Here is a 56540-nt window from a genome sequence, read left to right as displayed (position 1 = left end):
TGCGGTGCATGAGCAGATCATGCACGACATCGTCGAACCGACCCTGGTCGGACTGAAGTCCGATGGCTGTCCCTTCACCGGCTTTCTCTACGCCGGCGTGATGCTGACGGCCGACGGCCCCAGGGTGCTGGAATTCAACGTGCGCTTTGGCGACCCGGAAGCCCAGCCGGTGCTGATGCGACTGAAATCCGACCTGATCGAAGTCATCAATCGCACCCTGGCGGGCGAACTCGACCAGATCGAGCTGGAGTGGGACAAACGCTACGCCCTGGGCGTGGTCATGGCCGCAGGCGGCTATCCGGGAAGCTACGAAAAAGGGCGTCCGATTCACGGGCTGGATGCCGAACTGCCCGAAGACGTCAAGGTCTTTCATGCCGGCACGCGCCTGGCCGACGATGGCCAGGTGGCGACCAGCGGCGGCCGCGTGCTTTGCCTGGTGGCACTGGGCGAAAGCGTGGCCAAGGCCCAGGCCCGCGCCTACCAGTGGCTGGCTCAGGTTGGCTTCGAAGACGCGTTTTATCGGACGGATATTGGGTACCGTGCCGTGGATCGAGACTCGGAGGGCGGCTAAGTGGTGCGGCTTCGATCAGCTAATGGGGTGTCGGGACTCGGGACTCGGGACTCGGGACTCGGAAAAACCCCGGCCGTTCAAGCGAGGGAGAAATCTAACGCTAGTCGGAGCCCCCACCCTCGAAAATGCCACGTAGCCAACAGTAGCGAGTCCCGAGTCCCGGGTCCCGAGTCCCGACCAATCCTTCCAGTCCCGAGTCCCGAGTCCCGATAGAACCCCATGGACGTCAGTCACCTTCTCGACGAACTCAACGACGCTCAGCGCGAGGCGGTCACGGCCGATGAGGGTCATTTGCTGGTGCTGGCCGGGGCCGGTTCGGGCAAGACGCGGGTACTGGTCCATCGCATTGCCTGGCTGATCCAGGTCCATCATGTCAGCCCGATGGGGCTTTTGGCCGTCACCTTTACCAACAAGGCTGCCGGCGAGATGCGCGCCCGGGTGGGGGAGTTGCTGGGTATTCGGCCTGAGGGGTTGTGGATCGGCACGTTTCACGGCATCTGTCATCGCATGCTGCGCATGCATGCCGATGAAGTCGGCCTGCCCGACACCTTCCAGATCCTCGATTCCGACGACCAGTACCGGCTGGTCCGGCGTGTGATCCGCGATATGGAACACGATGAGGGGCAGTTTCCGCCGCGTGCCATGCAGGGGCTGATCAATCATCACAAGGATGAGGGCCGTCGACCACAAGACATCGATCATTTCGACAACCCGCATTCAGTCAGCCAGGTCGCCATCTATCGGCATTACCAGGACTATTGTGAGCGGTCGGGACTGGTCGACTTTGCCGAGCTGTTGCTCCGGACCGTGGAGCTGCTGCGCGACAACCCGAACCGCCGGGCGCAATACCAGGGCCGCTTCGGCCACACCCTGATCGATGAGTTCCAGGACACCAACCGGCTGCAATACGCGTTGGTTCGACTGCTCTCGGGCGAGCAGGGCCGCATGTTCGTGGTCGGCGACGACGACCAGTCGATTTATGGCTGGCGCGGTGCGCGGGTCGAAAACGTGTCCGACTTCGTGCGTGATTTCGAACCCACGGTGGTGCGCCTGGAGCAGAACTACCGCTCGACGCAGACCATCCTGGAGGCGGCCAACCGCGTCATCGATCACAACGACGATCGCATGGGCAAGAACCTCTGGACCGAAGGCGAAACAGGGGACCCGATCCGGCTTTTTTCTGCCTGGAACGCAGAGGAAGAAGCCGATTTCGTCATTGCCCGCATCCAGGACTGGATCGAGGCGGGCGGCAACCCGTCGGAAACCGCGATCCTGTATCGCTCCAACGCTCAGTCGCGGCTGTTCGAACAGGCCCTGTTGCGTGAAGGTATTGACTATCGCGTCTACGGCGGACAGCGCTTCTTCGAGCGCGCCGAGATCAAGGATGCCATGGCCTACCTCCGGCTTCTGCACAATCGCAACGATGACCCGGCATTCGAACGCGTCATCAATGTACCGGCCCGCGGCATTGGCGAGCGCAGCGTGGAGAGGATTCGCGAGCATGCGCGCTCGAATCAGTGCTCGCTGTTTACCTCGGCCCGGGCGCTGGTATCCGGGCAGGGCCTGCCGGCGCGCGCGGCGCGGTCGGTATCGGCGTTCATCGACAAGATCGAGCAGCTCGATGAACAGACGGCGAGCGCATCGCTGGGCGATACCATGGCCGCCGTGGTCGGCAGCGCACAACTGGGCGAATGGTACCGGGGGCGGGAAGCGCCCGACCGCGCCGAAACCCGGGAGGAAAACCTGCAGGAGCTGGTGCGTGCGGCTGAAAGCTTTCAGCAACCCGAAGAAGACAGTCAGGCCGGCCTGTCGCCGCTGGCGTCCTTTCTCGCCCAGGCCGCACTGGAAGCCGGCGAACACCAGGGAGAACGCTGGCAGGACTGTGTGCAACTGATGACCCTGCACTCGGCCAAGGGGCTGGAGTTTCCTCTGGTCTTCATGGCCGGGGTGGAAGAAGGGCTGTTTCCACATCAGAAATCAGTCGAGGAGCCCGGCCGGCTGTCGGAGGAACGGCGGCTGTGCTATGTCGGCATGACCCGGGCAATGAAGCAGCTCTACATCAGCTATGCCGAATCGCGGCACCTGCATGGACAGCGGGTAATGTCGAGGCCCTCGCGTTTTGTCGATGAGTTGCCCACGCACCTGGTCGAGTCCGTACGACCGCGCTCCTCCGCAGGCGAAGCCGGAGCGGGCATGGGCCGAATGAGCGCTGCGCCGGACACGGCGCCTGATCATGGCCTCAGGCTGGGAGGCACGGTGGAGCATGGACGTTTCGGGATCGGCACCGTGGTCAGCCTGGAAGGCCAGGGCGACAATGCACGCGTGCAGGTCAATTTCGAAACGGCCGGCAGCAAGTGGCTGGTGCTGGCCTACGCATCGCTGGAGCGGCTGGATTGAGTGCCGAATCAGTGCAGGTAGGCGATCTGGCCGGCCTGCGCTGGCGGCGGGGGCCACATCGCGTCCTGGCGCTGCATGGGTGGCTCGACAACGCGCATTCGTTTCTGCCACTGGCCGACGAGCTGGACGGTATCGATCTGATCGCGCTGGATTTTGCCGGCCATGGCGAGTCGGCCCGACGGCCGGATCAGGCGCGCTATCATTTCGACGATTATGTCTTCGATGTGCTCGGCGCGATGGATCATCTGGGCTGGGACAAGGCCGGAATCATCGGTCACTCCCTGGGCGGCGCGGTGGCTGCCATCACTGCCGCAGCCGCACCAGAGCGGATCAGCTCACTGGTGCTCATCGAAGGAACGGGCCCCTTGAGCGCGCCGGCCACTGACACGGTAGCCGGCTGGCGCCGAGCAGTGGAGCGCTCCAGGCCCCACACGCCCCGGCGACATGCCGATCTCGATGCTGCGGCGCAAGCCAGGGCAAAGAATGGCGACCTGGGGTTCGAGGCGAGCCGGATGCTTGCCGAGCGGGGTACCCGAACCAGCCAGGAGGGTGTTTACTGGCATCACGATCCCCGTTTGCGCTGGCCCTCGTCGCATCGCTACTCCGAGCCACAGGTGCTTGAACTGCTCGGAGCGATAGAATGCCCGGTACTCACGATCCAGTCTGACCCGCCCGGCAGTAAATTGCCGCGAGAAATGGCCCGACGACGCCGGGCGGCGCTGCGGCAGGCAACCAGTCTGGATTGCCCCGGAGGCCATCATCTTCACATGCATCACCCGGCCCGGATCGGGCCGGCCATCAAGGAGCACTTTGAGAATCATGAACCAGCGCACCCCGATTCCGACTGATCAGCGCCTGATCTTTGCCCTCGACGTCCCGGATATCGACCAGGCACGCGGCCTGATCCGCACCCTGGGCGAGCACGTACAGTTCTACAAGCTGGGTCTGGAGTTCTTTCTCAGCGGACATTACTTCGCGCTGGCCGACGAACTGAAGGCCGCCGGCAAGCGGGTGTTCGCCGACCTGAAGCTGTTCGATATCCCGCCCACCGTGGGTCGTGCCACCGCGCAGCTGGCGCGGCGCGAAGTGGACTTTCTGACCGTGCACGGCAACGACGCCATGCTCGAAGCGGCCGTGGCCCATCGCGGTGACATGGGCATTCTGGCAGTGACCGCCCTGACCAGCCTGGATCAAGGCGACCTGAACGACCTGGGTTTTCAGTGCGACATCGAACAACTGGTGCGGTCGCGGGCCCGACGCGCCTTCGAGCTTGGGTGCACGGGCGTCATTTCCTCCGGTCTTGAGGTTCCGGCACTGCGCCGCGACGTGGATCATCGGCTGGTGGTGGTCTGCCCCGGTATCCGCCCGGTCGCCAACATCGACGAGCAAAAACGCACCCTGTCGGTGCCCGAGGCCTTCGAGGCCGGCGCCGATCACATCGTCGTTGGCCGCCCCATCCGCGATGCCAGCGACCCGGCCGCGGCCGCGGCTGAGATCCAGCAACAGATCGCGGCGCACTTCGACACCTGAGAGAATCGCCGATCAAGAGCCCGTCGGCGGCCTGACGCAAATCAGGGTAACCCGCGAAATCAACATAATTTCAATGGTTTGTGTAGATTTTCTCAGGCTCTTGATAAAGTTCTGTTAATTGCGTAACATGCGCTGCACGGTACGGGTCTCGACCCGTCGCCAGAACGATCAACAACGGCGTCCGTGACGCCACCGGGACAGTCCTCTCCGGACCGTGCCATTGCCGGGCAAGCCTCTGCGCAAGCCCGGTTTTTTTTGCTCCAAGGGGCAAGCGCATCGTCAATGGTAGAATGTTTCGCCCTCTTTCCGGCTTCCAAGCACGCCTCTCTGCATGGCTGATCCGCATCCATTCAAACGATTCCTGACCACGCTCTACGGGGCCTGGCTGGCGCTGCTGCGGCGCATTCTTCACTGGTGGGTCCGTTCCACCGTGCTGCCGGAGGACTTCGACGACCTGGCACTGGACCGGGACCGGCCGGTGTTCTACATGATCGACACCTATGCGCTGAGCTCGGTGCTGATCCTGGAACAGGTCTGCATGCGTCTTCGCCTGCCACGCCCGCTGGTGCCATTCCAGCACGGCAAGGCCTCGTTTTCGCGCAGCTTCGGGGCCAGCCGGCGCTACGGCGGCTTCATTCTCAGGCGCCCGAAAAAGCGTCGGCACTCCTGGATCCTGGGTGAGCTGATTGAAGCTGCGGCCGATAATGGCCTGGCCCAGGTGCAAATCGTTCCAGTCACCGTGCTGGTCGGGCGCGCACCCGATAAGGAAGTGAGTTTCTTCAAGATCCTGTTTTCCGAAAACTGGAGCGTGGGGGGCCGTCTTCGCCGTTTGTTCAGCACCCTTATCAACGGCCGGGCCACCATGGTGCAGTTCGGCAAACCGGTTACCCTTGAGCGCGTCTTTGAGGAAACCGAAGACCGCGAGCAGGCGCTCAGACGGGTCAGCCGGGTGTTGCGGGTTCACTTCAAGCGCGTGCGAACCGCGGCCATCGGCCCCGATCGATCACACCGGCGCACCCTGGTCGAACGCGTGGTGCGCAGCCCCGCGGTGCAGGAGGCGATTGCGGCCAAGATGCGGCGTGACGACATGAGCCGTGAACGGGCCGAGGCCGAGGCGCGCAAGTACGCCCACGAAATCGCCGCCGACTATTCCTACACCTTCGTGCGCATTGCCGACCTGCTGTTGAGCTGGTTCTGGAGCCGGATTTACCGCGGGGTCACGGTGCACCATTTCAGCGAGTTCCGCGAGCAGGCACCCGGTCACGAAATCGTCTACGTGCCCTGTCATCGCAGTCACATGGACTACATGCTGTTGTCCTGGCTGCTCTACCATCGGGGCTTCGTGCCACCGCACATCGCCGCCGGGGTCAATCTCAACATGCCGCTGGTGGGCCCGTTGCTCAGGCGCGGCGGGGCTTTCTTCCTGCGTCGTACCTTTCGCTCCCAGCCGCTGTATGCTGCCGTGTTCAACCAGTACGTCACGTTGATTCTCGACCGCGGTGTGTCGCTGGAGTATTTCATCGAGGGCACGCGCTCGCGCACCGGACGGCTGCTGCCACCGCGCGCCGGCATGCTGTCCATCACCATTCGCGCCTTTCTCCGAAATCCCGGCAAGCCGGTGATGTTCCAGCCGGTGTATATCGGCTACGAGCGCCTGGCAGAAGGCAGTTCGTATATCTCGGAGCTGTCCGGGCGCCAGAAAAAGCCGGAGTCGCTGTCGGACTTCAGAAACGTCATCAATATCCTGCGCAAGAACTACGGCGAGGTGGCGGTGAGCTTTGGCGAGCCGATTCTGCTCAATCGCCTGCTCGAAGCGCATCACCCGGAATGGAGCGGCGAGCCGCTGGACGAGAACAGCAAGCCCCGCTGGCTCTCCGGGATGGTCGATGACCTGGCCCGCCAGATCATGGTCAACATCAATCGCAGCGCGGACGTCAACCCGATCAACCTCCTCGCCACCGCGCTGCTGGCCAGTCGCAAGCAGGCGCTGGACGAAGACGATCTGGAAAGAACCATCGGGCTGCTGAAAGACATCATTGCGCTGACCGCATACTCCGATCGCATTACCCTGACCACGCTCACACCCGGACAGGTGATCGAATACGGCCTGGAACTGGGCATTATCGAGCGACAGGAACACCCGCTGGGCAACATTATCCGCACTGATGCCACCAACGCGGTGCTGCTGACCTACTTCCGCAACAACATCGCCCACCTGGTGGCCATGAGCGCCTGGATCGCGTGCTGCTTTTTGAACGTGCAACGGGTTCGAAAGGGTCGCGTCGAGCAGCTCAGTCACTTTGTCTACCCGTTCATCCGGCGCGAACTCTTTCTACCGTGGGAGCCCGAGGAACTCTCTGGAGTGATCGAGCGCTGCATGCAGGCACTGATCGACATGGGGCTGTTGCGCTCTTCGGGTGAGTTTCTACAGCGCGCCGCGGGCGGCAGCGACGAGAGCTACTATCTGCGGCTGCTCGGCGGCTCGCTGCTTCAGACTTTCGAACGCTACTTCATCACCGTAGCGGTACTGGTCAAGAACGGCTCGGGTCGCATGACGCGCAAGCAACTGGAACGACTGTGCATTCTAAGCGCCCAGCGAATTTCCCTGCTGCACGAATTCGAAGCGCCGGAGTTCTACGATCGCACGCTGTTCCGGCAGTTTATCGAGTCGCTGTTCGAAAGCGGCATCCTGGGCCGTGACGACGATGGTCACCTGACCTTTGATCGTCAGCTCGAAGACTTCGCACGAGATGCCAAGCTGGTGCTGGCCAAGGAGATCCGGCACACCATCATCCAGGTAACCCCGCAGCTGCCCGAGCTCGACCAGGAAGCCGCCTGAGTTGCGACTCAGAGGCTCCTCATGCATCCAGGTCGGGAATGAGCTTGCTCTCCCAGTAGGCGATCTGGTCGCGTAAGCGCAGTTTACGCTTCTTCATTCGGATAAGCTGCAGCTGATCGGTGGCGCGATTGTCCGACATCTGGCCAATGGCCTCATCAAGGTCACGATGCTCTTCGCGCAGCTCGGCCAGGCGGGCGTTGATCTCACTGAGACTGGTCGTCATGAGCGGTGCCGGTTCCCTGTCTGGATTACAATGCCCCCGCCACTGTTCTGGAGGAGCCAGCCCGTGAGTATGCCCAGCCTGCCCCTGACCATCAAGTCGACCGAGCCGACCGCCGGGGATACGCGCAAGAGCCGCTACGATGCCAACAAGCTGATCAAGCGCCTGCGCCGCCAGGTCGGCAAGGCCGTGACCGACTACGCCATGATCGCCGACGGCGATCGCGTCATGGTGTGCCTGTCCGGTGGCAAAGACTCCTACGCCATGCTGGACCTGCTACTTGGGCTGAAGCAGGCCGCCCCGATCGAGTTCGATCTGGTGGCGGTCAATCTCGACCAGAAGCAACCCGGCTTCCCCGAGCATGTGCTGCCGGAGTACCTGGAATCGCTGGGCGTCGAGTGGCACGTGATCGAGAAGGACACCTACTCGATCGTCCAGCGGGTGCTGCCGGAGGGAAAGACAACCTGCGGCCTGTGTTCGCGGCTGCGACGGGGCACGCTCTACGAGTTTGCGCGCCGTCACGGCATGACCCGGGTTGCGCTCGGTCACCACCTCAACGATATCGTGGAAACCTTCTTTCTTAATCTGTTTCACGGCGCGGCCCTGAAGGCGATGCCCCCCAAGCTGCTCAGCGACGACGGTGACAACATCGTCATCCGTCCATTGGCCTATTGCCGCGAGGATGACCTGGCGCGACTGGCCGAATTGCGCGAGTACCCGATCATCCCCTGTAATCTGTGCGGCAGCCAGCCCAATCTTCAACGGCAGCAGATCAAGCAGATGCTCAATGAATGGGAGCGGATTCAGCCTGGCCGGACGATGTCGATCTTCCGGGCACTCGGCAATGTGGCGCCATCGCAGCTATGCGATCGCGAGCTGTTTGATTTTTCAGCCCTGAGCAAGAACATCTCAACCCCCTGAGCCCTTCGGAATGGCCGGGTTCTGCCGCAGTGACTTTCAGCACTGGCAGCAGCAACAATTTGGGCGCACAATGATCGCCGTCATTCAAGTGGAGAACTGATATGCAATCCTACAGAGTTCTGCTGGTCATGCTCTGCGTGCTGCTGGCATCGGGCTGCGGGGCGGTCAACCGGGGCATTCAGATCGGGGACGGGGAGCATGTCGACGGCGATGTGCGCAATGTCAACGGGGCGATTCGCATCGGTCGGGACTGCACCATCGATGGTGATGTACGTAACGTCAACGGCGCCATTTCCGTCGGCGCGGGAACCCGTGCCGGTGAGGTCCGCAACAACAATGGCGCCATCGAGATCGGTTCGGAAGCGCGTATCGAAGGTGTGAGTAATACCAATGGTCGCGTGCGTGTCGGCGCGCAGGTCCGAGTCAACGGGGATATCAAGACGACCAATGGCGCCATCGAATTGGCCGAATCAGTGAGCGTCGCCGGCACGGTGGAAGCGACCAATGGTCGCATTCGTATCGGCGAAGGCGGACATGTGACGGAACGGGTGGCCACGACCAACGGCGCTATCGAGATTCGCGCAAGCCAGGTCGGTAGTGTGGTCGGCGCCAATGGTCATGTGGAGTTGCTTGACGGTACGCACGTCGAGGGTGAACTTCACATGCGTGAGACGCGTGGCACGCAGATTCGCTCCGAGCCGCCCCGGGTGGTGATCGGTGCCGATGTGGTCGTCGAGGGGCCGGTACGCATCGAACGCGAGGTGCGGCTCTATGTCCACGAAACAGCCCGCACCGGGGAGATTACCGGCGCCGAGCCCACCTCCTTCAGCGGCGAACGGCCCTGATCCGGGGCAGTTCGCTTTCCGGAATCCAGGCCAGGGGTAGCGGCTACTTGTAGGTCTGACCTTCGTGACGAATCCAGCCGCCACCACCCGCCTGGGCGTGGTCAGCATGGGTCCGCGTCACTTCACCGCCCCGGGCATTCCACTCGTAGCGGCCCTGAAAGGCAACCATATCTCCGCGCTGGGCCGGCACGCGTCGGCCCTCGCTGCTGGAGTGGTAGACAATCACCGATAGACTGTCGGCAATCTGGACATTGAAGCGTTGTCTCGGCAGACCAATGGCGAGACTCTCATCGGCCAGGACCTGCGTCACGGTCCCGTGGCCGCTGACCCAGATACCGGTCCGACCCTCGTCGAATGCCGCAACCAGTCGGGCGTTATCGGGCAGATCCTCGCCACCACAACCCGTCCCCCCCAGGGCAACGAGAAGCCCAACTAGAACGACTGTAAAGCATCGTCCTGCCATGGTCTTCCTCCTTCGCACTGTGTGCCGATTCAGTATGGCAGTTTTCGAGGGGTTTGGAAAACGACCGGGCGGAATGGTTCAGGCAGGAGGGCGCCGGGATGGGGCGAAAAGCCCTCGCCAGGAGGGCCTGGAGAGGGCTGATGTACGGGGGGCAAAGCCTTGCTTAGCGCTTGAGTTGCTTGCGCAGCCGGTCCAGGGCGGCAAGCTGGGCCATGGCTTCGGCCAGTTGAGCCTGGGCCTGAGCCACCTCCATGCCGGCGGTGCGGTCATGGATGGCACGTTCGGCTTCTTCCTTGGCCTTGACCGCAGCGGCCTCGTCAAGATCCGAGGCGCGCTGGGCTGTATCGGACAGCACGGTGACCACATGAGGCTGAATCTCCAGCAGGCCGCCGGAAATGTAATAGAACAGCTCTTCATCGCTGTCGGGCACGATGACTCGCACCTGGCCGGGAACCAGGCGCGTGAGCAGCGGGGCGTGACGCGGCGTGATACCGAGCTCGCCCTCTTCGCCGGGGACCACCACCATGGTGGCCTCGCCCGAGTAAATCTCGGCCTCGGCACTGACAATGTCGCAATGTATCGTTGATGCCATTTATGCACTCACTCTGTTCGTGCGCTGAGCGAAAACCCTGGCCGGTCAGGCTTGACCGGCCCCGGGTTCAGGACGCTTCGGCGATCAGCTTCTCACCCTTCTCGACGGCCTGATCGATGGTGCCGACCATGGTAAAGGCCTGCTCGGGCAGATGATCGTACTCGCCTTCGACAATGCCCTTGAAGCCGCGGATGGTTTCCTTGAGCGGCACGTAGACCCCCGGGAATCCGGTAAAGACCTCGGCCACGAAGAAGGGCTGACTGAAGAAACGCTCGACCTTTCGGGCCCGGGCCACCGTCAGCTTGTCTTCTTCGGAGAGCTCATCCATACCGAGAATGGCAATGATGTCCTTGAGTTCCTTGTAGCGCTGCAGCGTGCCCTGCACCTTGCGGGCGACATCGTAGTGCTCCTGTCCCACCACCAGCGGATCGAGCTGGCGCGAAGTGGAATCGAGCGGATCAACCGCCGGGTAGATGCCCAGCTCGGCGATCTGGCGCGAGAGCACGACCGTGGCATCCAGGTGGGCAAATGTGGTGGCCGGCGACGGATCGGTCAGGTCATCGGCAGGCACGTAAACGGCCTGGATCGAGGTGATCGAACCGGTCTTGGTCGAGGTAATGCGCTCCTGCAGCACACCCATTTCCTCGGCCAGGGTCGGCTGGTAGCCCACGGCCGAAGGCATGCGGCCGAGCAGGGCGGAGACCTCGGTGCCGGCCAGCGTGTAACGGTAGATGTTGTCGATGAACATCAGAACGTCACGGCCTTCGTCACGGAAGTACTCGGCCATGGTCAGACCGGTCAGGGCCACGCGCAGGCGGTTACCCGGCGGCTCGTTCATCTGGCCGTAGACCAGGGCGACCTTGTCGAGCACATTCGACTCCTTCATCTCGTGATAGAAGTCGTTGCCCTCGCGAGTCCGCTCACCGACGCCGGCGAACACCGAGTAGCCGGAGTGCTCGATGGCGATGTTTCGGATAAGCTCCATCATGTTCACGGTCTTGCCCACACCGGCGCCACCGAACAGGCCCACCTTGCCGCCCTTGGCAAACGGGCAGATCAGGTCGATGACCTTGATGCCGGTCTCGAGCAGCTCGTTGCTGGCGGCCTGGTCCTCAAAAGAAGGGGCCGCACGGTGAATGGCCCAGTGCTCTTCGGCACCGATTTCGCCGGCCTCGTCAATGGGATTGCCGAGCACATCCATCACACGGCCCAGGGTCTTCTTGCCGACCGGTACGCTGATCGCCTTGCCGGAATTTGTCACGGCGCGGTTCCGCTTGAGACCGTCGGTCGAACCCAGGGCGATGGTCCGTACCACACCGTCGCCGAGCTGCTGCTGCACCTCCAGCGTGATCTCGGTGTCATCCACGGTCAGGGCGTCATAGACCTTGGGTACGGCGTCACGCGGAAACTCCACGTCAACCACGGCACCGATAATCTGAACTATCTTTCCGGAACTCATTTGTCAGTCCTCAAAATTTGGGTGGCTTCCGTGCATGCACATCGCTGAAGCCGGGTTTTTCGATTGCGGTGAAAGGCAAAAGGTGAAAAGTAAAAGGAGCCCAGTCAGTCCTTTCACCTCTTACCTTTTACCTTTCACCTCGTTCCATCACACAGCCGCTGCACCACCAACAATCTCGGAGATCTCCTGCGTAATCGCGGCCTGGCGGGCCTTGTTGTAGACCAGCTTGAGCTCGTCGATCAGGTTGTTGGCGTTGTCCGAGGCGTTCTTCATCGCCACCATGCGCGCGGCGTGCTCGCTGGCCAGGTTCTCCAGCGATGCCTGGTAGACCAGGGTTTCCAGGTAGCGAGTGAGGAACTCGTCGAGCAGCTCCATCGCATCGGGTTCGTAGATGTAGTCCCAGTACTGCAGCATGGGCTCGTCATCGCCCGGCGGCAGTGGCAGAAGCTGGTCGAAAGTCGCCTTCTGCGTCATGGTGTTTACGAAGTGGTTGTAGCACAGGAACAGGCGGTCGAGTCGACCTTCGCGGTAGTCATCCAGGCAAACCTTGACAGTACCGATCAGGTCTTCCAGGCGCGGTTGCTCGCCCAAGTCCTGGGTTGCGGCGGAAATCTCCACGTTCAGGCGACGGAAAAACTGGGCGGCCTTGCGGCCGACCACCACGGTCGTGACCTCGACACCCTGGTCCTGCCACTTGCGGAATTCCGCGAGCAGCTTGCGGAACATGTTGTTGTTCAGTCCGCCACACAAGCCACGGTCGGTGGCAATGATGATGAAACCCACCCGCTTGATTGTTTCGCGTTCGGTGGTAAACGGGTGCTCCTCTTCCAGGTTGGCGTGGGCGAGATGCCCGATCACCTGCCGCATCATGCGGGCATAGGGTCGGGTTGCCTGCATCTGGTCCTGGGCCTTGCGGATCTTGCTGGCCGAGACCATCTCCAGCGCACTGGTCACCTTGCGCGTATTCTGGACGCTCTTGATCTTGCCTACGATTTCCTTGGAGCCGCTCATGTTTCCTCTCGGGACTCGGGACTCGGGACTCGGGACTCGGCGACGTACCTGACGGCGAGATTCCCGGGTCTGCGAGTCGTTGTTACGATTACCAGCTGCCGGTGGACTTGAACTCGTCCAGCGCTTTCTTCATCTCGCCGGCCAGTTCGTCGTTCCAGTCGCCGGTCTGGTTGATCTTGTCCATCAACTCCCCGTGGGTGTTGTTCATGTAGTCGATCAACGCTCTTTCAAACGGCACCACCTGGCTGAGCTCGAGGTCATCGAGGTAGCCTTCGTTGCCGGAAAACAGGCTGACCGCCATCTCGGCCACCGACATCGGCGAGTACTGGGCCTGCTTCATCAGTTCGGTGATGCGCTGGCCACGCTCGAGCTGCTTGCGGGTGGTTTCGTCAAGATCGGAAGCAAACTGCGAGAAGGCAGCCAGTTCACGGTACTGGGCCAGCGCGATTCGAACCCCGCCACCCAGCTTCTTGATGACCTTGGTCTGCGCCGACCCACCGACACGCGAAACGGAAAGACCGGCGTTGATGGCCGGGCGAATACCGGCATTGAACAGGTCGGTTTCCAGGAAGATCTGACCATCGGTAATGGAGATGACGTTGGTCGGGACAAACGCCGACACGTCACCGGCCTGGGTTTCGATGATCGGCAGGGCAGTCAGTGAGCCGGTCTTGCCCTTGACCTCGCCGTTGGTCTGCTTTTCCACGTAGTCGGCGTTGACTCGTGCGGCACGCTCGAGCAGACGCGAATGGAGATAGAACACGTCACCCGGGTAGGCTTCGCGGCCCGGTGGACGCCTGAGCAGCAGCGATACCTGGCGGTAGGCCCAGGCCTGCTTGGTCAGGTCGTCGTAAATGATCAGTGCATCTTCACCGCGATCACGGAAATACTCGCCCATGGCGCAACCGGCATACGGTGCGATGTACTGCATGGCGGCTGACTCGGAAGCGTTGGCAGCCACGACGATGGTGTGGTCCATGGCACCGTGTTCTTCGAGCTTGCTCACTACGCCGGCAACAGAGGATGCCTTCTGGCCAACGGCAACATAAATGCACTTGATGCCGGCGCCCTTCTGGTTGATGATCGCGTCGATGGCGACTGCGGTCTTGCCGGTCTGGCGGTCACCGATGATCAGCTCTCGCTGCCCGCGCCCGATGGGCACCATGGCGTCGATGGACTTCAGCCCGGTCTGTACCGGCTGGTCCACTCCCTGACGGGTAATGACGCCCGGGGCGATTTTCTCGATCGGCTCCGAACCGGCTGCATCGATGGGGCCGGCACCGTCAATCGGGTTGCCCAGCGCGTCGACAACTCGACCGAGCAGTCCCTCGCCCACCGGCACCTGCAGAATGCGACCGGTACAACGCACCGTATCGCCTTCCTTGATGTGCTTGTACTCACCCATGACCACGGCACCGACCGAGTCACGCTCAAGGTTCAGCGCCAGGCCGAAGGTGTCGCCCGGGAATTCGATCATCTCGCCCTGCATCACGTCGGCCAGGCCGTGCAGGCGACAAATGCCGTCGGACACGCTGAGCACCGTGCCTTCGGTTCGGGCATCCGAAGTGACTTCGAATTCCTCGACCCGCTTGCGGATCAGCTCGGATATTTCAGAAGGGTTGAGGGTCTGCTGCATTTTCGCAATCCTTGAGAATTGGGTTCCTTGGTTGGGCCCGACCGATGGGTCGCTTTCGGCACCGGCGGTTACACCGCCAGTTGCCTGCCCAGTTGTTCGAGACGACCACGGACACTACCGTCGATCACCTCGTCGCCACTACGGATGACCACGCCGCCGATCAGCGACTGGTCCACTTCGATCTCCAGATCCACCTCGCGACCGAATCGCATTTTCAGCCGGTCAATCAGAGTTTGCTGTTCGGCCGTCTCCAGCGGGTAGGCCGATGTCACCTGCACGTGGACGCGCTGCTCCGCTTCCCGCCGCAAACGCTCAAACTGGGCAACAATCTCCGGCAACAGTTCGAAGCGGTCGTTGCGAGCAAGCGTGTGGAGGAAGCGCTTGAAGCGCTGGTCAAAAGCCTCTCCACCGATCTCGGCAAACAGCTCGGCAAGTTGCGGACGACTGATGCGCGGATTGTCGATCAGGTCACGCATTTCCGGTGTCACGGCGATTTCGGCCGCCTGCGTCAGGTACTGTCGCCATTCCGTCAGGGCACCGGCATCACGTGCCGCCTGGAATGCGGCACGTGCATAGGGCCTTGCAAGCGTGATCCGATTGCTCATGGCACTAGAGCTCCGTGGCGAGTTTGTCGAGCATGGCACGGTGAGCCTGGGGATCGATTTCCTTTTCGATGACCCGGTTGGCGCCCACCACGGCCAGTTCGGCCAGGCGTTCGCGCAGTGCTTCCCGCGCCTGGTTGGTCGCCTGACGAATCTCGGCCTCGGCGGCGGCAACCTGGCGATCGCGTTCGGCAACGGCTTCTTCCCTGGCCTGTTCGACCAGCTGGTTGCCGCGCTGACTTGCCTGCTCAATAATCTCACCGGCCTTGCGGCGGGCGTCCCGAATCAGCTCCTCAGCCTCGGCATTGGCACGCTCAAGGGCATGTTCAGCCTCTTCGGAATGCGCCAGCCCTTCGGCAATCTTCTGGCGACGCTCTTCCATTGCCTGGGTCAGGGGCGGCCAGACAAACTTCATCACCGCCCAGATAAAGACCAGAAACGTGCCGGCCTGACCGACTATTGTCCATATACTCGGTAGCATAGTGGCGCCTTGCGTCCGTTAATTGATAAAACTCGAGTTGCGGAACTCGACTACTGGATCAACCGCCCATTGCGGCCTGGATCGGTCCCAGCAGCGGGTTGGCAAACATCAGCAGGGCGGCAAACGCCACGCCGATAATCGACAGGGCATCAAGCAGACCGGCAATGATGAACATGCGGACCTGCAGCATGCCGGCCAGCTCGGGCTGGCGCGCAGCGCCTTCGAGAAACTTGCCGCCCAGCAGGGCAAAGCCGATGGCGGTGCCGACGGCCGTTGCAACAAAGATAAGGCCCACGGCAATCGCGGTATTGGCCTGAACCTGCGCAATCAGACCGGCCAGTTCCAGAGAAGATGCTTCCATGATGGTCTCCTAGCAATAGTGATTGAATGCAAAAGCGAAATCGTCAATGACGGTACGGTAACTAGTGTTTCTCATAGGCCAACGACAGGTAGACAATCGTTAGCGTCATGAACAGGAAGGCCTGCAGTGGCACGACCAGAATATGGAAGATGGCCCAGCCACCCCCCGGAATGAACTGAATCCACCAGGGCAGCAGGGCGATCAGCACGAAGATCAGCTCTGCGGCATATAGATTGCCAAACAGCCGCATGGCCAGCGATACGGTCTTGGCTACCAGCTCGACAATATTGAGTACCAGGTTGGGAATCCACAGCAGCGGATTGGCACCGAACGGGTGGGTGAACAGCTCCTTGCCGAAGCCACCGAAACCCTTGCCCTTGATGCCATAAAGAATGATCAGGCCCAGCACGGTGATCGACAGACCGAACGGAGCGTTGATGTCGGCCGAGGGCACGATGCGGAAGTAGTCCACGCCCAGCACGTACATGGCCAGCGGGACGTAGTCGACCGGCACCAGGTCCATCAGGTTCCACAAAAAGACCACGCCGAAAATCGTCAGCGCCAGCGGCCCGATGAAGCCGCGAGGACCGTGAAAGCTTTCCTTGACCGTCTTGTCGACGAAATCAACCAGCAATTCAACGAAATTCTGCAAACCGCCGGGAATCCCCGAAGTGGCCTTGCGAGCGGCCAGGTAGAGAAATCCGAGGAAGAACAGGCCCAGCACCCACGACACGACCATGGTGTCGACATGCCAGACGAACGGATCCATTTCATGGGTTTCGGGCAGGCGCAGGTTGGTGATGTGATGGCGGACGAAATCGCCAGCGTCGGCTTCCTCGGTCCATACAAAATGGGCGCGTTCCTTGGTCTGAGCCCACCACCCCGCAAAGCCGCCGAGTTCTGCGCTCGCCTCTGCCGCATTGGCGCCGGCCGCCTGGCCCATATCACCGCCTGCTTCTACAGGCGCTTCCGGTTGCTCGTTGCCGCTAGCCATGGTCGTCTTCGAGGAATCCCGTTAGTCGTTGTCCGTGGTCGAACTCGGCAACAACGCCATCTTGCGCATTGCCAGCCAGTAGGCCGTCGAGGTGGCCGCATATCCCGTCACCACCGGCACGAAATAGCCGGCGAACCAGAGCGCGACGATGACAAACATGATCACCGCCAGCACGAATTTCAGCGCCATGGCGCGATAGAAAGCACGCACCATGACCTTGGGCTCCATGGATGAAGCCAGGCCGACCCTGAGTGCCACGACGGCGGTCAGAAACAGACCCATCCCTCCTCCGACCAGCGCAGCCATCGACCAGTCCAGCCCACCGATCATGGCAAACGCCACTCCGGCAAGCGCGGTCATCACGGCCTGAGTGCGCAGCAGCCAGGCAATCGTCTTGGCGAATTGGGCTTCGTTCACGGCCTGGGCGCAATCGGGCTTCAAGGTCAGGCGCAGCACACCCGTTTCCCCCATTTTCGGGAGGGCAAGGGACCCGCGCTCTGTAAATCCGCGCAAGTATAACAGGGCAGAAAGGGCAGCGGCAAGCGATTGGGTCGCTGCGAGAAAGGGGGCATCGTGCTACTCTCGTCGACCGGAGCGGGGAAACCGGAACAATGGACAAAACCTGGGGTGCAGCAACAGGGGGCTGTTCAGTGCATCCAGTCTGCTGACCCGGGCTCGGACAATATCTACCAGGTTATCGAACACCTGCCTGGCGTTCAGCCGGAGCGGCGACGCAGCCGCTCGATGATGCCATCGAGTTCGTCCAGGCTGGTGTAGCGGATGTTGAGTTGGCCCTTGCCGGAGGACTGGTGCCTGAGGCTGACCGGGGCGCACAGGGTTTCGGTCAGTTCCTGTTCGAGGCGCTGGATGTCGGCACTCTTTGCGGCCGGTTTCTTCTTGTTGTCTTTTCCGCCTTCGCGCATGCGGCGCACGAGGGCTTCGGTCTGGCGCACGGACAGGGCTTTTTCGACCACTTCGCGGGCAGCACGAACCTGGTCGTTGCGTTCGAGTCCGAGCAAGGCACGGGCGTGCCCCATGTCGAGTTCGCGCTGATCGACCAGTTCGCGCACTTCCGGCGCCATATCGAGCAGACGCAGCAGGTTGGTGACCGCGGCGCGTGAACGGCCGACGCTGGTGGCGGCCTGTTCATGCGTCAGGTCGAACTCTTCGATCAGGCGTTTCAGCGCGGCCGCTTCTTCCAGCGGGTTCAGGTTCTCGCGCTGGATGTTCTCGATCAGGGCCAGTGCCAGGGTGGCCTCGTCGGCCACTTCGCGAACCAGTGCGGGAATGGTTTCCATGCCCGCCATCTGACAGGCCCGCCAGCGGCGTTCGCCGGCAATCAGCTCGTAGCGGCCTTTCCTGGCCAGGGGGCGTACCACCACCGGCTGCACCAGCCCCTGTTCGCGAATCGAGTCGGAGAGTTCCTGTAGCCGATCAGGATCCATGGCCGAGCGTGGCTGGTAGCGGCCCGGCTCGATCACGTCGAGCGGCAGCTCCTTGAGCCCGGTCAGCTCCCCTTCAGGGCTGGCCTTTTCCGCCGCGGCACGCGTCTTTCCCAGCAGGGCATCGAGATTGCGCCCCAGTGGCTTTTTCTTGCGCGAGGCATTCATTTCGGTTCGGCTCCCTGTCGACGCAAATATTCCCCGGCAAGCCCCAGGTAGGCAACGGCACCCCGTGAATCGCGATCGTAGTGGATGACGGACTGGCCGTAGCTGGGCGCTTCGGCCACGCGCACGTTGCGCGGCACCACGGTCGAATACAGCTTGTCGCCAAAGTGCTCGCCAAGCTGGCGCGAAACCGCCCCCGACAGGTTGTTGCGCACGTCGAACATGGTGCGCACCAGCCCCTCGATCTCCAGCGCGGGATTGACCGAATCCTGGATCTGTTCGATGGTGTTGAGCAGGGCAGTGAGCCCCTCCAGTGCATAGTATTCACACTGCATCGGGATCAGTACGCCGTCGGCGGCGGTCAGGGCATTGAGGGTCAGCACATTGAGTGCCGGCGGGCAGTCGATGATGATGTGGTGGTAGCGGCCGCGCACTGTTTCCATGGCCTGTTTGAGTACGCCGGAGCGGTCCTCGAGATCCATTAGCGCGACTTCAGCGGCCGTCAGGTCGCCGTTTGCCGGGACCAGGTCGAAGCCCATGGCCTCGGCGGCCACTATTGCGTCAGGCAGTTCGACCTCGCCGGTCAGCACCTCGCACAAAGTCGGCTGGTCGTCGGCCAGGTCGACGCCGGAGCCCGTGGTGGCATTGCCCTGCGGATCGATATCGATCAGCAGAACGCGGCGGCGCAGCTCGGCCAGGCCGGCGGCCAGGTTGAGCGCCGTGGTGGTCTTGCCCACGCCGCCTTTCTGATTGGTTACGGCCAGAATCCTGGCCCGTCTCTCATTCATTTCGGTTCACGATTGCCAGGCAACGCTCAGCGGCGGTACCCGGCACCCTCAGTTCGATCCGCTCGACATTGTACGCGCTCGGCAGCCCATCGCACTCGCTTTGTTCCAGGCGGCCCTTCATGGCCAGTAACCGCGCACCCCGATCCAGGTAGGGTTGAAGCTGCTCTATGAGCCGCGGCAACGGCGCCAGCGCACGGGCGACCAGGTCCCCGGCCGGATGAGAAACCGGGTCAAGGGATTCGAGCCGGGCATGCACCGGTTCGATGTTGTCGAGCGCCAGCTCGCGCCTGACCTGGCGCAGAAAGCGAACCTTCTTGCCGTTGGCATCGACCAGCACGAAATAGCGCTGCGGGCTGGCAATGGCCAGGGGTATGCCCGGCAGACCCGCGCCGGTGCCGGCGTCCAGCACCCGATCGCTGCGCAGCCAGGGAAGAATGCTCAGGCTGTCGAGCAGGTGACGGTCGACCATGGCGTTCGGGTCATCAATGGCGGTCAGGTTGTAGGCCTGGTTCCAGCGCGCCAGCAGGGACACAAAGGCCAGCATGGCCTCCAGCCGGTCGGCATCCAGATCCAGTTCGAGAGCAGCGACCCCGGCAAGCAGACGCTGGCGCGGCATGTCAGTCATGCGCGGCGCCTTCTTCTTGCTCGATGTCGTGGTCGGGCAGCGGGCCCGGTGGCAGCTCGTCATGGCGATGACAGGCCACCCGGTGGCCATCGCCGATATCTTCAAGCACGGGCGTTTCGGCGGCGCAGCGGTCGATGGCGAAGGGGCAGCGAGTCCGGAACACGCAACCGGAGGGCGGATCAAGCGGCGATGGCATGTCGCCCTGCAGAGAACGCCGCGCCCGGGCGCGCTCGCGCACCGGGTCGGGGATGGGCACCGATTCTATCAGCGCCCGGGTGTAGGGGTGCCGGGGCGCATGGTAAATCGCCTCGCGGCCGGCCATTTCCATGACCTGGCCCAGATACATGACCAGCACACGATCGGAGACGTGGCGCACCACCGACAAGTCGTGAGCGATGAAGATCAGCGACAGTTGCAGCTTTTTCTGCAGATCCTTGAGCAGGTTGACGATCTGTGCCTGAATGGACACATCCAGGGCGCTGACCGGTTCGTCACAGACCACCAGACGCGGGTTGACCACCAGCGCCCGGGCAATGCCGACACGCTGGCACTGCCCCCCGGAAAACTCGTGCGGATAGCGATTGATCTGGTCGCTCCGAAGGCCGACCAGCTGCAGGATGCCGCTGACGCGCTCGCGCACCTGCAGGCGTGACATCGACGGATAAAAAGTGCGCAGCGGCTCGGCAATGATCTCGCCAATGGTCATGCGTGGATCCAGCGATCCGGCCGGATCCTGAAAAATGATCTGAATTTCGCGACGCTTCTTGCGCAAAAGCTCTTCACTGGCCCCGACCAGCTCCTCGCCCAGCCAGCGGATGGAGCCGCCCCGTGCCGGCTGCAGACCCAGCAAAGCCCGCGCCAGCGTTGACTTGCCGCATCCTGATTCGCCGACAATTCCCAGGGTTTCGGCCGGCAGAACGTCGAAGCTGACCCGGTCGACCGCGCGGATGCTGCGATAGTCGTGCCGGAATAGGCTGCCGGCATCGACTCGGTAATGGACCTGCAGGTCGCGAACCTGAAGTACCGGGTTTCGCATCAGCCGGCCTCCTGCTGAACCGGCAGCTCATCCAGATGGCAGCGCTTGAAGCGGCCTTCGCCGATCTTTTCAAACGCGGGCAACTCCCGGCATTTGTCCCAGGCGTGCGGGCAGCGGTCGCGGAAGGGACAGCCGGCGGGCACATCAAGCAGGTTGGGCGGATTGCCGGGGATGGCATGAAGAATGCCGGAGTCGTCCCGATCCAGACGCGGCACGGAGTCCAGCAGCCCCTCGGTATAGGGATGGCGCGGATCGGCAAACAGTTCATCAACCCCCGCCATTTCCATTTCCTGGCCTGCATACATCACCAGGATGCGGTCGCACAGACCGGCCACCACGCCCAGGTCGTGGGTGATAAGCAGAATCGCGGTCGACGACTGGGTCGACAGCTCACCCATCAATGAGTTGATCTGCGACTGCACGGTCACATCGAGCGCGGTGGTGGGCTCGTCGGCAATCAGCAGGTCCGGCTGACACAGCAGGCCCATGGCGATCATCACGCGCTGGCACATGCCGCCGGACAATTCATGCGGATACTGTTTCATGCGCTGTTCGGGGTCGCTCAGCCGCACCTGGCGCAGCATCTCGATGGCCCGCTGTTTCGCCTCGCGCCGTTTGAGGTTGCGATGATGCGTCAGCACCTCGACAAGCTGCTCGCCAATGGTCATGTAGGGATTGAGCGAGGTCACCGGGTCCTGGAAGATCATCGAGATCTTCGAGCCTCGCACACGGGTCAGCTCCGACAGCGACATGCCCAGCAACTCCTGGCCGCGAAACTTCACCGAGCCGGAGGCCTGACCGTTCTCGGCCAAAAGCCCCATCAACGCCAGTGCCGTCTGCGTCTTGCCCGAACCCGACTCGCCCACCAGCCCCAGCGTCTCGCCGGGTTCCAGGTCGAAGCTGATGCCGTTGACGGCATGCACCACGCCTTCTGGGGTATCGAAGGAGACGGTGAGATCACGGACTTCAAGCAGGGCCATCAGGGGCGGTGAAAGGTAAAAGGTGAAAGGTAAAAGGAAAAGGCCTCAAGTGCCAGCGCATGGCACTCGATGCTCTCCCATCCGGCGGCGATTCTCCAGCCATGGCAAAATCGCCCGTTTCTCAACCTAACAGACATCTTTCCTCCTTTCACCTTTTACCGCCTCTACAACCTGTCCTTCGGATCCAGCGCATCACGCAATCCGTCGCCGAGGAAATTGAATGCAAACAGCGTCAATGCCAGGAAACCGGCCGGGAACATCAGCGACCACGGCGCCGTTTCCAGTTCCTGCGCGCCTTCGTTGACCAACGCACCCCAGGACGTCAGCGGCTCCTGCACACCCAGGCCGAGAAAACTCAGGAAGCTCTCGATCAGTATGACCTGGGGAATGGTCAGGGTGACATAGACGATGACCACGCCGAGCAGGTTGGGAATGATGTGGCGTCGGATGATCTGCGCCTCGGTGGCACCGCAGGCGCGGGCGGCCTCGACGAAATCCTTGTTCTTGAGGCTGAGCGTCTGGCCGCGCACGATGCGCGCCATATCCAGCCAGTTGATGGCACCAATGGCCAGAAAGATCAGAAAGATGTTGCGCCCGAAGATCACCATCAGCAGGATGACGAAGAACATGAACGGCATGGCGTAGACCGCGTCGACAAAACGCATCATGACATTGTCGGCCCGCCCGCCCAGGTAACCGGCAACGGCACCGTAGGTCACGCCAATGACCAGCGAGACCAGCGTGGCCAGCAAACCGACCAGCAGCGAAATCCGGCCACCAATCATGGTGCGTGCAAAGAGGTCGCGACCGATGGCGTCGGTGCCGAAGGGATGGCCGGTCTCGAGCGAGGGCGGGATGGATCCGTGGTCCCAGTCGGGAATTTCGTGATCCCAGGGGCTGAGCAGGGGGCCGATGAGCACCAGTGCGATCATGAAAACCAGAACCACCAGCCCGGCGACCGCCGCGCGATTCTTCAGCAGCCGGTGCCAGGCATCAACGTAGAGGGACCGGCCGCGAATGTCACGCCGGTCCAGCGCCTGCTCGAAGGCGTCGCGTGTGGCTTCGTTCATGTGCCGACCTCGCCATCATCGTAGCGAATGCGCGGATCGAGCCAGGCATAGAGCAGGTCGACCACGAAATTGAACAGGATGATCAGCATGCCGTAAAGAATGACCACTCCCATGACCAGTGTGTAGTCACGATTGAGCGCACCCTGGACAAAATAGGTGCCGATACCGGGGATGGTGAAGATGCGCTCGACCACCACCGACCCGGTCATGATGGCCGCTGCCGCCGGACCGAGGTAGGAGATCACCGGCAGCAGGGCCGGCTTGAGGGCATGGCGCAGGATGACTTCCTTTTCCGGCATGCCCTTGGCACGGACCGTGCGGATATAGCTGGAGTGCAGTACCTCGATCATCGAGGCGCGGGTAATGCGGGCGATGTAGGCGATCATGGGCAGGGCCAGGGTCAGTACCGGCAACAGCATGCGTGTTGGTGTGTACTCCCACCCGCCGGCCGGCAACCAGCCCAGGGTGATGGCGAACAGAAGAATCAGCAGTGGCGCCATCACGAAATTGGGGATGGAAATGCCGATCATGGCCAGACTCATGACCGTGTAGTCGGCCGGCCGATTCTGTCTCAGGGCGGCCCAGGCTCCCACCATCACACCGACGACCAGTGCGATGGCAAGTGCCAGAATGCCGAGCGTGAACGAAACCGGGGCGCCTTGGATGATCAGATCATTGACCGTCCAGTCGCGGTAGTGAAACGACGGCCCGAAGTCCAGCCGGGCAATCTGCCACAGATAGCGACCGTACTGGAAGATGAGCGGTTCATCCAGGTGATACTTGGCGGCCAGGTTGGCCTCGATCTCGGCCGGCAGGGCACGCTCGGAGTCAAACGGGCCACCCGGCGCGATACGAATCAGGAAAAACGCCACGGTGATGAGCAGAAACAGCGTGGGGATGGCGGAAGCGAGCCGGCGCAGGGAGTATTTCAGCATGGGGAGCGCTCCGTTGGAGCGCGGTGAAAAGTGAAAGGTGAAAGGTGAAAGGACGATGTCCAGCTACCTTCCTTTTCCCTTTTACCTTTTACCTTTACCCTGTCCAGCACCCGATTCATTCCTCGTTCTCCCCGTCTTGTAAATCCCTCTCATCCTGACTCTTTACCAGGTACATGTAGCGGGTCAGGTGGTAGTCCATGATGTTTTCTTCCCAGCCTTTCAGGCGCGGGTCGATCAGGCGGCGTGTCATGTAGACGAACACCGGCATGACTACCTGGTCTTCGAGCAGCATGCGCTCGGCCTCAACCATGAGGTTGCGGCGACGCGCGGGGATGCGCTCGGAGGCAATGCGCTCAAGCAGCCGATCGTAACGGGGATTGGCATAGCCGGCGTCGTTGCGCCCATGGCCGGAATGGTAAAGCTCGAGGAAGGTGAAGGCATCCTGGTAGTCGCCGATCCAGCCGGCGCGAAACGCTTGGGTGACTCGCCGCTGCGCCCGGTTCTGGAGAAAGACCCGGAATTCCTCGTTGACCAGGCGGGTCTGCACGCCCAGCACCTGGCGCCACATCGCGGCGATGGCCACCGCGATCTTGCGGTGGTTTTCGGAGGTGTTGTAGCGCAGCTCCACGGTCAGGGGCTTGGATTCGGAGTAGCCGGCCTGTCGGTAGAGGCGGCGCGCTTCCTCCTCGCGCTCGGCCTGGGACCAGGTCGCATGATCCGGCTCGGGCGGTTCGTAGCCGGGCAGCCCGGACGGCACCAGGTTGAAGGTCGGCACTTCGCCGAAGCGCGTGACCCGTTCGGTGATGATTTCGCGGTCAATGGCCAGGTTCAGCGCCTGCCTGAGGGCGAGATTGTCTTCGAACGGCTCGCGGGTGAGGTTGAAGGAAAAGTAATAGGTGCCGAACCATGGAGTGACCATCAGCGCCTGGTCCATGTTCTGCCGCAGCCAGCGGAATTGGGCCGAGGGCAACTGGTAAGTCCAGTGCAGATCGCCGGCACGAAAACGGTTGAACTCGGTGTTCTCGTCCTCGAAGGGATAGAACACCACGCGCTCGATGATGACCTCGTCGGCGAGGCGAAAGTACGAATTGCGCTCCAGCACGATACGCGAGCGGACCTGCCAGTCGGTGAGCTCGTAGGCGCCGTTGGACACGAGATTTCCGGGCCGTACATGGGCCGAACCGTGATGCTCGACCGTCTCGCGGTGCACCGGATAGGTTGTCGGGTGAGTCAGCAGGCCAAGAAAATACGGCGTGGGATCTTCGAGACGAACCTGGAACACGGTCTCGCTGAGGGCGCTGACCCCGAGTTCCTCTGGCGGCAGGTCGCCGGCGAAGATGGCCTCGGCATTGACCACCGGTGCCAGCATGCGCCCGTAGGCCGCGCCGGTTTCGGGATTGACCACCCGCTGCCACGACCAGACGAAATCGTGGGCCGTAACCGGTTCGCCATTCGACCAGTGGGCATCGGGGTCGAGGTAGAAGGTATAGGTCATGCCGTCGCGGCTGATGTCCCAGTGCATGGCGGCACCCGGAACGATCCGGCCGTCCGGTGCCGTGCTCGTGAGCCCCTCGAACAGATCTCTGAGAATATTGGCCGTGGGCACGCCTTCGGCAAGGTGAGGATCGAGCGTCTGCGGCTCCTCGCCATTGCCACGGTAAAGGACCTGCTCATCGGCCAGTATTTCGGGAAGCGGCCGTCCATCCTCGTCATGAGCCACCTCGACCGGAACCGGCAGGCGCGCACTGCCCGGCGTGACTTCGTCAGACCCCGGCGCGCCGCAGGCCATCAGCAGGACTGAGATCAGAACCGTCAGGCCGGTACGCATCGTGGCAGAAACCGCGGCAGTGAACACATCTTCGTCATGGGCATTTGAGTCAGGGACCTGGCCGGCCGGGTCCGGAACGGCAGAGACTGGACTCCATGGTAATACATGGCCATGGCACAGCGCTTGTTTGCTGCCGGGTTGGCAAAACGGCGATAATCGCGATTCGCTTTATCGAGCCAAAGACCTTGAACCCGGACACGATACTGACCGACAAGCAGCAACTGACCGCCTGGCTGGAATCCGGATGTCGCCCGCGAGAGGAATGGCGTATCGGCACCGAACACGAAAAGTTCGGATTCTGCACCGAGAACCTGACCCCTCTGCCCTATGCCGGCCGACGCGGCATTCGCGCCATGCTCGAAGGCATGGCCGAACAGTTCGGCTGGCAGCCGGTGCTGGAAGACGGACTGCCGGTGGCGCTGAAAAAGGACGCTTGTTCCATCACGCTTGAACCGGGTGGCCAACTGGAGCTGTCGGGCGGTCTGCTCGACAATCTCCATCAGACCTGCAGCGAAGTCAATACCCATCTGGCCGAGGTTCGCTCCGTGGCCGAACCGCTCGGTATCGGCTTTCTCGGCATGGGTTTTCATCCCAGCGCGCGGCGGGAGGACATCGAGTGGATGCCCAAGGCCCGCTACGTGATCATGCGCAATTACATGCCCCGGGTCGGCACGCTGGGGCACGACATGATGAAGCGCACCTGCACGGTACAGGTCAATCTCGATTTTTCCAGCGAAACCGACATGGTCGACAAGTTCCGGGCCTCGCTGGCCCTGCAGCCAGTGGCCACTGCACTGTTCGCCAACTCTCCATTCGTCGAGGGAAAGCCCTGCGGCTTCCTGAGTTATCGCAGCCAGGTCTGGACCGATACCGACCCGGACCGCACCGGCATGCTGCCCTGGGTATTCGATTCGGGCATGGGATTCGAGCGCTATGTCGACTGGATGCTGGATGTGCCGATGTATTTCGTGCGCCGCGGCGATCGCTACATTGACGCGGCCGGCCAGTCCTTTCGCGACTTTCTGGCCGGGCGGCTGCCGGCCCTGCCGGGCGAGCAACCGCGCCTGTCGGACTGGGAAGACCATCTGACCACGGCCTTTCCCGAAGTGCGCCTAAAGCGCTTCCTGGAAATGCGTGGCGCCGATGGCGGCCCCTGGCGCCGGCTATGCGCCCTGCCGGCATTCTGGGTGGGACTGCTCTACGACGATGCCAGTCTGGCCGGCTGCCTGGAACTGACCCGGCACTGGTCGAACGAGCAGCGCCAGGCCCTGCGAGATGACGTGGCACGGGTTGGCCTGAACGCCCGCATCGACGGCCGCACGGTCCGGGAACTGGCCGCCGAGTTACTGGAACTGGCCAGCCAGGGCCTGGCAAGACGCGCCCGCTTCAATGCCGGAGGCGACCACGAAGGCGGATACCTGACACCACTGCAGGACATCGTGGAACGAGGCACCACACCCGCCGAAGTCAAGCTGGAACGCTTCGAAAACGAATGGAACGGAGACCTGGCGGGCCTGTTTCGGAAGTATGCGTACTAGCACGGCGCTGGCGCGCCGTGCGGGGAGACGGGAGACGGGAGACGGGAGACGGAAGACGGGAGACGGAAGACGGAAGACGGAGGACGGGAGACGTAAGACGGAAGACGGAAGACGGAGGACGGAGGACGGAGGACGGGAGACGGAACAGACTCCACGAACCACCCCCCTAACACTTAACACTTGACACCCCACCACCACCAAAGCCCCCCAACTCCAACCTCCCCCCACAACAAACCGCAAGCCCCCTCTTCACACTTCACACTTCACACTCCACCCTTCACACTTCTTCTACCCATTCCCCCGGCTGCAACTTCCCCAGCTCGTAGTCGCCGACGCGGGTCCGCACCAGGCGCAGCGTGGGCAGGCCGACGGCGGCGGTCATGCGGCGGACCTGACGGTTGCGGCCTTCGGTGATGGTGATTCTCAGCCAGGCTGTCGGGCGGCCCTTGCGGGGATTGACCGGGGGTTTGCGTGGCCACAGCCAGCCGGGTGAACGCGCCAGCAATTCGACCTTGGCCGGGCGGGTTGGTCCGTCCTTCAGACTCAGTCCGCGGTTCAGTCTGTCGATGGCGTTGACGGCCGGGCGGCCTTCGACCTGGACCAGGTAGGTCTTGGGCGTGCAACTGACCGGATCGGTCAGCGCGGCCTTCAAACGACCGTTGTCGGTCAGCACCATCAGGCCTTCGCTGTCAAAATCCAGGCGGCCGGCCGCGTACACTCCGGGGCGGTCGATAAAGTCGGCCAGGGTGGCACGGCCTTCGGGGTCGGTGAACTGCGACAAGACCCGGAAGGGCTTGTTGAACAGCAGCGTGGTCAAACCTCACTGGCCTCAGTAGGGCAGCTTCAGTTCTGAGTCCACCGCCAGCAGGCGGTCGCGGAACTCTGACTTGATGCGATTGAGTGCATCGGGTTCGCCGGCGCCGAAATACAGCATGGTTTCATTGGCGTCATGACAGACCCGCAGCAGGGCCCAGCGATCCGCGAAATCCACCCGCAAACCATCAATGGTAGTGATTTGCGCATCATCGAACTGCCCGGGCTGTTTCAGGGCCGCAATCAGTTCATCGCCTTTAGCTGCATCGACACCCAGCTTCAGGGCGCCGGTGGTGCGCGACTCCGGCAGCTCCTCGACCAGCTCGGCCATCCCCCGGGATTGCGCGGTCAGCAATTCCAGCAACCTCACGGCCGCACAGATCGCATCCCCGAAGGGATACCAGCGCCGCGCCAGGATGAACTGCCCGTCCATGTCGCCGCCGAGAACTGCATCATGTTCAACCACGCTGCGTGCCACCGGCCCGCCACCGGCCGGTGCAAAACCGGGCTTGCCACCGCGGTCACTCACCAGCTCCGGCAATTGAGCACAGCTGCGAACGTCGACGACGATGCTGGCACCCGAGGTTTGCTCGAGCAGGTGAGCGGCGAACAGCATCATTAACCGGTCCGGGGCAATAGGCTCGCCGGCATCGGAAATGACGGCCAGGCGGTCGCCATCGCCATCGAAGGCAAATCCGATATCCGCCTGGAAGTTGCGCACGCACAGGCGCAGATCCTCGATGCATTCCGGATCGGACGGGTCGGGCCGGTGGTTGGGGAAAGAACCATCGACATCGCAATAGAGCGGAATGAGATCGAGCTCCAGGGCATCGAACAGGGCCGGCACGATGCTGGCGGGAATGCCATTGCCGCAATCGACCACCACCTTGAGCTTGCGCTTCAAGTTCACGGTGTCGGCCAGGGCGGTTGCATAGGAACGAGCGGCATTTTCCTGCAGGTAACCGCCGCTGCCCTCGGCAAAACGCTGCTGCGCAGCAATCTCGCCGATGGCCAGCAGATTCTGACGTTGCAGCATCTGGCCGCCGAGCATCACCTGAAAGCCGTTGTACTCGGGTGCATGATGGGATGCGCTGACCATGACCCCGCAGCCATTGGCCATTTCGCAGGCGGTATACCACAAGGCCGGCGAGGGCACCGCGCCGGCCTCGATCACGTCAACACCGGTATTGCGCAGACCACGGATCAGGGCGGACATGATCACCGGACCGCTGAGGCGACCGTCGCGGCCCACCGCCACGGTCTGAAATCCCTGCTCTCGGGCGTACGTGCCTATGGCCTGGCCCAGGGAGGCGGCCAGCTCGGCGTCCAGTTCGCGATCCACGACGCCGATGATGCGGTCGCGCCAGAACCTTTCCGGCGGCAATCGCTCGTGGCCCTGCAATGCCGACGGGATATCGGCCGGCTCGACATCGGAGACGCCATCGACAGCAGCACCCGAATCGGGGGTCGGTTCGGGTCGGGACGCTGGAGCGGACCTGGGCTCGGGCTCGGGCTCGGGTTCTGGTTCTGGTTCTAGTTCGGGTCGCGGGCGGGCCGGAGGTTCTGGCACCGCTTCAGGCCTGGACTCCGGTGCGGGCATCCGGTCATCGCCCGGGGTACTGCCGCCACGAGCCAGGTTGGACAGCTCTTCGGACCCCAGCACTTCCTCCTGCCGCCGACTTTCGGGATCCGGTTGCGTAGCAGGTGCATCTGCGGCCGGCGGCGGTGTTGTAGACGATAACGAATCGTCAGTATTGAAATCCAGGCCGGGGTCAACGTCCTTGCCGTCAGCCGAGGCGCCGGGCGGCTTGCTGCCTTCCTCCTCGATGTTGGCCAGAATATCGTCAAGATCGGGCACATCCAGATCCAGGCCCTCGTCAACCGTGGGAGCGGATTCCGCGGGTTCGGCGGGTTCGGCGGGTTCAACAGATTCAGTAGTCTGCCCAGGGGTTTCTCCAAACGGCAGGGAAGAGTCGTCGCCACCTTGGTCAAGCATCCAGTCGGGCAGATCGGGCTTTTCATCGGCTGCTGGCGGTGGCTGTGGCTTGTCAGCGGCTTTCTCGGGCGCGGCCTTGGCGGCTGTGGCACGCGCGGGAGTGGACTGTTCGGCACGCGCCGGGGCCTGTGGCGTCGCGGCTACGGGACGGCGGCCCAGCTTGCCCAGGTGAATCAGGGCGCCACCGACAAGCACAAGAATGCCCAGCGCCAGTACCACGGCTGACTGCGCAGCCGAGAGAATCCCAGGCTGCCCGATCACCCCCCATTCGACTGCCAGCGCACTGCCGGCAACCGACTCACTGCCCAATGCTTCGGGCAAGCCACTGGCGGTGGGCAGGGCGCGAATCACGCGCGAGTCCTGTACCAGCCGGACCCAGGTATTGCCTTCAGGTGCCTGCAAGTGGCGCCGCACCGGATCGGCATGCAGGCGCAACAGCATCACGCCGGTGACTTCGTCATCGCCATCGACAACCGCCTCGGTAAAGGCGAAATGCTCAACGCCTTCGGCCGGATCCCGGTGACGCACACGGCCCGAACCGGACCGGCGCGCTTCCACCAGCATCTGCACGGCGGTGAAATCTGGCTCGGGATAGGTGCCGACTTCAATCTCCTCGGCTCGGGGCGGATAGACCCGAAGGTCGAGAATGCCGATCACGCCAAGGGCCTCCAGGGCCGCGGTCACATCGCCGGTCTGCTGCGGGTTATCGGCCGGCACCTGCCGGGCGGCGGACTGAACCGATCCATCGCGCAATTTGTCCTTGAAATCGGCCAACGTTGCGGCCACCGACTCGGCGCTGGCCTGCGCGGCCACTCGGGCCGGACCGCCGTCCTCGGAGACCAGCATCGGCTGCAGAATGGCGCCTGCACCCGCCAGCACGACCAGCACCCCGATGACGAGCAGGATCCTTCCAATGGCAGGTTGGCTGTTGGCGTCACTGGCCTGGTTCTGGCCCTTCCTTGCTCCGGTTGACTGGCTCATTGCGTCCCCGTATGTCCAATGCCGCCTTCGGCCCGCTCGCTTCTGTCGAAGGAATCGACCAGGTTTAGCTGGACCTGGACTACGGGCACCACCACGAGCTGGCAGATGCGCTGGCCCGGTTCGATGGTGATGGTCGTGTTCGATCGGTTCCAGCAGGAGATTTTGACCTCGCCCTGGTAGTCGCTGTCGATCAGCCCGACCAGGTTGCCGAGCACCAGCCCCTGCTTGTGGCCCAGCCCCGAGCGAGGCAGCAATACGGCGGCCAATGTCGGATCGTCAAGATGGATGGCCAGGCCAGAAGGCAGCAGGTGGGTCTCCCCCGGCTTCAGCTCCAGCGGTTCATCCAGGCAGGCACGGAGGTCCATCCCGGCCGACCCGCTGGTCGCGTACTCCGGCAGCGGCCAGTCGCGGCCCATGCGGGGATCGAGAATTCTGACTTTGAGGTCCCTCATGTCTCGCTATCTTTCCCTTGCTTTCATTTCGCCGGCAATGATATCGACCAGCTCGCGCGCCAGTTGACACTTCGAGCGCGGACCCAGCGACCAGTGACGGTGGGCCGAGAACACCTCCAGAGCATTGTCCTCGCGATCAAAGCCCAGCTCGTGCCCTACCCGGTTGGCCGCAATCAGATCGGCACCCTTGGCACTGAGCTTCGAGCGGGCCGATGTTTCCAGGTCACGCGTTTCGGCGGCAAATCCGACCACGAACGGTCGTGTCTGTCGATGTCCCACAGTGGCGAGGATATCCGGATTCTCGACCAGATGCATGGTGACCGGCTCACCGGATTTCTTGAGCTTGTCGGTTGCCTCGTGTTCGGGCCGGTAGTCGGCCACCGCGGCCACGGCCACGAAACCATCGGCAGCATCGATGCATCGATTCACCGCTTCGAGCATCTCGCGGGCAGTGACCACATCCACACGCTGCACCCCGGGCGGCGTGGGCAGATTCACCGGGCCGGCTACCAGGTCCACGGTGGCTCCGGCTTCGACCAGCATCCGGGCCACGGCAAAACCCATGCGTCCCGACGAGCGGTTGCCCAGAAAACGAACCGGATCCAGCGGCTCATGGGTGGGACCGGCGGTCACCACGAAGCGTTTGCCGACAAGCGGCCGGGAGCGCTCGCTGGCGCCCGCCATTGCAGAAACGATCACATCGGGCTCCTGCATCCGGCCGGCTCCGTGCTCACCACAGGCCTGCTCGCCACGGTCCGGTCCGAGCAGGCGGGCGCCGCCGCGCACCAGTTGGTCCACATTGGCGCGCACCGGTTCGGCATCCCACATCAGGCGATTCATTGCCGGGGCCACCCAGAGCCGCGCCTGACTGGCCAGCACGAGCGTGCTCAGCAGGTCGTCAGCGAAGCCATGGGCGAGCTTCGCTACAACCTGCGCGGTGGCCGGGGCGATGACGATATCCTCGGCCCAGCGCGCTAGTTCGATATGGCCCATGCCGGCCTCGGCTTCCGGATCCAGCAAGTGGGTGCGTACCCGATGACCGCTGACCGCCTGCAGGGTCAACGGAGTGATAAAAGCCTCCGCACCGGCGGTCATGACCACACGCACCTCGGCGCCGGCATCGCGCAGGCGGCGAACCAGTTCCGGCGACTTGTAGGCGGCGATACCGCCGCTGATTCCCAGCAGAATCCTTCTACCCGTCAGTGTCATGGCCGCATTGCTCCGATCAAGTCGATTTCCTACACCCGGACGGGGAAACTCTCCAATGCCCCCGCATCCCTGCGCATCACAGAATAACGCCTCGATCCCCACCAGGTGAATCTTTCGATGAGAATTGCCGACTGGCCGCAGGCCGAACGCCCCAGGGAACGGTTGCTGGCAAGAGGGCCAGGCCAGCTCAGCGACGCCGAGTTACTCGCCATTCTCCTGCGCACGGGGGCGCGTGGGCGTTCGGCGCTGGACCTGGCCCGACTGCTGATCAACCGGCACGGCGGACTGCGCGAGTTGCTCGATGCCGACCATGACAGCTTCTGCCGAATGCCGGGCCTGGGCCCGGCGAAATATGCCCAGGTGCAGGCCGCACTTGAGCTGGCTCGCCGGCACCTGCGAGAATCGATCTGCCGCGGCCAGCCGCTGACCAGCCCGCAGGCGACCCGAACCTACCTTCGCGCGGCGCTTCGCGACCGCCCGCACGAAGTCTTCTGCGCCCTGCACCTCGACACCCGCCACCGGGTCATCGCCTTCGACGAACTGTTCACCGGCACCATCGATTCGGCCCATGTGCACCCGCGCGTGGTGGTCGAAAAAGCCCTGACCCGACGCGCCGCGGCACTGATCGTCGCGCACAACCATCCCTCGGGCGTGGCCGAGCCCAGCCAGGCCGACCTCGCCATCACCCGCCGCCTGCGCGACGCCCTGGCGCTGGTCGACATTCGGCTGTTGGATCATTTTATTGTGGGGGATGCGGAGGTGGTGAGTCTTGCGGAGAGGGGGCTGGTGTGAGGCGCCTGCGGCGCCGGTGAAAGGAAAAAGGTAAGAGGTTAAAGGTGAAAGGAAAAAGGGATAGGGGGAGGAGGCTTGGGACTTATGAGGAGCGAGCATCGGCGGCAACCGAATCATCTAAGGCTGACGGTTTGGAAAGAAGGCGTGAGCCTCGCGGCTGACATCTGTAGGCTGACACGACACTTTCCTCGCCAGGTGCAGTTTGGTCTGGGTCTGCAAATGCAGCGATCGGCTATCAGCGTACCGAGCAATATTGCCGAGGGCGCTGCCCGGGGGTCCGAAAAAGAGCTTCTCCGGTTTCTGAAGATCTCGAGAGGATCGCTGATGGAGCTTGACACTCAGATCAGAATCGCCAGTGAGATTGAACTGTTCGACCAGCCAGAAACACTGTTGGAGCGAATCCGAGTTCAGAACGCCAAGCTAAACGCACTGATCCAGACCCAGAAAGCAAAACTCCTTTAACCTTTCACCTCTTACAAAAACGCCGGGGAACCCCCGGCGCTCTCACAATCCAGCAGTAGCGACCGAGGCCACCCCTACTTGATCTTCGCTTCCTTGTACATCACATGCTTGCGCACCACCGGGTCGTACTTCTTCATTTCCAGCTTGTGCGGGGTATTCTTCTTGTTCTTGTCGGTGGTGTAGAAGTGGCCGGTGCCGGCACTGGACACCATGCGAATCTTGTCACGAGCGCTGTTGGACATGATGCTTCTCCTTAAATCCGTTCGCCACGGGCACGCAGGTCGGTGAGCACCTGATCAATGCCATTCTTGTCGATGATGCGCAGTCCCTTGGTGGACACGCGCAGCTTCACCCAGCGATTCTCGCTCTCAACCCAGAAGCGGTGGCTGTGCAGATTGGGCAGCGAGCGCTTCTTGGTCTTGTTGTTGGCGTGGGACACGTTATTTCCGACCAGCGGGCGTTTGCCGGTCACCTGACAGACTCGGGACATGACTGCTTTCCTGGATAAATCGAATCGAGCGCGCCTTTATACCCCAAAGCGCCGGAAAGTGCAAGTTTCGGCTTGTTTCCCGGATACAGAAAGCGGATATGCTGTGCTATATTCGCGGACTTGCGCAGAATCTTCTATTTCGGAGGAACGTCACGATGAATCGCAAGCTCGCGAAGCTCGCACTGGCCGCCCTGCTGGGCACGGCCCTGCTGCCATTGCTGTCATTCAGCGCCCACGCCGAAATCATCTCCACCCAGGAGGCTGCGGCCATCGAGTCCGGGCAGTCTCTGGCCAGTGTCGAGGCATGGCTGGCACGCGATGACGTACAGTCCGAACTGGCTTCCCTGGGTGTGGATCCGGAGCTTGCCCGGCTACGCGCCGAAGCACTGAGCCCGGAAGAACTTGAGGAACTTGCCGGTCGCATTGATGAGCTCCCGGCCGGTGCCGGTGCCATCGAGGTGCTGGGAATTACTTTCCTGGTGCTGATCGTGCTTGAACTGGTTGGCGTCATCAATATCTTCAATCGCTGAGATTCGGCTGTTCGCGGGCCAGGTGGCGGGCCGCCGCGGGCGGCTCGTGTTCGCGCTGCTGCTTCCGGCCATTCTGATCGGCTGTGCCCACCTGAACCTGGCCGAGGAAACCGGAGCGCTACCGCCTTCCACTCACCTGGCCGACGTACCCTTTTATCCCCAGACCGAGTTCCACTGCGGGCCGGCCGCACTGGCCACCATGCTGGCGCACCAAGGGGTTGCCGTGGACTACGAGGAACTGGTCGAGCGGGTTTATCTGCCCGAGCGCCAGGGCAGCCTGCAGGCGGAACTGACCGCCACGGCCCGATCGCTGGGGCGAATCCCCTACCGCCTCGAAGCCAATATCGGAGCGGTCCTGGCCGAGCTGGCCGCAGGGCGGCCCGTGCTAGTGCTGGAAAACCACGGTCTGAGTCGTTATCCGTACTGGCACTATGCCGTGGTCATCGGCTACGACCAGACCAGCAACCGCTTGTTGCTGCGTTCAGGCAACGAACGTGAACTCAGCATTCGCGCAGGTGCCTGGTTCCGTCAGTGGGATCGGGCCGGGCGCTGGGCGGTGGTGCTGGTCGAGCCGGGTCAATGGCCCGCCGATGCCGACCGTGAGCGATGGCTGAATGCGGCAGTGGACTTTGAGGCAGTCGCCGAGGACGATGCTGCACTGGCCGTCTGGGAGCAGACCCTGGAGCGCTGGCCCGACGCGGCCCTGGCCTGGCTGGGGCTGGGCAACGTGCAGTTTCGTCGCGGCCGGCTCGAGGCCGCGGTCGATGCCTACCAGCGGCTGCTCGAGATCCACCCGGATCATGCCAGCGGGCGTTACAACCTGGCCGTGGCGTTGCAGCGCAACGGTCGCCCCTGCCAGGCACGGTCCGAACTCAAAGCCCTTCGGGCCGATGCCACGCTCGGCCAGCGGGTCACCCGCAGAATCCGCCAACTCGACAACGAATGTCAGCATAACGTGAAGTGATTTGAATTCGCGGGCATCGGGTGTTACCCAGTGTATGAGTCTGTATCGACCGGAGGCACCCTTGGTACGAATTGCAACCGCACTCGGCCTGCTGCTTGCACTGGGCGGCCTTTCGATCGCATGCAACACGACTGCAGGCGGAACCGAAGAGGCCTCGAGCCGGCTGCTGGCCGAGGCCGGCCAGCCCATCTCGCTCGGGATGAGCGGCTCCTGGTTCTATCCCGAAACACCCGGCCAGGGGTTTCTGATCGACGTGGTTCCGGCGTTCCAGCCCCCGGCCCTGGTCGGTTACTGGTTTACCTACTCCCGGGATTCGGGAGAGCAGCGCTGGTTCCTGGCCGATGGGCGCTATACCCGGGGCAGTCCGGCGGTGTTGCTCGACGTCTACAAGCATTCGGGCGGACGCTTCGACCACCACGCCCCCGAACCCGATCAGCACCAGATCGGAGATGCGGTGTTGCAGTTTCACGATTGCCATCACGCGACCTTGCACTACGCGCTGCAGCTCGATGGCGACGACGAGATCAGCGAGGGGGTCATTCCACTCGAGCGGCTCTCGCCCGATGCACTGTGTGCCGAGACCGAGGTGGATGCGACCTTCCGGCGCGCACTCTCGGTCAGCCCCTTCGCGCCCATGATGCTGGACGCCGGCATCGTTTTCGAAGACGAGCAGGGCCAGCTTGCTGAAACCCTGGAAGAGCTGCAGGCACTGTTTGTCGAGCACGGCGCCAACGAGGTGTTCGCGCGCGCCGCGACCCGACGCCAGTCCTCGGAGGACGGCGTTGACCGTTCCAAGCAGGCCGTAAAGCAACGCGCACAAGTCGCCGAGGCACTGAACCTGCCGCTCAACGTCGAGCTTGGTCTGTACCGCAGCTACGGCGACGTGCTGTGCCAGACGCCGCCGGACTTCTCCGACTATCCGGAGATCGAGTCGGACACCCCCTGGCATGAGCTCGATATCGACAGCATGACCGACAAGCTGGGGCGCTACGCGGAACTGGCGGCAGAGGACATTCTGGCCACCGGCGCGGAGGTCTCGATCTGGAATCTTGGCAACGAGGTCGATTTCGGCACCGCCGGCGTGGCGCCGCAGCCGGCACCCGGTGCCTGCGACGGTGATGAAGGCGAGTCCGGCTGGTACCGGGCGCCCGACGGGGTGGACCCGGAGATCGGTCGCCAGAGCGTGGGCGAGCTCATGGCGGGGATGAGCGAGACGGAGCGAATCGGTTGGCTGGAGAATCACGTCTGGCCGCATACCGCCCGGCTGCTTGCCGCCGCGGCCACCGGCGTGCGCCGCGTTGATCCATACGCGCGCTTTGCCACCCATATCTCGACCTCCCACTCCGAGCAGTTTGCCGTGGCCTTTTATCAATCTCTCGACGAGCATGGATTTCGGCCCGATGAGCTCGGCCTGTCGCTGTATCCTTCGGCGCACGAACAGTCCGACGATCGCTTTGATACCTTCACTGCAACCGTGGAGCGGCTTCAGAGTGAATTCGAGCAGCCGGTGTTCATCGCAGAGTATGCCTATCCGGCCACGGCACCGACCGACGGCCCGTTCCAGGCATGGCATCACCATATCGAAGGCTACCCGATCAGCCCCGAGGGTCAGGCACGCCTGCTACGCGACCTGGTCCGCTGGGCCGGCGCGCACGAGCTGGCCGGCATTCGCCTGTGGGCGCCCGACCTGGTGACCGCCGGATGGGAATCCTTCGCCCTGTTCGAAGTCGACGGCAATCAACGGGCCAAGGCCCGGCCGGCGCTGCGCGCCCTGCTCGACGGCCTGGCCAGACCGGACCCGGAGGCCCTCAAGCGCGGCACCGGCGACTGAATACTCGGGGAACCTCAGCCAATCGACAGATCGATGGCCAGCAATGTGATGAAGCCGATAAGCACACCGGCGGTGGCGCGGGTCTGGTAGCCGTGCTTGTGTGAGCCCGGAATGATTTCGTGGCTGATGACAAACAGCATCGCACCACCGGCAAAGGCCATGCCCCAGGGCAGCATGGCCTGCGAAAGACTCACCGCGGCCGCCCCGATGAGCCCGCCGACCGGCTGAACCAGGCCGGTGAGCAACGCCATGCCGAATGCCGGCCACTTTCCATAGCCCAGCGACATCATGGCCACGGCCACGATCAGGCCCTCGGGCATGTTCTGCAGGCCGATGGCGATGGCCAGGGTAATGCCATCGCGCACATCGCCGCCGAAACCCACGCCCACGGCCAGTCCTTCGGGCAGGTTGTGCAGGGCAATGGCGAAAATGAACAGGTAGATGCCGCGTGCCCGGGTGGCATCGGCACCGTCGTCGAGTCCGATGCGAAAGCGTTCCTGGGGCACCAGGCGTTGAAGCACCAGGAACATTCCGCCACCGATGCCGACCCCGAGGATAAGCACGGCCAGCGCCATGCTGACCGAGCCGTACTGGGTCTCGGCCAGTTCCACGGCTGGCAGCACCAGCTCGAAGGCCGTCGCGGCCAGCATCACCCCGGCACCAAAACCCATCAGGGCATCCTCGGTTGCCTGGCTGATGCGCCTGAGCATGAAGATCGGCAGGGCGCCCACGGCGGTGAACATGCCGGCCACGAAACTGGCCAGAAAGCCGAGCTGAAAACTGCTCAGCCCGGCCAGCCAGGTACTCATCCGCGGCCAGGCCAGACCACTCAGGTAGACAATGCCGGCGAGCAGCGAGAGCAGTGCAAGGGCCGTGGCGAGCGACAGGGGCCGCTCGTCTGCTGGAATACGCTTGATCATCGGGCCGCGACGGATTGAATCAATTGGGTCAGCCGGTGGCAGATGCCACAAAGAATAAACCAGCCGGGGCCCGTCGTGGCACCGGCAGCATGTTGCATGAGTGCCCGACCGGCTCAGAATCAGTCAGCAACCGGGCAGCAGGCGATGGTATCGTTTACAGACCCCCACTACCTGCAGGAAGCCGGCCCGATGGATCGCGAAGAACTGATCGACGAACTGTTCGCTGAATTCGACACCAATCGCGACGGTGTGCTGTCACGCGGCGAGTTTGTCGACCTGGTCAAGTACCTGATCGGCGAACACGGCATTGGCGTGAGCGCGAAGATCTTCGACGAGTTCGACGCCAACCATGACGGCAGGATCTCGCGGGACGAGCTGCGCGAGCTCGTCATCCAGTACGCACTGTAGCTCCGCCCGGCACTCCCTTGAGTTGCGGCTTCGGGCTGGATTGGCCGGGTGTCAGTTGGGCCAGGGCCTGGTGCAGGTCGGCGCACAGGTCTTCAGCCGCTTCCAGCCCGACCGAAAGACGCAACAGCCCGTCGGTAATGCCCGCGCGCTGCCGCGCCTCCAGCGACATGGCGGCATGCGTCATGGTGGCCGGGTGGGCAATCAGGGTTTCCACGCCACCGAGCGATTCGGCCAGTGAGGGCAGTTGCAGCGCCTTCAGGAATCGCCGTACCGCGACTTCGCCACCGTCCAGCTCGAAGCTGACCATGGCACCGAATCCCCGTTGCTGGCGGCTGGCCAGCGCGTGACCCGGGTGACTGGTCAGACCGGGGTAGTACACCTGGCTGATGGCATCGTGCATCATCAGGACCTCGACCACCGCCGCCGTGTTTTCCTGATGCTGGCGCAGTCGTGGGCCAAGGGTCCGCAGGCCCCGCAGGGTCAGCCAGCTGTCAAACGGGCCGGCACTGATCCCCATGGTATTCGACCACCAGGCAATCTCCTCGCCCACGGATTCGTCGGCGGCAATGATGGCGCCGCCAACCACGTCGGAATGGCCGTTGATGTACTTGGTGGTTGAATGCACTACCAGGTCGGCGCCCAGGGCCAGTGGCTGCTGCAAAACCGGAGAGAGAAACGTGTTGTCAGCCACGACCAGGGCGCCGACGGCGTGCGCGGCCCGGGCAATGGCCCGAATGTCGTAGATACGCAGCAGGGGATTGGATGGCGTTTCCACCCAGACCAGGGCGGCACCGGCGGCCAGGGCCTGCTCGAAGGCATCAGTGTCGTTGTAATCGACCCACTCCAGTTCGAACAGCCCCTTGCGATGCCAGGCATCGAACAGGCGAAACGTGCCGCCGTAGCAGTCAACCGGCGCAATCAGGCGCTGCCCCGGCTTCAGCAATTGCAGCACCGTACTGATGGCACCCATGCCGGTGGCGGTCACGGTTGCCGCCGTACCGCCTTCCAGATCCCGCAGTGCGTGGCCGAGCTGGTCTCGGGTGGGGTTGCCCGAGCGGCTGTAGTCATAACGGCGCGGCTGGCCGTAATCGGCAAAGCTGTAGGTGCTCGACAGGTGAATGGGGGGCACGACGGCGCCGTGCTGCGTGTCACTTTCAATACCGGTGCGCACGGCCACGGTTTCGGGCTGATAAGCCTCGCGGGTCATTGGCTGGCTCCCTTCGCCACGAGCTGGCGAATCAAGGTATCGAAGAAGGGGGTTTCCTTAAGAAACGCATCGTGTCCGAAGTCCGACTGGATGACACGCAGGCTGCTGTCACACAGGGCACGATCAAGCTCTTCGAGCTGAGAGACCGGCACCAGTTCATCGGAATGCACCGCCACCAGGGTGACCGGACAGCGGATGGCGCCCGGGTCGACCTGGTGCAGGTCCAGCGATTCCGACAGGCACAGGTAGCGCTCGGCATCGAACTGGCCGATCAGGCGCCGGCCCTGGTGTTCGAAATAGCGGTCCAGGCGCTCCAGTACCCGCTGCGGACGCGGGTGGTCGAAACGCTCGGCAAACAGGCTGCCCGGACGATAAGTGGTCAATGCCAGTGAACGAGCCAGTTTGAGAGCACGCCGCTCATCGCCGGCATCAACGCCCATCTGGATGATCTCGCGCTGAATCATGCGTCGTGCCGTGGCCATCGGATGGGAGCTGTGTGCACCACTGATGGCCAGCAACGACTCCAGTCGTTCAGGATAACGGGCGGCCAGTGCCAGCCCGACCATGGCCCCGTAGGAGGCGCCGATACAGGTGGCCAGCCGGCGGATGCCGAGACTGTCCATGACCGCGATCAGGGCCTCGGCCTGCTGTGCGGTCGTGACCGGCGAGCCGTCAGGCCAGCGATGCCCCAGCCAGTCGATGGACAGAATCCGGCAGCGTTCGGGGTTGAGCGCACCCTCGGCACCATAGTGTTCCTTCCACCAGCGGTCGACATGCCGACTGGCACTGATTCCACCCATGGTCAGCACCACGGGTGCACCGGCCGGGCCTTCCAGGCGATACATGATGCGTACCGGCTTGTGCCGTCCCGGCGCCCAGGACATGTCGTGCCACAGCCCACCGGAGACGAACTGGCGGCTGGCGGGTGCGGAAGTCGGCCCGCAGGCGGCTTCGGCAAGGGTGGCGGTCTGGCTCATTTCCGTAACTCCCGATTGACTGCACGATTCAACGTTGCAAGCTCGATCAAGGAGTTCTTGCGGAAGATGCCGGGAGTGGGTGAGGTGTTGCGCCAGGCCGACTTGAAGGGAAATGAATCAGCATCGGTGGCGAAACACTCATCTCTCGGCATGCCCGTTTTCGGGCGTCCGCAGGAATTGGCACCTGGCGAAAATCGCTGGTTGCCCCGGCGTCAAAGGGCCTGTCCCTCAGCCGGTCTTGATGAGCTTGTTGGGCACGACAGTACCCAAACTTCGGTGAGTGGTCAAAGAAGAAATAGTTATATGGGCTGCTCGAGACGACCGGCAGACCGTTTCGCCGCTCATCAAACTTCCTCCGCCCGATTGAGCCGTTGACATCCTGGCGAAGCCGGGGCATATTGATGGACAGCGCCGATTTGAGCCAGCTTGCGGGCGCTTAACAAGTTCAGCTAAAGCGGTCGGCCTGCAGTCCGCCTTCCTCTTTATCCTGATCTTCCCGCAAGCGGCCCACCGGCCCGAAATTTAAAGCTTTGCGGGAATCCAGATGAAACTTCAGCAACTTCGATTCTTCATGGCCGTCATCGACAACGGCCTCAACATCACCCAGGCCGCCGAGGCGCTCTACACCTCGCAACCCGGCGTGAGCAAGCAGATCAGGCTGCTTGAAAGCGAACTGGGCATGCGCTTGTTCGTTCGTCAGGGCAAGCGTCTCGAGTCGCTCACACCGGCGGGCGAACGCGTGGCCGATCATGCCGCGCGGGTGCTCAAGGAAGTCGACGGCATCAAGGCACTGTCGAAGGAACTGCGTGGCGAAGACCGGGGTACGATTCGCCTGGCCACCACGCATACCCAGGCCCGCTACGTGTTGCCATCGGTCATTGATCGCTTCCGGCGCGATTTTCCCGATGTCGACTTTCATCTGCACCAGGGCACTTCCGAGCAGATCCTTCGCATGATGGACGAGCGCAAGGTCGATTTCGCACTGCTTTCCGGGCGCGCCCGCGAGTTCGGATCGCTGGTCTCCCTGCCTGTCTACCAGTGGGATCGCACGATCCTGGTGCCGCAGGATCATCCGCTTGCCGAGCGCGAAGCGCCACTGGACCTGGCCACGCTGGCCGATTACCCCCTGGTGACCTACGTCTATAGCGACCAGCCGGAGTCATCGATGATGAGCAGCTTTTCCCGGGAAGGACTGACCCCGCGGGTGGCTTTCACCGCACGCGATGCCGACATCATCAAGACATACGTGCGGCTCGGTCTGGGCGTGGGTGTACTGGCTTCGATGGCGGTCGAGGCCGGCACCGACGACGACCTGATCGCCCTTGATGCCGCCGGACTGTTTCCCCGGTTGACCACCTGGCTGGGCTTCCGTGAAGACTTGCTGCTGACCGACCTGCACATCAATTTCATTCGACAGCTGGCACCACATCTGCCCGAGCGCCTGTTTACCGCGCTGACCCGCGAAGGACCGGATGCCGATCTGGATGATCAGCTGCAAGACATCGAGCTGCCCCTGCGGGCCGGGCCGGGGCGTCGCCCGGAGCTTCGCGGCTGCTAAGCAACCCTGCGCGGGCGCTCAGCGATTGCTGGCCTGGCCTTCGGGCAGCTCATGCAGGCCGCATTCGCGCATCAGCCCGAAGAAGCGGGCTTCTTCGCGCGACTCGACCTGATCGAGCGAACGGGTGGTGTGCCAGTCGCCGATGCTGACATAGCCGCGCTCGCGCAGCGGGTGATAGGGCAGGTCGTGGCGCCGAAGGTAGTCATGGACCTGGCGATCGGTCCAGTCAGCCACCGGATGCACCTTGCAGCGTCCCCACTGCTGGTCGATCAGGGGCAGATCGTTGCGGCTGACCGACTGCACCCGGCGCAGCCCCGAGAACCAGCTGCCCACGCGCAGGTCATTGAGCGCACGCCGCATCGGTTCGACCTTGTTGTCGCGGTTGTAGGCGGCCAGTGCATCGCGTCCCTGTTCCCAGCGACGGCCGTGGCGAGCCTCCTGCCAGGCCGCCGAGAGACGGGGCCGGTAGACCTTGAGGTTGACCGGAAGGCGCTGACACAGCTCGTCGACAAAACGGTAGGTTTCGGGAAAGTGATAGCCGGTGTCGATGAACACCACCGGTGTACCCGGGGCCACTTCGCTCACCATGTGGAGCATCAGCGCGGCCTGAATGCCGAAACTCGACGACAACACATGACTGCCGGGCAGATGCTCGAAGCTCCAGGCAATGCGATCACGCGCTTCGAGACCGGCCAGCCGGTGCTCGGCATCTGCCAGGTCGATCGATATTGTGGCAATGGACTGTGCGGTGGACTTCATGATGCCTGCTCCCGATTAACTTCTTCCTGATTGACTTCCGATCCGTGCTCGACGGCCGCGACCTGTCCACTGCGGACCAGGAAATCGCCAAACCGCTCGCCGTCTTCACGATCGGCGGCATAGCGCTCGAACAGTGTGTCGATGGTGTCGAGAATCTCGGCTTCATCGGCGTTGTCCAGGTACAGGCGACTGAGACGTGAGCCATCGAACGCCGCTCCCAGGTACATGTTGTATCGGCCCGGTGCCCGGCCGACGAAGCCGATCTCGGCCAGGTAGGGGCGGGAGCAGCCGTTGGGGCAGCCGGACATGCGCACGGTGATGGGCTCGCCCTCGATGCCATGGCGCGCGGCCAGTTCCTCGATGCGCGTGAGCAGGTCGGGCAGGTAGCGCTCGGCCTCGGCCATGGCCAGGCCGCAGGTGGGCATGGCCACGCAGGCCATGGCATGCCGGCGAACCGCCGACGTGCCGGACTCGCCCAACCCGGCCGAGTCAAGCAGCAGGTCGACGGTGTCGCGGGCATTGGCCGGCACGCCGGCCACGACCAGATTCTGGTTGGGCGTCAGCCGGACATCGCTGGCATGGCGAGAGATGACTTCGCGCAGACCGGAGCGGTGGGCCGGCAGCAGTCTGCCGTTCTCGACAAAGACCGTGCGCTGCCAGCGTCCGTCACGCTGCTCGATCCAGCCGTAACGGTCGCCGTTGTGCTCGAAGTGCAGCTCACGGGCCGGTTCCAGGCGCACCCGTGCGCGCCATTCCAGCTCGCGTCTGAACCAGTCCAGGCCATGGCTTTCGATGGTGTACTTGAAACGTGCCCGCTTGCGATTTTCGCGTTCGCCGTGATCACGCTGAATGGTCACGACCGCCTCGGCCACGGCGAGCAGATCACGCGGCCTGATGAAACCGATGACATCGGCCAGGCGCGGGAAGGTTTCGGGCTCGCCATGCGAGCAGCCCAGTCCGCCGCCGACGCTGACGTTGAAACCGACCAGACGATCGTCCTCGGCCACGGCAATAAAGCCCAGGTCCTGGGAGTAGATGTCGACATCATTGACCGGCGGCACGGCAATGGCGGCCTTGAACTTGCGCGGCAGGAAGCTGCGCCCGTAAATCGGTTCCTCCTCGGGCGGCCGGTCGATATCGACCTTTTCGCCATCGACCCAGATCTCGCGCCAGGCCCGGCTGCGCGGCAGCAGGTGCTCGCTGAGCCGGCGCGCCCAGGCCAGCGCCTGGGCATGCACCGGCCCGGCTTCGGGCTGAACATGGCACATGACGTTGCGGTTCACGTCGCCGCAAGCGGCGATCGAATCGAGCAGTGCATCGTCGAGCCGCCGGATCAGGGTGCGCAGGTCCTCCTTGGCCACGCCATGAAACTGCACGGCCTGGCGGGTGGTAAGCCGGATCGTGCCGTTGGCCACGCTGTCGGCCAGCCCGTCCATGGCCGCCCACTGTTCGGGGGTGATATGACCGCCCGGAATGCGAACGCGCAGCATGAACTGGTAAAGCGGCTCCAGGCGCGCTTCACGGCGTTCCTGACGCAGGTCGCGGTCGTCCTGCTGATACAAACCATGGAACTTGGTCAGGATGGTGTCGGACTCGGCGATGCCGCCGGTCAGCGGGTCGTTGAGCGACTCGTGCAGCGTGCCGCGCAAACCGCGGCTTTCCAGCTTGATTTTCTCGACGTCGAGATCAGCCATCAATAGACATCCTTCTGGTAGCGGTGGTCGGCCTTCATGGCCGCCAGGTATTCCTCGGCCTGCTCTGCAGACCGGCCGGCCTGCTCGACAATCACGTCGACCAGGGCCTGGTGCACGTCGGCGGCCATGCCCTGGCCGCTGCCGCAGACGTAGACATGCGCGCCCTCTTCCAGCCAGGCGTACACCTCGCGGGCCTGTTCGCGCAGACGGTGCTGCACATAGACCTTCTCGGCCTGATCGCGCGAGAAGGCCACCGACAGGCGGCTGAGTGCGCCGTCGCGAAGGAAACGCTGCCATTCAAGCTGGTAGAGAAAATCGGTGCGCCGATGCTGCTCGCCGAAGAACAGCCAGCTTGAACCGGCAGCCGCCTGGGCTTGACGATGCTCGACAAAGGCGCGGAACGGCGCCACGCCGGTGCCCGGGCCGATCATGATGATGGGCCGATCGCCGTCGGACGGCAGTCGGAAGCGTTCGTTGGGTTCGATATAGATCGGCACGACATCGCCGGGTGCGGCCCGCTCCAGCAACTGCCCGGAGGCCACACCCAGGCGCCGGGCGAGATCGGCACCATGCTGTTCCAGCTTGACGGTCAGGCCGATCTCGTCTTCGACGGTCAGCGGGCTGGAGGCAATGGAGTACAGTCTCGGCGCCAGCCGGCGCAGGCTGCCGGCCAGGGTTTCGGCATCGACCCGCAAGGGATAGTCCTCGAGCACGTCGATGACTTGACGTTCGGCGACCCAGCGGGTGAGGGCATCGCGATCGTCAAGCAGGGCCTGCAGTTCACCGGCTTCGGTCAGCTCGGCCCAGCGCACCAGAAACGGGCGAACAACCTGGGTTAGCTCTGCATGCCGGCCCAGCCAACGGCCTAGGCTGATGCGCCGCCCGTCATGCTCGATCTCGGCACTGGCGTCGACACCGCAGGCCTCGACAATCCGTTCGACCAGTGCCGGATCATTCTCCGGCCACATGCCCAGCGAATCGCCCGGCTGCCAGACAATACCGCTGTCTTCCAGCGACAACTCAACATGCGCCACGCGCTTGTTGGAGGGAGTAACGGTCAGCGGCGAGACTTCCAGCAGCTCGGCTTCAAAGGGATTTCGCCGATCATGGGCCGCCGTGGCCGAGGCCGCCTGCGGGGCCGGGCGTCCAACGACTTGCAGGTGTGGCTCGGCCGCGGCAGAGCCCTGTTGCATCAGCGGCTCGACACGCTCGACGACCCGGTCGCGCCAGGGGTCTTCCTGGGTTTCAAAGTCCACATCGCAATCGACCCGGTCGAGCAGGCGTTCGCCGCCGAGTTCGGCCAGGCGCTCGTCGAGTTCTCGGCCGGTCTGGCAGAAGTCCGGATAGGAAGAATCACCCAGCGCGAAGACGGCGTAGCGGAGTTTGTCCAGCGATGGCGCGCGGTCGGAATGGATAAAGCGGCAGAAGGCTTCGGCGGTTTCCGGCGGATCGCCTTCGCCATGCGTGGCAACGACCAGGATCAGCAGCGAAGCCTTGCCAATCCGGCGGGGCTGCACCTCGTCCAGGCCGGCCAGGCTGACCTCCCAGCCGCGTTCGCGGGCGGTGTCGGCGAGGCGCCGGGCCACGCCGCGGGCATTGCCGGTTTCGGTGCCGTACCAGATCGTCAGGGTTTCGGCCGCGCCGGGCTCGGCGGCCGGCTGCGCCATCTGGTCGACCGCACCATGGGCCACCGACGATCCGGCGGCGGCCAGGCCGGCCATGTAGCCAGACGCCCAGAGCAACTGCTCGGAGGTCAGATTGTCGCGCAGGCGGTCGAGCTGTCGCTCGATTTCCTGTTGCTGGGCTGGAACCAGAGCCATGTTCGTGTCCTGACATGTCGAATCGAATCGGAGGTTGCAGCCTAAACAGTGGCCCTTTCGCTGGGAACGATTTGCTGGTTATACGCATATTCCCCTGCATCCGGACCGCCGGGACTTTCCCGACAGCAGCAAGGTCGGCCTGTCATCAGGCAACGGGACTCGATCAAACCCGGGTGGGCAGACACGGGCGGATATAACCAGAGCGCATGACGGGTTAGCAGCTAAGTATTTCCGCAGCTAGCGGTGGCCGGATAGCCTGTCTGCATGTCTACGAAAACTCTCACATCACCGTCACGTTGGTATCCCGTGTTCCTCGACCTTCACGATCGTCGCGTTCTGATGGTCGGCGGCGACGAGGTCGCGAAGCGCAAGATGAAGCGGCTGCTCGAGGCCGGTGCGCTGGTCGACCTGGTGGCCGACTCATTGCACCCGGATACCGAGGCCATGGCCGACAGCGAGCGGGTCAACTGGCTCGCCCGCGAGCTGGCCGACCACCATCTGCCCGGTCATGCCCTGGTGGTGGTGGCCGCGGCCGACGCCTTTACGCGTGAGCGCATTGTTCGCTGGGGCCGGGACCATGGGGTTCCGGTCAACGTCGTCGACCGCCTGCAGGAAAGCTCGGCCATTGTTCCAGCCGTGGTCGATCGTTCACCGCTGATGATCGCCATTGGCTCGGGAGGCCAGGCCCCGGAACTTGCGCGCATGATCCGCAGCCGCATCGAGCGCCTGCTTCCGCCCAGCATCGGACGCCTGGCGGCCATGGCCGGCAGCCTGGCCGGACAGATTCGCGCCCGCTTCCCGGAGCTGGCACGGCGGCGGCGATTTCTCGACTGGGTCTTCAACGGACTGCCGGCCGATGAAGTGGCCGCCGGGCGCGAGCAACAATCGCGCGCCCTGATCACCCGGGCACTGGAGAAGGATGAATGGTCCGGGCCAGGGCATGTCAGCCTGGTCGGTGCCGGGCCGGGCGAGCCCGAGCTTCTGACCCTGCGCGCGCTTTCGCGCATCCAGTCCGCCGACGTGATCGTGCATGACGGCCTGGTCGATGCGCGCATTCTCGACTATGCCCGGCGCGATGCCGAGCTCATCGACGTGGCCAAGCGCCCCGGCGAAAATGGTGTCGGCCAGGATGGCATTCACGAGATCCTGATCGAACATGCCCGTTCCGGTGCGCGGGTCGTGCGCCTTAAAGGCGGCGATCCCATGGTGTTTGGCCGTGGCGGCGAGGAGCTGGCTTTTCTGTGCGCCCACGGCATCGACTACGAAGTGGTGCCGGGCGTAACCGCGGCCTCGGCCTGCGCGGCCTACGCCGGATTGCCCCTGACCCAGCGCGGCATGGCCCAGTCGGTACGCCTGGTCACCGCCCACTGCGAACGCTCCATCGACCGCCTGGACTGGGCAGCCCTGGCCGCCGACTACCAGACCCTGGCTTTCTATATGTCGGTCGGTCAGCTCGAACACATCGAGCAGCAGTTAATCGCGCATGGCCGCGCAGCGCAGACGCCGGTTGCCCTGGTCGAGAACGGCACCCGGCCGGATCAACGCGTCGCGGTGGGTGAGCTGCACGAACTGGCCGACCTGGCCCGTACTCACTCGATCAGCTCGCCAGCCATGCTGTTTGTCGGCGAGGTCGCTACCCTGGCCAGGGAACTGGGCTGGTACGGCGATGCCGTACTGACACGGGGCGAGCCATCGGCCCGCGTCCTCGCGGCGACTGGCTGAACAAGCGTTCCTTCCATCCGGTAATTCTCACTGACGGATCCAGACATGATTTACGACAACATCCTCCAGACCATCGGCCGCACACCGGTCGTCCGCCTGAACCGCCTGGCCCCGCCGCACGTGGACTTCTACGTCAAGGCCGAGTTCTTCAACCCACTGGCCTCGGTCAAGGACCGGCTGGCCGTTGCCATTATCGAGGATGCCGAGCGCCGCGGCGAGCTCAGGAAAGGTCAGACCGTGGTCGAGGCCACCTCCGGCAACACCGGCATCGCCCTGGCCATGGTGTGCGCGGCCAAGGGTTATCCGTTCGTTGCCGTCATGGTCGAGACCTTCTCGGTGGAACGACGCAAGCTGATGCGTGCGCTGGGGGCGAAGGTGATGCTCACCCCGGCCGCCGAGCGCGGCACGGGCATGGTGAAGAAAGCCGCCGAGCTGGCCGAACGTCACGGCTGGTTCCTGGCGCGCCAGTTCGAGAACGAGGCCAACCCGGCCTATCACCGCAACACCACCGGCCCTGAGATCCTGCGCGATTTTGCCGGTCGGCGACTGGACTACTTCGTCAGCGGCTGGGGCACCGGCGGCACCATCACCGGCGCCGGCCAGATGCTCAAGCTGGCACGCCCGGAACTGAAAGTCATCGCCACCGAACCGGCCGGCGCCTCGCTGATGGCCGGAAAGGAATGGCAACCGCACAAGATCCAGGGCTGGACCCCGGACTTCCTGCCCAAGGTGCTCGATCGCTCCGTGGCCGACGAGATCGTGCCGGTGGACGACGACACCGCGCGCGACACCGCGCTGGCGCTGGCCAGCCGCGAGGGTATCTTCGCCGGCATTTCGGCCGGGGCCACGGTGGCCGCGGCACTGGACGTGGCAGAACGCGCCGAACCCGGCAGCAGCATTCTGGCCATGCTGCCCGACACTGGCGAGCGCTACCTTTCCACCTTCATGTTCGAGGACATCGCCGAAGGCTCCGACGACGAGTGGCTGGCGGCTTTTGCCGAAGAAGCACCGGATACCACCGATGAGAACAGCCCCAGCCTTTCAACGACATCCTCGTAATCGGGGGTCTTGGCGTAGATATCTCCATTGCGCTGCAGGCCCTGGATCTGATCTGCGACCGGCAGCCTCGTAGGCCAGGGCCCGCTCACAGGGAAGGTGGTGTCGCGGGCGGCATCCGATTGAGCACGACCGGGCCGGGTGATCGACCGAGTCGGCAATTTCAAGTGCACGAGGCCTTGAGTCGGCAAGATTGTCGTGATGCCACCTGGTGATTGATTGTCTTCGTTGGTGCAAGTGCTGGATCGGTTGGTTTGGGAAGAACCGACTGGTTGATTCCGCCACCCGCCCCGGTCGTGCTCAATCGAATACCACCCGCTTTGAAGGGTGTGAGCAGGCTGAAAGTCTGGCGGTGGCTTCGATCTGGACTAACTTTCAACCTACTCTCACACCTCAGGTGGGGAGTGGTCTGGTGCGGGGGTGGTTTTGATGTGACGGAAGGTGGCACGTACTTTCCGCAACCTGAGCTCCTGCAAGGCCAGATCATCAGCACGGCAGCGGAGCGCTCAGGGCGATATTCAACCAGCACCAGGACGCCACCACAACCCCCAATGGCACACCGGCCGATTCACCTCAATGCCGCCTCCGCATCAGGCCGCTCCCCACCCTGCCCCACACCCCAGACTGACTGCAGGAATGCATAATGGGCAGTGCACACCTTCAAAGGAGAAGTGAATGAGCCTGCCCGACAAGCATGTCGCCATTCTGGCCGAGGACAATTACCAGGAGCTGGAACTGCACTACCCGCGCCTGCGGCTGATCGAGGCCGGTGCGAGGGTCAGCGTGCTCGGGGCCGGGAAGCACACTTATCACAGCGGCAAGGGTTACGCGGTCGGTGTCGATGACGATATTTCCGAGGTCGATCCCGGGGACTTCGATGCCGTGGTCATTCCCGGCGGCATGGCGCCGGACCGGATGCGCCGCCACCGCCACATGGTGGATTTCGTGCGCGCTTTGAGCGAGGCGGAAAAGCCGGTGGCGTGGATCTGCCATGCCGGCTGGATGGCGGTGTCGGCCGACATCATTCGGGGCCGGCGCGTGACCTCGTTTGCCTCGATTCGCGACGACATGGTCAATGCCGGCGGCGACTGGGTGGACGAGGAGGTGGTGGTCGACGGCCACCTGATTTCCAGTCGCGTGCCCGACGATCTGCCCGCCTTCTGCCGCGCCATCATCCAGGCCTTGTCATGATGAGAAGCCTCCTGACCGGCCTTCTGGCTTTGTGGCTGGCGGGCACGATCGCAACGCCGGCCATGGCCGGTGACGAGGAATCGTCAAAAACCATCGGCCTGGCGCTGGGCTCGGGCGGGGCGGCTGGGTTGGCGCATATCCGCATGATCGAGGTGTTCGAGGAACTGGAAGTCCGGCCCGCGGCTATCGCCGGCACCAGCATTGGCGCGATTATTGGTGCGCTGTACGCCGCCGGCATGGATGCCGAGGGCATGCGCGAGTTGTTCAAAGAGTTTGGTGGCTCGGCGCTGGACCCGTTTTCCAACGACGACGGTCTGGATATCGGCCTGACCGATCTACTCGAAATCGACTTCGATGACGGCAGCCTGCTGGACCCGGACGAGTTCTTCGAGCTGGTGGCCGAACGTATCGATGCACGCGAGTTCGACGATCTCGACATTCCGCTTAAGGTCGTCGTCACCAATTACTGGGATGGCGAAACCGTGGTGCTGGAGGAGGGCGATCTGTTCGAGGCGCTCAAGGCGAGCATGGCGGTGCCCGGCCTGTTCGCGCCGGTCAAGCGCGACGACAAGCTGCTGATCGATGGCGGCACTTCCAACCCGCTGCCCTGGGACCAGGTTGCCGACCACGACATCGTCGTGGCCATCGACGTGACCGGCTCACGCAACCCCGAACAGGACGAGTCGCCCGACCTGGCCGACCTGTTGTTCAAGACCTTCGAGATCATGCAGCAGTCGCTGATTGCCCAGGCCCGGCGGGCCGATCCACCGGATATCTATATCAAGCCGGAACTGTCGGGTATCCGCCTGCTGTATTTTGATCGTGTCGACGACATTCTTGACAAGGCCGAATCGGGCGCCGACGAGTTGCGCCAGAAGTTGTCCGAAGCGCTGGAACAGTAGGTTAGGCAAACATGCCCGAGATCGATCAGGCCACCCATGGCCGTATTCGTTTGCGCTGGCGCCGCATTGCGCTGGCGACGCTGGCATTGGCCTGGATCGCCTCGGGGACCTGGCACAGTGTCAAGCCGCTGCCCGAGGGTCTCGCGCTGACCGGCGGACAGTACCCCGCGCCGGTGATCGAGTACCTGGCCGACGATACCTGGGTGGACGAGGACGGCGAGCGTCGCATCGACCGGACCATCTTTGATCGCAAGCTGGAACTGATTGCCCAGGCCGAGCGCCTGATCGTGGCCGACATGTTCCTGTTCAACGAGTTTGCCGGCGCTGCCGATGATGACGACATGCGGGCATTGTCGTCGGAACTGACCGAGGCACTGGTTGAACAACAAACGGCCGTGCCGGGGCTTGAGATCGTGTTCATCACCGACCCGATCAATACGGTTTACGGCAGCATGGAGTCACCCCATCTTCAGACCATGCGCGAGGCCGGCATCGAAGTGGTGGTCACCGATCTTGATCGCCTGCGTGATTCCAACCCGGCCTGGTCCGGGCTGTGGCGGCTTTGCTGCCGATGGCTGGGCAACAACACCGACGGTGGCTGGTTGCCCAACCCGGTCGGTGACGAGCCGATCACGCTGAGGAGCTGGAAACGCCTGGCCAACTTCAAGGCCAACCACAGAAAGACACTGGTCGTCGATCACGGCGAAACATGGAAGGGGCTGGTGACCTCGGCCAACCCACACGATGCCTCCAGCGCGCATTCCAACCAGGCCGTGGTGCTGTCCGGCCCGGCCGTGTTCGAGTTGCTGGCCTCTGAACGGGCCATCGTGGCATTCTCCGACAATGGCGCGTTGTGGGATCGTCCACCGGAGGCCGTTCCGCCGCAGATGGCCGATGCTGACCTCAGCATACAGGTGCTCACCGAAAGCGCGATACGCGATGCGGTCATCGAGTTGCTTGACTTTGCAGACAGCGGAGACGAAGTCGAGCTGTCGATGTTCTACCTCTCCCATCGCGGCATCATCGAGGCGATGAAAGATGCGGCCGGGCGCGGGGCAAGTGTAAGCGCACTGCTCGATCCCAACGAACACGCCTTCGGCCGTAGAAAGAACGGGGTGCCGAACCGACCGGTGGCCGCCGAACTGACCCGGGCCGGTGTCGATGTGCGCTGGTGCCACACCACCGGGGAGCAATGCCACGACAAGCAATTGCTGGTGCGCTTCGGCGATGGCCAAACGGAGCTGATCGCCGGCACGGCCAACTACACCCGGCGCAACCTTGACGACCTCAACCCCGAGACGGCGCTGCACCTGCGCGGGACCGATGCAACACCGCCACTTGTCCAGGCCAGACAACGTTTTGATGAGCGCTGGAACAACCGCAACGGGCGCTCATACAGCCTGGATTACGACGAGTACGCCGACGAGAGCCGCTTGCGCTACTGGCAATACCGGATCATGGAAGCCACCGGCCTGTCGACGTTCTGATCGCGCGGGGGCTGTCAACTCAGGGCCGACCCGTCAAAGGACGGCCGGTCAGATCGACCCAGGCCGCCTCGCCCCAGCCCACCAGGAGACCATCGGCAAAGATCAACGGCGTGGTCTCGTCGCGCGTGGTCATGCCATCAGCCTTGACGCGATGGGTACGGTAGAACAGCACCTGGTAGTCATAGTCAGCGCGAGAGAAGGATTCGAGGAAATCCGGCGTACCCATGCGCGAACGGACCTCGTCGACATACATGCCCTTGCTCAGCCGCGCGATCGCTGCACGGTTCTCACGCTCGATCTGCTGCCAGTCCGATTCCCCCGATGAACCACGGCTGCCGCCTACGCTGAACACGCAACCGCCCAGCAGCACGGTGACCAGGCCCAGGACCAGAACTCTGGAAACGACTTTCATCTGCATTGCCTCCCGATAAAGGATTCCGATGGAATGGAACCTTGATTATCGGACGGCAAGCTGAATCCCGCCTGAGCCAGAAGTCATGAGTCGAATGGGCTACTGCCCGGTCAGCAGATCGGCAACTGCCTCGCCCAGGTGCTCGGCCAGCAGTTCGCGGTAGAAATCGCGCTGCATCAGGCCACCATCGTGCGCGAAAAACTCGTCGACGAGCTGTTGCCAGTCATTGTTCAGCGGCATGATCACGCCGAACTGTTCGCCGGTGTCGTCGAAAGCCGGGTGATGCCTGAGCGGGGCGCCGCGGTCGCGCGCACCGTAGTAGTTGTAGGCATCGATGTAGGCGAAATGCGTGTCGTCGGCCACCGCGGTAATGATCTCGTCATTGCTGCCGGCGCAATCAATGCCCAGTTCAGGCCAGTGCTCGTCGCGCAGCGCCTTCAGGCGGGTTTCGTGCAGGGTGCCCTCGAAGGCCAGTGCGCGCAGATCGGCCAGCTGCCGGGCAGCCTGTTCCGGGCCATCAACTTTGCCCCGGTCTTCATGCGTGATCAGAACGGCAATGTTTTCCAGGTACGGCGGCGAGAACGCCAGTTCCTCGCGCCGGGGCTCGGTGATGGTGACGTTGCCAATGCCGAACACACCGCCCTCGGCATCGCGCACCCGGCCGTAGAACACGGTCCAGTCGGTTTCCTCGACGAAATCCAGCTCAAGTTCGATACCGCGCGCCTCGGCAACATAGTCGGCAAACCGGCGCATGATCTCGACGGTCACACCGGTCAATTCACCATCCCCCTCACGATAGGCCCAGCCGCCGGCTGGAACGTAAAGCACGGTGACCGTGGCTTCGCCGGCCTCGCGGGCCTCGGCCAGGGTATCGCCACGGTCGGCATGTTCGCCGGTCAGGCCGGTTAGCGGCAGGAAGAGGAGAAGCCAGGGCAGGAATCGTCGGGCAGGCATTGATGGGCCGGGCGTGGAAACCAGTCAGGATCATAACGGATCGGGAGTCGGGAGAAAAAGAAGAACAAGGCTTACGCGTTTTTCCTGATAGGCGACAGGCGGAAAGGCGCGGACAATGCTTGCCACACGACGACATCGTGATTTCTTTCAAACCTGATTTCATTTGAACCAAGGAGAAACCCAATGACCACCCGATTCGCTTCAGCCCTCGCCACCCTGGTATTCGGCATTGCGGTCGCTTTCCAGGCTTCGGCAGGCACGCCGGTAACCGAGGACGGCGTGACCACGATTCACCTTGACCAGTACAACGGCTAGTTCGCCGCCGAGGAAACCCTTGCGGACCTGGCCCCGGGCAACTATCGCTTCGTAATTACCAACAAGGCCGAAAAGGTCGTTGGCTGGCAACTCCAGAATGGCGAGACCCACGAGCAGCTTGACATGTTCCCCCTGCAGCCTGGTGAAACCGGCGTTAGCGAGGTCGAGATCACTGCCGATGGTTTCCGCTACCGCTGCCCCATCAACCCAACCCCCTGGTACGAAGTCGGAGTAGGTGGCTGAAGACCGGGTCTGGACACCCTCTGAGTCATACCTGACAGATCGGCAGCGTCAACAAAGGCATCGCTGCCCATCAACCCGCAGGGCGCGGGCTCCCTCCGTCCCCGCGCTTCTTTCGCCCGGCTCCGGCCGGGCGCTTTTTATGGCTGGACTCACTCGACTCTGCCCCGCAGCAACCAGATATGGGAAGCTTCGTTGCGGTTGAACGTAGCATGGCCCAGGACCGCTCGCCCGTCGTCCGACAGGTCGAGCTTGCGCATCAGCAAGCCCTGGTTGCCGCCATTGACGCCATACTCCTCGCGCTGGGTGGCCGCGATCACGGTCGGCTCGCTGAAGCTGCGCCCGCCGTCAACTGATGCGGAATAGCCGATTCCGAACAGTTGACGCCTGTCCGTCGCCGACCGCTCCCAGCTCACCAGTACGCGTTGACCGGCAACAGCCATCTGTGGATAGACTGCCATGGTGTCACCGGAGAGCCTGACGGTCTCGCCAAAGTCTCCGCTGCCATCGATGTCGCGTGCGTAGACGATGCGGCTGCCACGCAACGGCCCTCCCGTGCTTTCGGTCCAGGCCAGATGCACCGTACCTTCGCTGTCGACACGCACCACGGGACTGTCGGCATGGGCGTCGGAGGCGTGGATGCGGCGCGGCTCGGAGAATCCTTCTTCGGTATCGATGGTGTAGGCCAGGTGAATATCGGCCGAGTTGTCCTCGCCCACCGTCCAGGCCAGCCAGATGCGATCGTCCGGGGTGCCGGCCAACGACGGCGCGCGGGCGGGAAGTTCGTCGTCGCCGGCCACGTGCAACGGCTCGCCGAAACTGTCCCCGCCATCGGCGGAGGTGGCCACCCGTAGCGCACCTTCGTATTCGGTCCAGGCCACGACCACCCGACCATTCCGGGCCAGCAAGTCCAGGCTGCCGTTGTCCCAGCGCTCGCGGGTCAGGCGCCCCTTGCCGGCACCGGCGGTGGTATTGGAAAGATTGATCGGCTCGGAGAAGCTGCGTCCGCCATCATTCGAGCGCGCCAGCAGAATCTCGCCGCCGTGCGAACCGCCGGTGAACAGGACTT

Annotated in this window: 55 protein-coding genes and 1 riboswitch (2 of these 56 cut by a window edge); of the genes, 21 read left to right on the top strand and 34 right to left on the bottom strand. The window is 63.2% G+C overall.

Annotation, left to right across the window (positions count from 1 at the left end; all coding sequences use genetic code 11):
- The 5 genes from purD to plsB all read left to right on the top strand — a co-directional run.
- Window positions 1-571, top strand: the end of a protein-coding gene (gene purD, locus IC757_RS00510) for a phosphoribosylamine--glycine ligase (protein WP_190975473.1). Its footprint begins 722 nt before the window's first position; 571 of the gene's 1293 nt are visible here — the last part of the coding sequence; the start codon falls outside the window, past its left edge; its stop codon occupies window positions 569-571.
- A gap of 219 nt (window positions 572-790) precedes the next feature.
- Window positions 791-2968 (top strand): DNA helicase II, encoded by a 2178-nt coding sequence (uvrD, locus tag IC757_RS00505; protein WP_190975472.1) that lies wholly within the window; start codon window positions 791-793, stop codon window positions 2966-2968.
- On the top strand, window positions 2965-3816 hold the full coding sequence (locus IC757_RS00500; RefSeq protein ID WP_190975471.1) for an alpha/beta fold hydrolase: 852 nt from the start codon (window positions 2965-2967) through the stop codon (window positions 3814-3816). The genes uvrD and IC757_RS00500 overlap by 4 nt, the downstream gene beginning before the upstream one ends.
- A complete protein-coding gene (gene pyrF / locus IC757_RS00495; protein ID WP_190975470.1) occupies window positions 3788-4498 on the top strand; it encodes an orotidine-5'-phosphate decarboxylase in 711 nt (236 codons plus the stop codon). Before IC757_RS00500 ends, pyrF begins: the two co-directional genes overlap by 29 nt.
- Before the next feature lie 331 nt (window positions 4499-4829).
- Window positions 4830-7337 carry a glycerol-3-phosphate 1-O-acyltransferase PlsB gene (plsB, locus tag IC757_RS00490; RefSeq protein WP_190975469.1) on the top strand — a complete coding sequence of 836 codons (2508 nt, stop codon included), beginning with the start codon at window positions 4830-4832 and terminating at the stop codon, window positions 7335-7337.
- Window positions 7338-7356: 19 nt separating this feature from the next.
- Here the strand turns inward: plsB and IC757_RS00485 are convergent, their stop codons facing one another.
- Window positions 7357-7560 (bottom strand): YdcH family protein, encoded by a 204-nt coding sequence (locus IC757_RS00485; RefSeq protein WP_190975468.1) that lies wholly within the window; start codon window positions 7558-7560, stop codon window positions 7357-7359.
- A gap of 69 nt (window positions 7561-7629) precedes the next feature.
- On the opposite strand from IC757_RS00485, the gene ttcA reads away from it, so the two are divergent.
- Window positions 7630-8478, top strand: a complete 849-nt coding sequence (gene ttcA / locus IC757_RS00480; protein ID WP_190976880.1) for a tRNA 2-thiocytidine(32) synthetase TtcA — start codon at window positions 7630-7632, stop codon at window positions 8476-8478.
- Between the two features lie 101 nt (window positions 8479-8579).
- Entirely contained in the window at window positions 8580-9323 is a 744-nt protein-coding gene (locus tag IC757_RS00475; protein WP_190975467.1) for a hypothetical protein, read from the top strand.
- 43 nt (window positions 9324-9366) lie between these two features.
- Here the strand turns inward: IC757_RS00475 and IC757_RS00470 are convergent, their stop codons facing one another.
- From IC757_RS00470 to IC757_RS00385, 18 genes are all read right to left on the bottom strand, one after another.
- Window positions 9367-9786 carry a DUF3465 domain-containing protein gene (locus IC757_RS00470; protein ID WP_190975466.1) on the bottom strand — a complete coding sequence of 140 codons (420 nt, stop codon included), beginning with the start codon at window positions 9784-9786 and terminating at the stop codon, window positions 9367-9369.
- A 163-nt stretch (window positions 9787-9949) separates the two neighbouring features.
- On the bottom strand, window positions 9950-10378 hold the full coding sequence (locus tag IC757_RS00465) for a F0F1 ATP synthase subunit epsilon (protein WP_190975465.1): 429 nt from the start codon (window positions 10376-10378) through the stop codon (window positions 9950-9952).
- A gap of 67 nt (window positions 10379-10445) precedes the next feature.
- Window positions 10446-11837: a F0F1 ATP synthase subunit beta gene (gene atpD, locus IC757_RS00460; RefSeq protein WP_190975464.1), complete on the bottom strand. Its 1392-nt coding sequence runs from the start codon at window positions 11835-11837 to the stop codon at window positions 10446-10448.
- Between the two features lie 147 nt (window positions 11838-11984).
- Window positions 11985-12848 (bottom strand): F0F1 ATP synthase subunit gamma, encoded by an 864-nt coding sequence (atpG, locus tag IC757_RS00455; protein ID WP_190975463.1) that lies wholly within the window; start codon window positions 12846-12848, stop codon window positions 11985-11987.
- An 88-nt stretch (window positions 12849-12936) separates the two neighbouring features.
- Window positions 12937-14484 (bottom strand): F0F1 ATP synthase subunit alpha, encoded by a 1548-nt coding sequence (atpA, locus tag IC757_RS00450; protein ID WP_190975462.1) that lies wholly within the window; start codon window positions 14482-14484, stop codon window positions 12937-12939.
- 68 nt (window positions 14485-14552) lie between these two features.
- Window positions 14553-15089 carry a F0F1 ATP synthase subunit delta gene (locus tag IC757_RS00445; protein ID WP_190975461.1) on the bottom strand — a complete coding sequence of 179 codons (537 nt, stop codon included), beginning with the start codon at window positions 15087-15089 and terminating at the stop codon, window positions 14553-14555.
- 4 nt (window positions 15090-15093) lie between these two features.
- The gene (locus tag IC757_RS00440) at window positions 15094-15567 is read right to left on the bottom strand and encodes a F0F1 ATP synthase subunit B (protein WP_190975460.1); all 474 of its coding nucleotides are present in this window, start codon (window positions 15565-15567) and stop codon (window positions 15094-15096) included.
- A gap of 58 nt (window positions 15568-15625) precedes the next feature.
- Window positions 15626-15895, bottom strand: a complete 270-nt coding sequence (gene atpE, locus IC757_RS00435) for a F0F1 ATP synthase subunit C (RefSeq protein ID WP_411913472.1) — start codon at window positions 15893-15895, stop codon at window positions 15626-15628.
- Between the two features lie 94 nt (window positions 15896-15989).
- Window positions 15990-16922 (bottom strand): F0F1 ATP synthase subunit A, encoded by a 933-nt coding sequence (atpB, locus tag IC757_RS00430; RefSeq protein WP_223846186.1) that lies wholly within the window; start codon window positions 16920-16922, stop codon window positions 15990-15992.
- A 21-nt stretch (window positions 16923-16943) separates the two neighbouring features.
- The gene (locus tag IC757_RS00425) at window positions 16944-17339 is read right to left on the bottom strand and encodes an ATP synthase subunit I (protein ID WP_190975459.1); all 396 of its coding nucleotides are present in this window, start codon (window positions 17337-17339) and stop codon (window positions 16944-16946) included.
- A gap of 299 nt (window positions 17340-17638) precedes the next feature.
- Window positions 17639-18532 (bottom strand): ParB/RepB/Spo0J family partition protein, encoded by an 894-nt coding sequence (locus IC757_RS00420; protein WP_190975458.1) that lies wholly within the window; start codon window positions 18530-18532, stop codon window positions 17639-17641.
- Window positions 18529-19317, bottom strand: a complete 789-nt coding sequence (locus IC757_RS00415) for a ParA family protein (RefSeq protein WP_190975457.1) — start codon at window positions 19315-19317, stop codon at window positions 18529-18531. The genes IC757_RS00420 and IC757_RS00415 overlap by 4 nt, the downstream gene beginning before the upstream one ends.
- A complete protein-coding gene (gene rsmG / locus IC757_RS00410; RefSeq protein WP_190975456.1) occupies window positions 19310-19942 on the bottom strand; it encodes a 16S rRNA (guanine(527)-N(7))-methyltransferase RsmG in 633 nt (210 codons plus the stop codon). The genes IC757_RS00415 and rsmG overlap by 8 nt, the downstream gene beginning before the upstream one ends.
- Window positions 19935-20978 (bottom strand): ABC transporter ATP-binding protein, encoded by a 1044-nt coding sequence (locus IC757_RS00405; protein WP_190975455.1) that lies wholly within the window; start codon window positions 20976-20978, stop codon window positions 19935-19937. The genes rsmG and IC757_RS00405 overlap by 8 nt, the downstream gene beginning before the upstream one ends.
- Window positions 20978-21958, bottom strand: coding sequence for an ABC transporter ATP-binding protein (locus tag IC757_RS00400; protein ID WP_190975454.1), 981 nt, complete (start codon window positions 21956-21958; stop codon window positions 20978-20980). The genes IC757_RS00405 and IC757_RS00400 overlap by 1 nt, the downstream gene beginning before the upstream one ends.
- A 164-nt stretch (window positions 21959-22122) precedes the next feature.
- Window positions 22123-23028, bottom strand: coding sequence for an ABC transporter permease subunit (locus tag IC757_RS00395; RefSeq protein WP_190975453.1), 906 nt, complete (start codon window positions 23026-23028; stop codon window positions 22123-22125).
- Window positions 23025-23963 carry an oligopeptide ABC transporter permease OppB gene (oppB, locus tag IC757_RS00390; protein WP_190975452.1) on the bottom strand — a complete coding sequence of 313 codons (939 nt, stop codon included), beginning with the start codon at window positions 23961-23963 and terminating at the stop codon, window positions 23025-23027. Before oppB ends, IC757_RS00395 begins: the two co-directional genes overlap by 4 nt.
- A 115-nt stretch (window positions 23964-24078) precedes the next feature.
- Window positions 24079-25791 carry a peptide ABC transporter substrate-binding protein gene (locus tag IC757_RS00385; RefSeq protein ID WP_190975451.1) on the bottom strand — a complete coding sequence of 571 codons (1713 nt, stop codon included), beginning with the start codon at window positions 25789-25791 and terminating at the stop codon, window positions 24079-24081.
- 185 nt (window positions 25792-25976) lie between these two features.
- On the opposite strand from IC757_RS00385, the gene IC757_RS00380 reads away from it, so the two are divergent.
- Window positions 25977-27329 carry a glutamate--cysteine ligase gene (locus tag IC757_RS00380; RefSeq protein ID WP_223846185.1) on the top strand — a complete coding sequence of 451 codons (1353 nt, stop codon included), beginning with the start codon at window positions 25977-25979 and terminating at the stop codon, window positions 27327-27329.
- Window positions 27330-27606: 277 nt separating this feature from the next.
- On the opposite strand, the gene IC757_RS00375 is transcribed toward IC757_RS00380, so the two are convergent.
- From IC757_RS00375 to coaBC, 4 genes are read right to left on the bottom strand one after another with little or no spacing between them, the layout of a single operon-like run.
- Window positions 27607-28137 carry a pseudouridine synthase gene (locus IC757_RS00375; protein WP_263405589.1) on the bottom strand — a complete coding sequence of 177 codons (531 nt, stop codon included), beginning with the start codon at window positions 28135-28137 and terminating at the stop codon, window positions 27607-27609.
- 21 nt (window positions 28138-28158) lie between these two features.
- The gene (locus IC757_RS00370) at window positions 28159-31119 is read right to left on the bottom strand and encodes a phosphomannomutase/phosphoglucomutase (RefSeq protein ID WP_190975448.1); all 2961 of its coding nucleotides are present in this window, start codon (window positions 31117-31119) and stop codon (window positions 28159-28161) included.
- Window positions 31116-31571, bottom strand: a complete 456-nt coding sequence (dut, locus tag IC757_RS00365; RefSeq protein WP_190975447.1) for a dUTP diphosphatase — start codon at window positions 31569-31571, stop codon at window positions 31116-31118. The genes IC757_RS00370 and dut overlap by 4 nt, the downstream gene beginning before the upstream one ends.
- Before the next feature lie 6 nt (window positions 31572-31577).
- Entirely contained in the window at window positions 31578-32780 is a 1203-nt protein-coding gene (gene coaBC, locus IC757_RS00360) for a bifunctional phosphopantothenoylcysteine decarboxylase/phosphopantothenate--cysteine ligase CoaBC (RefSeq protein ID WP_190975446.1), read from the bottom strand.
- A gap of 117 nt (window positions 32781-32897) precedes the next feature.
- On the opposite strand from coaBC, the gene radC reads away from it, so the two are divergent.
- Window positions 32898-33572 carry a RadC family protein gene (gene radC / locus IC757_RS00355; protein ID WP_190975445.1) on the top strand — a complete coding sequence of 225 codons (675 nt, stop codon included), beginning with the start codon at window positions 32898-32900 and terminating at the stop codon, window positions 33570-33572.
- 84 nt (window positions 33573-33656) lie between these two features.
- The gene (locus IC757_RS00350) at window positions 33657-34034 is read left to right on the top strand and encodes a four helix bundle protein (RefSeq protein WP_223846184.1); all 378 of its coding nucleotides are present in this window, start codon (window positions 33657-33659) and stop codon (window positions 34032-34034) included.
- 74 nt (window positions 34035-34108) lie between these two features.
- Here the strand turns inward: IC757_RS00350 and rpmG are convergent, their stop codons facing one another.
- Both rpmG and rpmB read right to left on the bottom strand, forming a co-directional pair.
- Window positions 34109-34276 (bottom strand): 50S ribosomal protein L33, encoded by a 168-nt coding sequence (gene rpmG / locus IC757_RS00345; protein WP_116898608.1) that lies wholly within the window; start codon window positions 34274-34276, stop codon window positions 34109-34111.
- Window positions 34277-34287: 11 nt separating this feature from the next.
- Complete coding sequence (gene rpmB, locus IC757_RS00340; RefSeq protein ID WP_190975444.1) at window positions 34288-34524, bottom strand: 50S ribosomal protein L28; 237 nt, start codon at window positions 34522-34524, stop codon at window positions 34288-34290.
- A gap of 155 nt (window positions 34525-34679) precedes the next feature.
- Here rpmB and IC757_RS00335 point away from each other — a divergent pair, with 155 nt between their 5' ends.
- Genes IC757_RS00335 through IC757_RS00325 form a run of 3 tightly spaced genes read left to right on the top strand, consistent with a single transcriptional unit; the run spans window position 34680 to window position 37849 of the window.
- Entirely contained in the window at window positions 34680-35054 is a 375-nt protein-coding gene (locus IC757_RS00335) for a PA2779 family protein (protein WP_190975443.1), read from the top strand.
- A 46-nt stretch (window positions 35055-35100) separates the two neighbouring features.
- Window positions 35101-36018: a PA2778 family cysteine peptidase gene (locus IC757_RS00330; RefSeq protein ID WP_190975442.1), complete on the top strand. Its 918-nt coding sequence runs from the start codon at window positions 35101-35103 to the stop codon at window positions 36016-36018.
- A gap of 34 nt (window positions 36019-36052) precedes the next feature.
- Window positions 36053-37849: a glycosyl hydrolase 53 family protein gene (locus IC757_RS00325; protein ID WP_190975441.1), complete on the top strand. Its 1797-nt coding sequence runs from the start codon at window positions 36053-36055 to the stop codon at window positions 37847-37849.
- A gap of 14 nt (window positions 37850-37863) precedes the next feature.
- Here IC757_RS00325 and IC757_RS00320 read toward each other — a convergent pair whose 3' ends face one another.
- A complete protein-coding gene (locus IC757_RS00320; RefSeq protein WP_190975440.1) occupies window positions 37864-38769 on the bottom strand; it encodes a ZIP family metal transporter in 906 nt (301 codons plus the stop codon).
- Between the two features lie 96 nt (window positions 38770-38865).
- Here IC757_RS00320 and IC757_RS00315 point away from each other — a divergent pair, with 96 nt between their 5' ends.
- Window positions 38866-39177 (top strand): EF-hand domain-containing protein, encoded by a 312-nt coding sequence (locus tag IC757_RS00315; protein ID WP_190975439.1) that lies wholly within the window; start codon window positions 38866-38868, stop codon window positions 39175-39177.
- Here IC757_RS00315 and metB read toward each other — a convergent pair.
- Window positions 39158-40384: a cystathionine gamma-synthase gene (metB, locus tag IC757_RS00310; protein WP_190975438.1), complete on the bottom strand. Its 1227-nt coding sequence runs from the start codon at window positions 40382-40384 to the stop codon at window positions 39158-39160. The two genes, IC757_RS00315 and metB, sit on opposite strands and share 20 nt — an antisense overlap.
- Window positions 40381-41361: a homoserine O-succinyltransferase MetX gene (gene metX / locus IC757_RS00305; RefSeq protein ID WP_190975437.1), complete on the bottom strand. Its 981-nt coding sequence runs from the start codon at window positions 41359-41361 to the stop codon at window positions 40381-40383. The genes metB and metX overlap by 4 nt, the downstream gene beginning before the upstream one ends.
- A gap of 135 nt (window positions 41362-41496) precedes the next feature.
- Window positions 41497-41609, bottom strand: a riboswitch (SAM riboswitch).
- Window positions 41610-41905: 296 nt separating this feature from the next.
- On the opposite strand from metX, the gene IC757_RS00300 reads away from it, so the two are divergent.
- Window positions 41906-42919: a LysR substrate-binding domain-containing protein gene (locus tag IC757_RS00300; protein ID WP_190975436.1), complete on the top strand. Its 1014-nt coding sequence runs from the start codon at window positions 41906-41908 to the stop codon at window positions 42917-42919.
- Window positions 42920-42937: 18 nt separating this feature from the next.
- Here the strand turns inward: IC757_RS00300 and IC757_RS00295 are convergent, their stop codons facing one another.
- The 3 genes from IC757_RS00295 to IC757_RS00285 are packed head-to-tail and all read right to left on the bottom strand — an operon-like array spanning window position 42938 to window position 47192.
- Complete coding sequence (locus tag IC757_RS00295) at window positions 42938-43678, bottom strand: phosphoadenylyl-sulfate reductase (protein WP_190975435.1); 741 nt, start codon at window positions 43676-43678, stop codon at window positions 42938-42940.
- A complete protein-coding gene (gene cysI / locus IC757_RS00290) occupies window positions 43675-45372 on the bottom strand; it encodes an assimilatory sulfite reductase (NADPH) hemoprotein subunit (RefSeq protein WP_190975434.1) in 1698 nt (565 codons plus the stop codon). Before cysI ends, IC757_RS00295 begins: the two co-directional genes overlap by 4 nt.
- The gene (locus IC757_RS00285; RefSeq protein WP_190975433.1) at window positions 45372-47192 is read right to left on the bottom strand and encodes an assimilatory sulfite reductase (NADPH) flavoprotein subunit; all 1821 of its coding nucleotides are present in this window, start codon (window positions 47190-47192) and stop codon (window positions 45372-45374) included. Before IC757_RS00285 ends, cysI begins: the two co-directional genes overlap by 1 nt.
- Window positions 47193-47456: 264 nt before the next feature.
- On the opposite strand from IC757_RS00285, the gene cysG reads away from it, so the two are divergent.
- The 5 genes from cysG (at window position 47457) to IC757_RS00260 (ending at window position 53550) form a co-directional block, all read left to right on the top strand.
- On the top strand, window positions 47457-48914 hold the full coding sequence (gene cysG, locus IC757_RS00280; protein ID WP_190975432.1) for a siroheme synthase CysG: 1458 nt from the start codon (window positions 47457-47459) through the stop codon (window positions 48912-48914).
- 45 nt (window positions 48915-48959) lie between these two features.
- The gene (cysK, locus tag IC757_RS00275) at window positions 48960-49973 is read left to right on the top strand and encodes a cysteine synthase A (RefSeq protein ID WP_190975431.1); all 1014 of its coding nucleotides are present in this window, start codon (window positions 48960-48962) and stop codon (window positions 49971-49973) included.
- 672 nt (window positions 49974-50645) lie between these two features.
- Complete coding sequence (locus IC757_RS00270; RefSeq protein WP_190975430.1) at window positions 50646-51161, top strand: type 1 glutamine amidotransferase domain-containing protein; 516 nt, start codon at window positions 50646-50648, stop codon at window positions 51159-51161.
- Window positions 51161-52063, top strand: coding sequence for a patatin-like phospholipase family protein (locus tag IC757_RS00265; RefSeq protein ID WP_190976876.1), 903 nt, complete (start codon window positions 51161-51163; stop codon window positions 52061-52063). Before IC757_RS00270 ends, IC757_RS00265 begins: the two co-directional genes overlap by 1 nt.
- Window positions 52064-52074: 11 nt before the next feature.
- Window positions 52075-53550, top strand: a complete 1476-nt coding sequence (locus tag IC757_RS00260; protein WP_190975429.1) for a phospholipase D-like domain-containing protein — start codon at window positions 52075-52077, stop codon at window positions 53548-53550.
- Between the two features lie 19 nt (window positions 53551-53569).
- On the opposite strand, the gene IC757_RS00255 is transcribed toward IC757_RS00260, so the two are convergent.
- Together IC757_RS00255 and IC757_RS00250 are read right to left on the bottom strand one after the other, a co-directional pair.
- The gene (locus IC757_RS00255) at window positions 53570-53962 is read right to left on the bottom strand and encodes a DUF3192 domain-containing protein (protein WP_190975428.1); all 393 of its coding nucleotides are present in this window, start codon (window positions 53960-53962) and stop codon (window positions 53570-53572) included.
- A gap of 99 nt (window positions 53963-54061) precedes the next feature.
- Entirely contained in the window at window positions 54062-54916 is an 855-nt protein-coding gene (locus IC757_RS00250; RefSeq protein ID WP_190975427.1) for a substrate-binding periplasmic protein, read from the bottom strand.
- 183 nt (window positions 54917-55099) lie between these two features.
- On the opposite strand from IC757_RS00250, the gene IC757_RS16820 reads away from it, so the two are divergent.
- A complete protein-coding gene (locus IC757_RS16820; RefSeq protein WP_263405576.1) occupies window positions 55100-55231 on the top strand; it encodes a hypothetical protein in 132 nt (43 codons plus the stop codon).
- A 392-nt stretch (window positions 55232-55623) separates the two neighbouring features.
- Here IC757_RS16820 and IC757_RS00240 read toward each other — a convergent pair whose 3' ends face one another.
- Window positions 55624-56540, bottom strand: partial view of a sialidase family protein gene (locus IC757_RS00240; protein ID WP_190975426.1) — the 3' portion only. The gene runs 376 nt beyond the window's last position; the window shows 917 of its 1293 coding nt (coding positions 377-1293); its start codon lies off the right edge, out of view — the gene reads right to left on this strand; the stop codon is at window positions 55624-55626.

Origin of the sequence: Wenzhouxiangella sp. AB-CW3, from assembly GCF_014725735.1 — a bacterium.
Lineage (GTDB): Bacteria > Pseudomonadota > Gammaproteobacteria > Xanthomonadales > Wenzhouxiangellaceae > Wenzhouxiangella.
This window is presented reverse-complemented; position numbering and strand designations above follow the sequence as displayed.

Excerpts from the sequence above, each read along its gene's own strand:
- IC757_RS00315 (WP_190975439.1), top strand. The coding sequence starts at position 38,866 with ATGAGTGCCCGACCGGCTCAGAATCAGTCAGCAACCGGGCAGCAGGCG.
- IC757_RS00415 (WP_190975457.1), bottom strand. The coding sequence starts at position 19,317 with ATGAATGAGAGACGGGCCAGGATTCTGGCCGTAACCAATCAGAAAGGC.
- IC757_RS00270 (WP_190975430.1), top strand. The coding sequence starts at position 50,646 with ATGAGCCTGCCCGACAAGCATGTCGCCATTCTGGCCGAGGACAATTAC.
- IC757_RS00445 (WP_190975461.1), bottom strand. The coding sequence starts at position 15,089 with ATGAGCAATCGGATCACGCTTGCAAGGCCCTATGCACGTGCCGCATTC.
- IC757_RS00255 (WP_190975428.1), bottom strand. The coding sequence starts at position 53,962 with ATGAAAGTCGTTTCCAGAGTTCTGGTCCTGGGCCTGGTCACCGTGCTG.
- ttcA (WP_190976880.1), top strand. The coding sequence starts at position 7,630 with ATGCCCAGCCTGCCCCTGACCATCAAGTCGACCGAGCCGACCGCCGGG.
- coaBC (WP_190975446.1), bottom strand. The coding sequence starts at position 32,780 with ATGACACTGACGGGTAGAAGGATTCTGCTGGGAATCAGCGGCGGTATC.
- IC757_RS00320 (WP_190975440.1), bottom strand. The coding sequence starts at position 38,769 with ATGATCAAGCGTATTCCAGCAGACGAGCGGCCCCTGTCGCTCGCCACG.
- plsB (WP_190975469.1), top strand. The coding sequence starts at position 4,830 with ATGGCTGATCCGCATCCATTCAAACGATTCCTGACCACGCTCTACGGG.
- IC757_RS00465 (WP_190975465.1), bottom strand. The coding sequence starts at position 10,378 with ATGGCATCAACGATACATTGCGACATTGTCAGTGCCGAGGCCGAGATT.
- pyrF (WP_190975470.1), top strand. The coding sequence starts at position 3,788 with ATGAACCAGCGCACCCCGATTCCGACTGATCAGCGCCTGATCTTTGCC.
- rpmG (WP_116898608.1), bottom strand. The coding sequence starts at position 34,276 with ATGTCCAACAGCGCTCGTGACAAGATTCGCATGGTGTCCAGTGCCGGC.
- atpG (WP_190975463.1), bottom strand. The coding sequence starts at position 12,848 with ATGAGCGGCTCCAAGGAAATCGTAGGCAAGATCAAGAGCGTCCAGAAT.
- IC757_RS00325 (WP_190975441.1), top strand. The coding sequence starts at position 36,053 with ATGAGTCTGTATCGACCGGAGGCACCCTTGGTACGAATTGCAACCGCA.
- IC757_RS00485 (WP_190975468.1), bottom strand. The coding sequence starts at position 7,560 with ATGACGACCAGTCTCAGTGAGATCAACGCCCGCCTGGCCGAGCTGCGC.
- IC757_RS00250 (WP_190975427.1), bottom strand. The coding sequence starts at position 54,916 with ATGCCTGCCCGACGATTCCTGCCCTGGCTTCTCCTCTTCCTGCCGCTA.
- IC757_RS00470 (WP_190975466.1), bottom strand. The coding sequence starts at position 9,786 with ATGGCAGGACGATGCTTTACAGTCGTTCTAGTTGGGCTTCTCGTTGCC.
- IC757_RS00335 (WP_190975443.1), top strand. The coding sequence starts at position 34,680 with ATGAATCGCAAGCTCGCGAAGCTCGCACTGGCCGCCCTGCTGGGCACG.
- dut (WP_190975447.1), bottom strand. The coding sequence starts at position 31,571 with ATGAGGGACCTCAAAGTCAGAATTCTCGATCCCCGCATGGGCCGCGAC.
- metX (WP_190975437.1), bottom strand. The coding sequence starts at position 41,361 with ATGAGCCAGACCGCCACCCTTGCCGAAGCCGCCTGCGGGCCGACTTCC.
- IC757_RS00475 (WP_190975467.1), top strand. The coding sequence starts at position 8,580 with ATGCAATCCTACAGAGTTCTGCTGGTCATGCTCTGCGTGCTGCTGGCA.
- IC757_RS00350 (WP_223846184.1), top strand. The coding sequence starts at position 33,657 with ATGAGGAGCGAGCATCGGCGGCAACCGAATCATCTAAGGCTGACGGTT.
- IC757_RS00265 (WP_190976876.1), top strand. The coding sequence starts at position 51,161 with ATGAGAAGCCTCCTGACCGGCCTTCTGGCTTTGTGGCTGGCGGGCACG.
- rpmB (WP_190975444.1), bottom strand. The coding sequence starts at position 34,524 with ATGTCCCGAGTCTGTCAGGTGACCGGCAAACGCCCGCTGGTCGGAAAT.
- IC757_RS00440 (WP_190975460.1), bottom strand. The coding sequence starts at position 15,567 with ATGCTACCGAGTATATGGACAATAGTCGGTCAGGCCGGCACGTTTCTG.
- cysK (WP_190975431.1), top strand. The coding sequence starts at position 48,960 with ATGATTTACGACAACATCCTCCAGACCATCGGCCGCACACCGGTCGTC.
- radC (WP_190975445.1), top strand. The coding sequence starts at position 32,898 with ATGAGAATTGCCGACTGGCCGCAGGCCGAACGCCCCAGGGAACGGTTG.
- IC757_RS00285 (WP_190975433.1), bottom strand. The coding sequence starts at position 47,192 with ATGGCTCTGGTTCCAGCCCAGCAACAGGAAATCGAGCGACAGCTCGAC.
- IC757_RS00295 (WP_190975435.1), bottom strand. The coding sequence starts at position 43,678 with ATGAAGTCCACCGCACAGTCCATTGCCACAATATCGATCGACCTGGCA.
- IC757_RS16820 (WP_263405576.1), top strand. The coding sequence starts at position 55,100 with ATGACCACCCGATTCGCTTCAGCCCTCGCCACCCTGGTATTCGGCATT.
- IC757_RS00300 (WP_190975436.1), top strand. The coding sequence starts at position 41,906 with ATGAAACTTCAGCAACTTCGATTCTTCATGGCCGTCATCGACAACGGC.
- IC757_RS00420 (WP_190975458.1), bottom strand. The coding sequence starts at position 18,532 with ATGAATGCCTCGCGCAAGAAAAAGCCACTGGGGCGCAATCTCGATGCC.
- rsmG (WP_190975456.1), bottom strand. The coding sequence starts at position 19,942 with ATGACTGACATGCCGCGCCAGCGTCTGCTTGCCGGGGTCGCTGCTCTC.
- atpB (WP_223846186.1), bottom strand. The coding sequence starts at position 16,922 with ATGGCTAGCGGCAACGAGCAACCGGAAGCGCCTGTAGAAGCAGGCGGT.
- IC757_RS00405 (WP_190975455.1), bottom strand. The coding sequence starts at position 20,978 with ATGCGAAACCCGGTACTTCAGGTTCGCGACCTGCAGGTCCATTACCGA.
- cysG (WP_190975432.1), top strand. The coding sequence starts at position 47,457 with ATGTCTACGAAAACTCTCACATCACCGTCACGTTGGTATCCCGTGTTC.
- IC757_RS00260 (WP_190975429.1), top strand. The coding sequence starts at position 52,075 with ATGCCCGAGATCGATCAGGCCACCCATGGCCGTATTCGTTTGCGCTGG.
- metB (WP_190975438.1), bottom strand. The coding sequence starts at position 40,384 with ATGACCCGCGAGGCTTATCAGCCCGAAACCGTGGCCGTGCGCACCGGT.
- oppB (WP_190975452.1), bottom strand. The coding sequence starts at position 23,963 with ATGCTGAAATACTCCCTGCGCCGGCTCGCTTCCGCCATCCCCACGCTG.
- atpD (WP_190975464.1), bottom strand. The coding sequence starts at position 11,837 with ATGAGTTCCGGAAAGATAGTTCAGATTATCGGTGCCGTGGTTGACGTG.
- IC757_RS00370 (WP_190975448.1), bottom strand. The coding sequence starts at position 31,119 with ATGAGCCAGTCAACCGGAGCAAGGAAGGGCCAGAACCAGGCCAGTGAC.
- IC757_RS00395 (WP_190975453.1), bottom strand. The coding sequence starts at position 23,028 with ATGAACGAAGCCACACGCGACGCCTTCGAGCAGGCGCTGGACCGGCGT.
- IC757_RS00400 (WP_190975454.1), bottom strand. The coding sequence starts at position 21,958 with ATGGCCCTGCTTGAAGTCCGTGATCTCACCGTCTCCTTCGATACCCCA.
- cysI (WP_190975434.1), bottom strand. The coding sequence starts at position 45,372 with ATGGCTGATCTCGACGTCGAGAAAATCAAGCTGGAAAGCCGCGGTTTG.
- uvrD (WP_190975472.1), top strand. The coding sequence starts at position 791 with ATGGACGTCAGTCACCTTCTCGACGAACTCAACGACGCTCAGCGCGAG.
- atpA (WP_190975462.1), bottom strand. The coding sequence starts at position 14,484 with ATGCAGCAGACCCTCAACCCTTCTGAAATATCCGAGCTGATCCGCAAG.
- IC757_RS00385 (WP_190975451.1), bottom strand. The coding sequence starts at position 25,791 with ATGCGTACCGGCCTGACGGTTCTGATCTCAGTCCTGCTGATGGCCTGC.